58 protein-coding genes and 3 tRNA genes (2 of these 61 only partly in view) are annotated in these 54614 nt (G+C 75.5%); 26 read left to right on the forward strand and 35 right to left on the reverse strand.

Annotated features, from left to right (window positions below; all coding sequences use genetic code 11):
* Nucleotides 1-390, reverse strand: partial view of an FAD-binding oxidoreductase gene (locus tag E7744_RS03580; RefSeq protein ID WP_210417152.1) — the start only. 846 nt of this gene lie to the left of the window's left edge; 390 of the gene's 1236 nt are visible here — the first part of the coding sequence; its start codon is at nt 388-390; the stop codon falls past the left edge of the window.
* A 116-nt stretch (nt 391-506) separates the two neighbouring features.
* The gene (locus tag E7744_RS03585) at nt 507-1913 is read right to left on the reverse strand and encodes an isochorismate synthase MenF (protein ID WP_137772944.1); all 1407 of its coding nucleotides are present in this window, start codon (nt 1911-1913) and stop codon (nt 507-509) included.
* 121 nt (nt 1914-2034) lie between these two features.
* Between E7744_RS03585 and E7744_RS03590 the strand changes: the two genes are divergently transcribed.
* Nucleotides 2035-3381, forward strand: coding sequence for a geranylgeranyl reductase family protein (locus tag E7744_RS03590; RefSeq protein ID WP_246858533.1), 1347 nt, complete (start codon nt 2035-2037; stop codon nt 3379-3381).
* Complete coding sequence (locus tag E7744_RS03595) at nt 3378-4448, forward strand: polyprenyl synthetase family protein (protein WP_137772946.1); 1071 nt, start codon at nt 3378-3380, stop codon at nt 4446-4448. Before E7744_RS03590 ends, E7744_RS03595 begins: the two co-directional genes overlap by 4 nt.
* A gap of 7 nt (nt 4449-4455) precedes the next feature.
* Here the strand turns inward: E7744_RS03595 and E7744_RS03600 are convergent, their stop codons facing one another.
* Together E7744_RS03600 and E7744_RS03605 are read right to left on the reverse strand one after the other, a co-directional pair.
* Complete coding sequence (locus tag E7744_RS03600; RefSeq protein ID WP_137772947.1) at nt 4456-4941, reverse strand: HIT family protein; 486 nt, start codon at nt 4939-4941, stop codon at nt 4456-4458.
* Entirely contained in the window at nt 4938-5408 is a 471-nt protein-coding gene (locus E7744_RS03605; protein ID WP_137772948.1) for a hypothetical protein, read from the reverse strand. Before E7744_RS03605 ends, E7744_RS03600 begins: the two co-directional genes overlap by 4 nt.
* A gap of 141 nt (nt 5409-5549) precedes the next feature.
* Here E7744_RS03605 and gabT point away from each other — a divergent pair, with 141 nt between their 5' ends.
* On the forward strand, nt 5550-6896 hold the full coding sequence (gabT, locus tag E7744_RS03610; RefSeq protein ID WP_246858614.1) for a 4-aminobutyrate--2-oxoglutarate transaminase: 1347 nt from the start codon (nt 5550-5552) through the stop codon (nt 6894-6896).
* On the opposite strand, the gene rarD is transcribed toward gabT, so the two are convergent.
* From rarD to E7744_RS03635, 5 genes are read right to left on the reverse strand one after another with little or no spacing between them, the layout of a single operon-like run.
* A complete protein-coding gene (rarD, locus tag E7744_RS03615) occupies nt 6853-7800 on the reverse strand; it encodes an EamA family transporter RarD (RefSeq protein ID WP_137772949.1) in 948 nt (315 codons plus the stop codon). The genes gabT and rarD overlap by 44 nt on opposite strands.
* On the reverse strand, nt 7797-11804 hold the full coding sequence (eccCa, locus tag E7744_RS03620) for a type VII secretion protein EccCa (RefSeq protein ID WP_138424634.1): 4008 nt from the start codon (nt 11802-11804) through the stop codon (nt 7797-7799). The genes rarD and eccCa overlap by 4 nt, the downstream gene beginning before the upstream one ends.
* A complete protein-coding gene (locus E7744_RS03625) occupies nt 11801-12832 on the reverse strand; it encodes a hypothetical protein (RefSeq protein WP_138424635.1) in 1032 nt (343 codons plus the stop codon). Before E7744_RS03625 ends, eccCa begins: the two co-directional genes overlap by 4 nt.
* On the reverse strand, nt 12829-14184 hold the full coding sequence (gene eccD / locus E7744_RS03630; RefSeq protein ID WP_137772951.1) for a type VII secretion integral membrane protein EccD: 1356 nt from the start codon (nt 14182-14184) through the stop codon (nt 12829-12831). Before eccD ends, E7744_RS03625 begins: the two co-directional genes overlap by 4 nt.
* A gap of 1 nt (nt 14185) precedes the next feature.
* Nucleotides 14186-14437, reverse strand: a complete 252-nt coding sequence (locus E7744_RS03635; RefSeq protein ID WP_137772952.1) for a hypothetical protein — start codon at nt 14435-14437, stop codon at nt 14186-14188.
* Nucleotides 14438-14625: 188 nt separating this feature from the next.
* Between E7744_RS03635 and E7744_RS03640 the strand changes: the two genes are divergently transcribed.
* From E7744_RS03640 to E7744_RS03650, 3 genes are all read left to right on the forward strand, one after another.
* Nucleotides 14626-14943, forward strand: coding sequence for a hypothetical protein (locus tag E7744_RS03640; RefSeq protein ID WP_137772953.1), 318 nt, complete (start codon nt 14626-14628; stop codon nt 14941-14943).
* A 45-nt stretch (nt 14944-14988) separates the two neighbouring features.
* A complete protein-coding gene (locus tag E7744_RS03645; RefSeq protein ID WP_137772954.1) occupies nt 14989-15291 on the forward strand; it encodes a hypothetical protein in 303 nt (100 codons plus the stop codon).
* 121 nt (nt 15292-15412) lie between these two features.
* On the forward strand, nt 15413-16807 hold the full coding sequence (locus E7744_RS03650; RefSeq protein WP_137772955.1) for an FAD-dependent oxidoreductase: 1395 nt from the start codon (nt 15413-15415) through the stop codon (nt 16805-16807).
* A 59-nt stretch (nt 16808-16866) separates the two neighbouring features.
* On the opposite strand, the gene E7744_RS03655 is transcribed toward E7744_RS03650, so the two are convergent.
* Nucleotides 16867-17352, reverse strand: coding sequence for a hypothetical protein (locus E7744_RS03655; RefSeq protein ID WP_137772956.1), 486 nt, complete (start codon nt 17350-17352; stop codon nt 16867-16869).
* A 9-nt stretch (nt 17353-17361) separates the two neighbouring features.
* Nucleotides 17362-17850, reverse strand: a complete 489-nt coding sequence (locus E7744_RS15750) for a YajQ family cyclic di-GMP-binding protein (RefSeq protein WP_168199744.1) — start codon at nt 17848-17850, stop codon at nt 17362-17364.
* Nucleotides 17851-17980: 130 nt separating this feature from the next.
* Here E7744_RS15750 and E7744_RS03665 point away from each other — a divergent pair.
* Together E7744_RS03665 and E7744_RS03670 are read left to right on the forward strand one after the other, a co-directional pair.
* Nucleotides 17981-18065, forward strand: a tRNA-Tyr gene (locus tag E7744_RS03665).
* Between the two features lie 81 nt (nt 18066-18146).
* Nucleotides 18147-19313 (forward strand): RtcB family protein, encoded by a 1167-nt coding sequence (locus E7744_RS03670; RefSeq protein ID WP_137772958.1) that lies wholly within the window; start codon nt 18147-18149, stop codon nt 19311-19313.
* Between the two features lie 92 nt (nt 19314-19405).
* Here E7744_RS03670 and E7744_RS03675 read toward each other — a convergent pair whose 3' ends face one another.
* Nucleotides 19406-19846, reverse strand: a complete 441-nt coding sequence (locus tag E7744_RS03675; protein ID WP_137772959.1) for a hypothetical protein — start codon at nt 19844-19846, stop codon at nt 19406-19408.
* A 194-nt stretch (nt 19847-20040) separates the two neighbouring features.
* Between E7744_RS03675 and trxA the strand changes: the two genes are divergently transcribed.
* Nucleotides 20041-20409, forward strand: coding sequence for a thioredoxin (gene trxA / locus E7744_RS03680; RefSeq protein WP_137772960.1), 369 nt, complete (start codon nt 20041-20043; stop codon nt 20407-20409).
* Between the two features lie 48 nt (nt 20410-20457).
* Here the strand turns inward: trxA and E7744_RS03685 are convergent, their stop codons facing one another.
* On the reverse strand, nt 20458-21459 hold the full coding sequence (locus tag E7744_RS03685; protein WP_137772961.1) for a DNA-3-methyladenine glycosylase: 1002 nt from the start codon (nt 21457-21459) through the stop codon (nt 20458-20460).
* Between the two features lie 164 nt (nt 21460-21623).
* Here E7744_RS03685 and E7744_RS03690 point away from each other — a divergent pair, with 164 nt between their 5' ends.
* Both E7744_RS03690 and E7744_RS03695 read left to right on the forward strand, forming a co-directional pair.
* Nucleotides 21624-23126: a pyridoxal-phosphate dependent enzyme gene (locus E7744_RS03690; RefSeq protein WP_137774821.1), complete on the forward strand. Its 1503-nt coding sequence runs from the start codon at nt 21624-21626 to the stop codon at nt 23124-23126.
* Nucleotides 23127-23142: 16 nt separating this feature from the next.
* A complete protein-coding gene (locus tag E7744_RS03695) occupies nt 23143-24387 on the forward strand; it encodes a cystathionine gamma-synthase (protein WP_137772962.1) in 1245 nt (414 codons plus the stop codon).
* A gap of 67 nt (nt 24388-24454) precedes the next feature.
* Here E7744_RS03695 and E7744_RS03700 read toward each other — a convergent pair whose 3' ends face one another.
* A complete protein-coding gene (locus tag E7744_RS03700; RefSeq protein WP_137772963.1) occupies nt 24455-25132 on the reverse strand; it encodes a hypothetical protein in 678 nt (225 codons plus the stop codon).
* A 348-nt stretch (nt 25133-25480) separates the two neighbouring features.
* Between E7744_RS03700 and E7744_RS03705 the strand changes: the two genes are divergently transcribed.
* From E7744_RS03705 to E7744_RS03715, 3 genes are all read left to right on the forward strand, one after another.
* Nucleotides 25481-27310: a DEAD/DEAH box helicase gene (locus E7744_RS03705; RefSeq protein WP_371415377.1), complete on the forward strand. Its 1830-nt coding sequence runs from the start codon at nt 25481-25483 to the stop codon at nt 27308-27310.
* Between the two features lie 70 nt (nt 27311-27380).
* Nucleotides 27381-27452: transfer RNA gene (locus E7744_RS03710), tRNA-Thr, on the forward strand.
* Nucleotides 27453-27508: 56 nt separating this feature from the next.
* Nucleotides 27509-27582 (forward strand) — tRNA-Met (locus E7744_RS03715).
* A 71-nt stretch (nt 27583-27653) separates the two neighbouring features.
* On the opposite strand, the gene E7744_RS03720 is transcribed toward E7744_RS03715, so the two are convergent.
* From E7744_RS03720 to nirB, 4 genes are all read right to left on the reverse strand, one after another.
* Nucleotides 27654-28499, reverse strand: a complete 846-nt coding sequence (locus E7744_RS03720) for a formate/nitrite transporter family protein (protein ID WP_137772964.1) — start codon at nt 28497-28499, stop codon at nt 27654-27656.
* Nucleotides 28500-28661: 162 nt separating this feature from the next.
* Complete coding sequence (locus E7744_RS03725; RefSeq protein ID WP_137772965.1) at nt 28662-29786, reverse strand: uroporphyrinogen-III synthase; 1125 nt, start codon at nt 29784-29786, stop codon at nt 28662-28664.
* Nucleotides 29783-30556 carry a uroporphyrinogen-III C-methyltransferase gene (gene cobA / locus E7744_RS03730; protein ID WP_137772966.1) on the reverse strand — a complete coding sequence of 258 codons (774 nt, stop codon included), beginning with the start codon at nt 30554-30556 and terminating at the stop codon, nt 29783-29785. The genes E7744_RS03725 and cobA overlap by 4 nt, the downstream gene beginning before the upstream one ends.
* Nucleotides 30553-33075, reverse strand: a complete 2523-nt coding sequence (nirB, locus tag E7744_RS03735; RefSeq protein WP_137772967.1) for a nitrite reductase large subunit NirB — start codon at nt 33073-33075, stop codon at nt 30553-30555. The genes cobA and nirB overlap by 4 nt, the downstream gene beginning before the upstream one ends.
* 203 nt (nt 33076-33278) lie before the next feature.
* Between nirB and nirD the strand changes: the two genes are divergently transcribed.
* The 6 genes from nirD to E7744_RS03765 all read left to right on the forward strand — a co-directional run bounded on the left by nirD (nt 33279) and on the right by E7744_RS03765 (nt 37014).
* A complete protein-coding gene (nirD, locus tag E7744_RS03740; protein WP_137772968.1) occupies nt 33279-33677 on the forward strand; it encodes a nitrite reductase small subunit NirD in 399 nt (132 codons plus the stop codon).
* Between the two features lie 106 nt (nt 33678-33783).
* Nucleotides 33784-34014, forward strand: a complete 231-nt coding sequence (locus E7744_RS03745; protein WP_210417153.1) for a hypothetical protein — start codon at nt 33784-33786, stop codon at nt 34012-34014.
* Between the two features lie 42 nt (nt 34015-34056).
* Nucleotides 34057-34506 (forward strand): MaoC family dehydratase N-terminal domain-containing protein, encoded by a 450-nt coding sequence (locus E7744_RS03750; RefSeq protein WP_137772969.1) that lies wholly within the window; start codon nt 34057-34059, stop codon nt 34504-34506.
* The gene (locus E7744_RS03755) at nt 34506-34922 is read left to right on the forward strand and encodes a MaoC family dehydratase (protein WP_138424636.1); all 417 of its coding nucleotides are present in this window, start codon (nt 34506-34508) and stop codon (nt 34920-34922) included. The genes E7744_RS03750 and E7744_RS03755 overlap by 1 nt, the downstream gene beginning before the upstream one ends.
* Nucleotides 34919-35977: a UDP-N-acetylmuramate dehydrogenase gene (locus E7744_RS03760; RefSeq protein WP_137772970.1), complete on the forward strand. Its 1059-nt coding sequence runs from the start codon at nt 34919-34921 to the stop codon at nt 35975-35977. Before E7744_RS03755 ends, E7744_RS03760 begins: the two co-directional genes overlap by 4 nt.
* The gene (locus E7744_RS03765) at nt 35974-37014 is read left to right on the forward strand and encodes an aldo/keto reductase (RefSeq protein WP_137774823.1); all 1041 of its coding nucleotides are present in this window, start codon (nt 35974-35976) and stop codon (nt 37012-37014) included. Before E7744_RS03760 ends, E7744_RS03765 begins: the two co-directional genes overlap by 4 nt.
* Nucleotides 37015-37126: 112 nt before the next feature.
* On the opposite strand, the gene asd is transcribed toward E7744_RS03765, so the two are convergent.
* From asd to E7744_RS03805, 8 genes are all read right to left on the reverse strand, one after another.
* Entirely contained in the window at nt 37127-38308 is a 1182-nt protein-coding gene (gene asd / locus E7744_RS03770) for an aspartate-semialdehyde dehydrogenase (protein ID WP_137772971.1), read from the reverse strand.
* A 10-nt stretch (nt 38309-38318) separates the two neighbouring features.
* The gene (locus E7744_RS03775) at nt 38319-38534 is read right to left on the reverse strand and encodes an NF038396 family protein (RefSeq protein ID WP_246858534.1); all 216 of its coding nucleotides are present in this window, start codon (nt 38532-38534) and stop codon (nt 38319-38321) included.
* Nucleotides 38531-39106, reverse strand: a complete 576-nt coding sequence (locus E7744_RS03780) for a dihydrofolate reductase (protein WP_246858535.1) — start codon at nt 39104-39106, stop codon at nt 38531-38533. Before E7744_RS03780 ends, E7744_RS03775 begins: the two co-directional genes overlap by 4 nt.
* Nucleotides 39096-39899, reverse strand: coding sequence for a thymidylate synthase (locus E7744_RS03785; RefSeq protein ID WP_137772973.1), 804 nt, complete (start codon nt 39897-39899; stop codon nt 39096-39098). Before E7744_RS03785 ends, E7744_RS03780 begins: the two co-directional genes overlap by 11 nt.
* Nucleotides 39900-39963: 64 nt before the next feature.
* The gene (locus tag E7744_RS03790) at nt 39964-40326 is read right to left on the reverse strand and encodes a GNAT family N-acetyltransferase (RefSeq protein ID WP_137772974.1); all 363 of its coding nucleotides are present in this window, start codon (nt 40324-40326) and stop codon (nt 39964-39966) included.
* Nucleotides 40327-40340: 14 nt separating this feature from the next.
* Nucleotides 40341-41324 (reverse strand): NUDIX hydrolase, encoded by a 984-nt coding sequence (locus tag E7744_RS03795; RefSeq protein ID WP_137772975.1) that lies wholly within the window; start codon nt 41322-41324, stop codon nt 40341-40343.
* A 48-nt stretch (nt 41325-41372) separates the two neighbouring features.
* The gene (gene mshD / locus E7744_RS03800) at nt 41373-42371 is read right to left on the reverse strand and encodes a mycothiol synthase (protein ID WP_137772976.1); all 999 of its coding nucleotides are present in this window, start codon (nt 42369-42371) and stop codon (nt 41373-41375) included.
* A gap of 9 nt (nt 42372-42380) precedes the next feature.
* Nucleotides 42381-43085, reverse strand: a complete 705-nt coding sequence (locus E7744_RS03805) for a response regulator transcription factor (protein WP_138424637.1) — start codon at nt 43083-43085, stop codon at nt 42381-42383.
* Nucleotides 43086-43170: 85 nt separating this feature from the next.
* Here E7744_RS03805 and E7744_RS03810 point away from each other — a divergent pair, with 85 nt between their 5' ends.
* From E7744_RS03810 to E7744_RS03825, 4 genes are all read left to right on the forward strand, one after another.
* Entirely contained in the window at nt 43171-43938 is a 768-nt protein-coding gene (locus E7744_RS03810; RefSeq protein ID WP_137772978.1) for a hypothetical protein, read from the forward strand.
* Nucleotides 43939-43956: 18 nt separating this feature from the next.
* Complete coding sequence (locus E7744_RS03815) at nt 43957-44307, forward strand: hypothetical protein (RefSeq protein ID WP_137772979.1); 351 nt, start codon at nt 43957-43959, stop codon at nt 44305-44307.
* 132 nt (nt 44308-44439) lie between these two features.
* On the forward strand, nt 44440-45084 hold the full coding sequence (locus E7744_RS03820) for an FABP family protein (RefSeq protein WP_137772980.1): 645 nt from the start codon (nt 44440-44442) through the stop codon (nt 45082-45084).
* Nucleotides 45081-46238 carry a folate-binding protein YgfZ gene (locus tag E7744_RS03825; protein WP_137772981.1) on the forward strand — a complete coding sequence of 386 codons (1158 nt, stop codon included), beginning with the start codon at nt 45081-45083 and terminating at the stop codon, nt 46236-46238. The genes E7744_RS03820 and E7744_RS03825 overlap by 4 nt, the downstream gene beginning before the upstream one ends.
* A 55-nt stretch (nt 46239-46293) precedes the next feature.
* On the opposite strand, the gene E7744_RS03830 is transcribed toward E7744_RS03825, so the two are convergent.
* The 5 genes from E7744_RS03830 to E7744_RS16465 are packed head-to-tail and all read right to left on the reverse strand — an operon-like array spanning nt 46294 to nt 50157.
* Nucleotides 46294-47046, reverse strand: a complete 753-nt coding sequence (locus E7744_RS03830) for a GNAT family N-acetyltransferase (RefSeq protein ID WP_137772982.1) — start codon at nt 47044-47046, stop codon at nt 46294-46296.
* Nucleotides 47047-47056: 10 nt separating this feature from the next.
* Nucleotides 47057-48085: a 6-phosphofructokinase gene (locus E7744_RS03835; protein ID WP_137772983.1), complete on the reverse strand. Its 1029-nt coding sequence runs from the start codon at nt 48083-48085 to the stop codon at nt 47057-47059.
* Between the two features lie 43 nt (nt 48086-48128).
* Nucleotides 48129-48380 carry a PspC domain-containing protein gene (locus E7744_RS03840; protein WP_137772984.1) on the reverse strand — a complete coding sequence of 84 codons (252 nt, stop codon included), beginning with the start codon at nt 48378-48380 and terminating at the stop codon, nt 48129-48131.
* A gap of 2 nt (nt 48381-48382) precedes the next feature.
* The gene (locus E7744_RS03845; protein WP_137772985.1) at nt 48383-48739 is read right to left on the reverse strand and encodes a hypothetical protein; all 357 of its coding nucleotides are present in this window, start codon (nt 48737-48739) and stop codon (nt 48383-48385) included.
* 5 nt (nt 48740-48744) lie between these two features.
* Entirely contained in the window at nt 48745-50157 is a 1413-nt protein-coding gene (locus E7744_RS16465) for a PspC domain-containing protein (protein ID WP_138424638.1), read from the reverse strand.
* A 125-nt stretch (nt 50158-50282) separates the two neighbouring features.
* On the opposite strand from E7744_RS16465, the gene E7744_RS03855 reads away from it, so the two are divergent.
* Together E7744_RS03855 and E7744_RS03860 are read left to right on the forward strand one after the other, a co-directional pair.
* On the forward strand, nt 50283-51608 hold the full coding sequence (locus E7744_RS03855) for an ATP-binding protein (RefSeq protein ID WP_137772988.1): 1326 nt from the start codon (nt 50283-50285) through the stop codon (nt 51606-51608).
* Entirely contained in the window at nt 51605-52261 is a 657-nt protein-coding gene (locus E7744_RS03860) for a response regulator transcription factor (RefSeq protein WP_137772989.1), read from the forward strand. Before E7744_RS03855 ends, E7744_RS03860 begins: the two co-directional genes overlap by 4 nt.
* On the opposite strand, the gene E7744_RS03865 is transcribed toward E7744_RS03860, so the two are convergent.
* The 4 genes in view from E7744_RS03865 to E7744_RS03880 are tightly spaced (each overlapping or abutting the next) and all read right to left on the reverse strand, a layout consistent with a single transcriptional unit that may run on beyond the window.
* Entirely contained in the window at nt 52258-52938 is a 681-nt protein-coding gene (locus tag E7744_RS03865) for an ATP-binding cassette domain-containing protein (RefSeq protein WP_246858536.1), read from the reverse strand. The two genes, E7744_RS03860 and E7744_RS03865, sit on opposite strands and share 4 nt — an antisense overlap.
* Nucleotides 52935-53828: an ABC transporter permease gene (locus E7744_RS03870; RefSeq protein ID WP_138424639.1), complete on the reverse strand. Its 894-nt coding sequence runs from the start codon at nt 53826-53828 to the stop codon at nt 52935-52937. Before E7744_RS03870 ends, E7744_RS03865 begins: the two co-directional genes overlap by 4 nt.
* The gene (gene modA / locus E7744_RS03875; RefSeq protein ID WP_137772990.1) at nt 53825-54586 is read right to left on the reverse strand and encodes a molybdate ABC transporter substrate-binding protein; all 762 of its coding nucleotides are present in this window, start codon (nt 54584-54586) and stop codon (nt 53825-53827) included. The genes E7744_RS03870 and modA overlap by 4 nt, the downstream gene beginning before the upstream one ends.
* A protein-coding gene (locus E7744_RS03880; RefSeq protein ID WP_137772991.1) for a molybdopterin-binding protein crosses the window boundary here: on the reverse strand, nt 54583-54614 show its end. Its footprint extends 355 nt past the window's final position; 32 of the gene's 387 nt are visible here — the last part of the coding sequence; its start codon lies off the right edge, out of view — the gene reads right to left on this strand; its stop codon occupies nt 54583-54585. Before E7744_RS03880 ends, modA begins: the two co-directional genes overlap by 4 nt.

Below are 54614 nucleotides of genomic sequence, written 5' to 3' on the forward strand. Positions count from 1 at the left end.
CACGCCGGAGCCGGTCAGCTCGTCGAAGGCCTCCAGCGCGATCCGGTCGATCGGCGTCAGGGCCGCCATGGTCCGCTCCCAGGCCCGGGGCGTGGCGTGGGCCATGAACCGGGCGAAGAAGGACCACGTGGCCGGCGCCCAGCGGGCGGGCACGTGCAGGGCCGCGTCCGGGTCCAGCAGGGCGGTGGGGCCATAGGTCCACAGCCCGGGCTCGGCCAGCGGGATGGTCTTGCCGGGGGCGAGCCAGCCGGCGTTGCCCCACGAGGACCCGGCGGCCACGCCCTCCCGGTCCAGGACGGTCACGTCCACCCCCCGCTCCTGCAGGTGCCAGGCGGTGCTCAGTCCCACGATGCCCGCGCCGATGACGAGGGCGCTCTCCATGCGTTCCATACGGGCCAGCGTGACAGGTCTCACGTCCGTCCGGGGGGCGGGCCGCAGGACCTGCGGCAGGCTCCCACCTGGGCCGAAGCTCCTGCGGGCGGGCCGCAGGAGCTTCGCCCGCCGGCTCAGTCGCACAGGCCGAGGGCCTGGAGCATGGGCCGCATCTTGGCGGTCGTCTCGGCCAGCTCGGCCGCCGGGTCCGAGGCGGCGACGATCCCGCAGCCGGCGTACAGCCGGGCGGTGTGCGCGTCCTCGACGACGGCCCCGCGCAGGGCGATCCCGAACTCCCCGTTGCCGTTGCCGTCCAGCCAGCCCACCGGGCCGGCGAACAGCCCGCGGTCCATGCCGTGGTCCTCGGCCTCGAGCCGGTGGATGAGCGCTGCGGCGGTCTCGCGCGGGGTGCCGCACACGGCGGCGGTGGGGTGCAGCACCTCGGTCAGGGCCAGGGCGCCGGGGCCGGTGCGGCGGGCGCCGTCCGCGCCGACGAGCCGGGCCGTGACGTCCGTGGCGAGGTGCCACACGTTGGGCAGCTCGAGCACGAACGGCTCGTCCGGGGCCTCGAGCGCGGTGGTGAAGGGCTGCAGCCGCTCGGTCAGGGACTCGACGGCCAGGCGGTGCTCGAGGCGCTGCTTGGGGTCCTCGGACAGGTGCCGTCGGGCGTGGTCGGCGCCGTCGGCCCCGGCGGGGGCCCCGTCCCGGTCGAGGGTGCCGGCCAGCACGCGGGCCCGCGCCGTGTCCCCGTCCACCTTCACCAGCATCTCCGGGGTCGAGCCGACCAGCCCGCCCACCGCGTACGTCCAGCAGTCCCGGTACCGCCGGGAGAGCGTGCGCAGCACGCCGGGCACGTCCAGCGGGCCGGGGGTGCGGACCACGGCGTCCCGGGCCAGGACGAGCTTGCTCAGCGTCCCGGCCTCGATGTGGCCCACCCCGCGCACCACGGCCTCGCGGTACCCCTCCGGCGTGATCGCGCCGTCGGCGAGCACGGGGGTCCCGGGGGCGCCGGGACCGGCGGCGGCGCGGCGTCGCCGCGCCGCCGCGAGCAGCGTGGAGAGCCGGTCCTCGGCCTCCGCGACGGTCGGCCGCCAGCCGGCGGCCGCGCGCGCGGCGTACGCGGGGGCGTCTAGGTCCACCTGCCAGGACAGCCAGGACCGGCCCCGCGAGGAGCCGACGACCACCTCGGGGACCACGAGCACCGAGTCCACGGGGCTGTCGTCCGCGAAGGCGAAGGCGGCGAAGGCCAGGGGCGAGCGCCGGGGCGGGCCGTCGTCCGGGACGCTCGAGCGGGGGGTGTCCGCCGCCTCGGCCGCGGTGGCGGCCTTCCACCAGCGCCGGGCTGCGGCGAAGCGGTCCGGGCCGGTGGTGGTGAACCGGGCCGCCGTGCCCAGGCCCACGAGGCCGTCGCCGAACCGGATCCAGGCGCACTCGTCGCCGGTGGCCAGCAGGTCCGCCAAGGGCCCGCCGCCGGGCACGGGGCGGGCGAAGGTGATGGACGCCAGCCGCGGTGCGGGCGCCCCGGGGCCGGGGTTGCTCATGACCCGTCCAGCCTACCGGCCGGGGACCGGGCGCCCGTCCGGGCGGCTCGTCGCCGGGCGGTGTGCCGGCCTCGCCCGGCCGGGCCCGGCCGGGCCCGGGGGAGTCTGGGAGAATGAGGGGGTGGAAGCAACGAGAACGCGCACCCGCGTGCTGATCGCCGGCGGCGGGCCCGCGGGGGCCACGGCCGCGTGGCACCTGGCCACCGCCGGGGTCGAGGTCACCGTGCTGGAGAAGACCGCCTACCCGCGCGAGAAGGTGTGCGGGGACGGACTGACCCCGCAGGCGGTGCGCGAGATGGACCTGATGGGCCTGGCCCACCGGCCCGAGGACGGCTGGCAGCACGTGCGCGGGCTGCGGCTGGTGGCCGAGGGACGCGCCGTGGAGGTCCCCTGGCCGACGACGGACACCTGGCCGGACTACGCGCTCGTGCGCACCCGGCAGGACTTCGACGAGCTGCTGGCCGCGCACGCCCGCGCCGCCGGGGCCCTCATCCTCGAGCGGCACGCCGTGACCTCGGTGCTGCGGGACGAGGCCGGCACCGTGACCGGGCTGCGCGCCGACCTGCTGGACGAGCGCGGGCGCCGGACCGGCCGGTCCCGGGAGTTCGCCGCGGACGTGGTGATCGCCGCGGACGGCAACTCCACCCGCACCGCGCTCTCGGCGGGCCTGTCCCGGCGCGAGGACCGGCCGATGGGCGTGGCCGTGCGGGCCTACTACGGCCTGCCCGAGGACTCGCCCCGGCGCCACGACGACTGGATGGAGTCCTGGCTGCAGCTGCCGGACGCCCAGGGCCGGCCGCTGCCCGGCTACGGCTGGCTGTTCCCGCTCGGGGACGGCACCGTCAACGTGGGCCTGGGCATCCTGGACACGTCCCCGCAGTTCGGCCGGCTGGACTACCGCTCGATCCTGAGGGACTGGTCCGGGGCGCTCACGGACAGCTGGGGCCTGTCCGAGGACACCCGCACCTCCCGCATCCTCGGCGCCGCGCTGCCGATGGGCTTCAACCGCACCCCGCAGCACGTGCCCGGGATGCTGCTCGTGGGGGACGCCGCCGGCATGGTGTCCCCGTTCAACGGCGAGGGCATCTCCTTCGCCATGGAGGCGGCCCGGCTGGCCGCGGACGTCACCGCGACGGCCCTGGCGCGCCCGACGGCGGCCGGCCGCGAGGCCGAGCTGGCCCGGTACCCGCGGCTCACCCAGCAGGCCTGGGGCGGGCACTTCGCGCTCGGCACCCACTTCGCGCGGCTGATCGGCCACCCCGCGGTGCTGCGCGCCGCACTCGCCACGGGGATGCGCACCGGCCCGCTGCTGCGCCGGGTGGTGCAGGTCATGGGCAACCTCGTGGACCGGGACGGGGGCACGGCGGTGGACCGCGCGGTGCGCCTGCTGGAGTCCGCCGTGCCCGCCGCCACCACGATGGACCCGATGCCGGTGCCCGGCGCGCCATTGGTTAGTCTGGACCGGTGACCTCACCTGAATCCGACGTGTCCCGGGGCCTGACCGAGCTGCCGGCCGGCTTCGAGCGGCTCGCCGAGCACGGCGCGCTGCTGGACGCCGTCACGGCCGCCCTGGAGCAGGTGGAGCAGGAGCTCGCCGAGACCGTGGCCAACACGGACCGGCTGGCCGACGACACGAGCCGCCACCTGCTCGAGGCCGGCGGCAAGCGGATCCGCCCGCTGCTGACCGTCCTGTCCTCCCTGCTCGGCCAGCCCGGCGTGGGCACGGGGCAGGTCGGCGAGGTGCCGGCCGCGGTGCGCTCGGCCGCCGTCGTGATGGAACTGACGCACCTGGCCACCCTGTACCACGACGACGTCATGGACGAGGCGCCCGTGCGCCGCGGCGCCCCCGCCGCGCACGAGGTGTGGGGCAACTCCGTGGCGATCCTCGCCGGGGACCTGATCTTCGCCCGCGCCTCGTTGCTGATGTCCTCGCTCGGCCCGGAGGCCGTGGCCATCCAGGCCCGCACCTTCGAGCGCCTCGTGATGGGCCAGCTGTGGGAGACCGTGGGTCCGCAGGAGGGGGAGGACGCCCTCGAGCACTACCTGCGGGTCGTCTCCGGCAAGACCGGCTCGCTCATCGCCGCCGCCGGCCGGCTCGGCGCCCTGTTCGGCGGGGCGGACGAGACCACCGTGGAGGTCCTGGCGGACTACGGCGAGAAGGTCGGCCTGGCCTTCCAGCTCGCCGACGACGTCATCGACCTCACGAGCGCCTCCGCCACCTCCGGCAAGGTGCCGGGCACCGACCTCAAGGAGCGCGTGCCCACCCTGCCGGTGCTGCTGCTGCGCCAGGCCGCCGCCGCCGGGGACGAGGCCGCCCGCCGGGCCGTGGAGCTCGTGGACGGCCCCCTGGACACCGAGGCGCAGCTGGCGGCCGCCGTCGCCGCCGTGGCCGCGCACCCCGCGATCGACGAGGCGTGGGCCATCACCCGGGGCTGGTCGGACGACGCGGTGGCCGCCCTGGCCCCGCTGCCGCCCTCGCCCGTGAAGGACGCCCTCGTGGCGTTCGCCGGGTACGTGGTCTCGCGCGACGCCTGAGGCGCGCTCAGTCGATCCGGGTGGGGCCGGCGTCGAGCACGGCGGCCAGCTCGCGGGCCTTCACGGCCCGCACCGCCGGCTCCACCGCGTGGCGCATCTGCCGGTAGAGCATGTCGTCGTTCCACCGCGGGAACACGTGCAGGTGGTAGTGCCACACGTGCTGGTTCCCGGCCGGCTCGTTGTGCTGGCGGGTGGAGATCCCCTCGGGCGCCCACGCCCGCTTCATGGCCAGCGCCACCTGGCGGGCCATCAGCCCGATGCGCTGCAGCACGCGGTCCGGCAGCTCGTAGAGCGTCTCGTAGTGCCGGGCCGGGGAGATCATGGCGTGGCCCTCGTAGGGGCCGAAGCCGTCCACGGCGATGAACACCACGAGGTCCTCGTCCCGGTAGACGAGGTCCGTCAGCTCACAGCGGTTGCCCGGGTCGGAGACGTCACCGGCCACCAGCCCGCAGAACGGGCACACGTACCCGGCGGGGGCGTGGCTGCGGATCACTCGTCCCCGCCCTCCTCCTCGAAGGTCCACTCGAGCAGGTCCTGCGTGAACTCGCTGAACGTGCCGCCCTCGCACGTCCACTCCCCGTGCTCCTCGTCCGCGCCCGTGCTGCGGCGCCACACGAGCGGGTCCGGCAGGGCGGCGTCGGCCACGGGCAGCCCCCACACGGCCTGCTCCTCGGCGTCCTCGAGGAACATCAGGTAGCCGTCGCGCACGTCCAGCTCGTCCGCGTCCCAGAAGAAATGCTCCGTCTCCAGCAGGTCCGGGCAGTTGCCCAGCGCGCGGTGGAACTCGTACAGGGCCAACGGCACCGGCGCGGTGCCGCCGTTCGCCTGCGCGGCCGGGGACGCCGCCAGCAGGGCGTCGAGCTCGCCGGGCTCGAGGCCGTCCTCGGGCACCCACGGGGTGTCCAGGTGGGTGGGGACCAGGTTCTGGAACAGGGACAGGAACACGGGCTCGGCAGGCATGGTCCCAGTCTAGGGTCCGCCACTACGCTCCCGGCCATGGACCAGCGCACGGACCCGCCGGACCCGCCGGACCCGCCGGAGCGGGCGGAGCAGCCGGAGCAGCCCTCGGCCCCCGTCTTCCGCCTCGAGCAGCGCCGGGCGATGCGCACGGCGGTCCCGGGCCCGCGGTCCGCGGCGCTGGCCGCGCGCCGCTCGGCCGCCGTGGCGGACGGGGTGTCCTCGGTGCACCCCTTCTTCGCCGCGGACGCCGACGGCGGGATCCTGCTGGACGTGGACGGCAACGCGTTCGTGGACCTCGGCAGCGGGATCGCGGTGACGGCGGTGGGCGCCTCCCACCCGGACGTGGTGGCCGCCGTGGCCGGGCAGGCGGGGCGCTTCACCCACACGTGCGCCATGGTCAGTCCCTACGAGGGCTACGTGCGGGTGTGCGAGGAGCTCGCGGTGCGCACCCCCGGGCGGTTCGCCAAGCGGGCGGCGCTGTTCACCTCCGGGGCGGAGGCCGTGGAGAACGCCGTGAAGGTGGCCCGGGTGGCCACCGGCCGGTCCGCCGTCGTGGCCCTGGAGCACGCCTTCCACGGCCGGACCAACCTCACGCTGGCCCTGACCGGCCGGGCCGCCCCGTACAAGGCCTCCGGCGGGCGGTCCTTCGGCCCGTTCGCCTCCGAGGTGTACCGCGTGCCCGGCAGCTACCCCTACCGCGAGCAGGCGCCGGGGCTGACGGGGGAGCAGGCCGCCGAGCGGGCCATCCGGCTGGTGGAGGAGCAGGTCGGCGCGCAGGCGGTGGCCGCGGTGGTGGTGGAGCCGGTCCTCGGCGAGGGCGGGGTGATCGTGCCCGCGCCCGGGTTCCTGCCGGCGCTCGCCCGCTGGGCGCGCGCGGCCGGCATCGTGCTGGTCGCGGACGAGGTCCAGACCGGGCTGTGCCGCACGGGGGACTGGTTCGCCGCCGAGCACGAGGGGATCGAGCCGGACCTCGTGGCCGTGGGCAAGGGGCTGGCCGGCGGCCTGCCGCTGTCCGCCGTGGTGGGCCGGGCGGAGCTGATGGACGCGATCGACCCGGGTGGGCTTGGCGGGACCTTCGGGGGCAATCCCGTGGCGTGCGCGGCGGCGCTGGCCACCCTGGCCGCGATGGACCGCCACGGCCTGTGCGCCCGGGCCCGGCGGATCGAGGAGCTCGCGCTGCCGCGGCTGCGGGCGCTGGCCGCACGCACCGGGGCGGTCGGGGAGGTGCGCGGGCGCGGGGCCATGCTGGGGATGGAGTTCGTGGTGCCCGACGGCGGCCGCGCCCCGGACGCGCGGATCGTCCGGCAGGTGCTGGCCGGGTGCCGGGACGAGGGCGTGGCGCTGCTGTCCTGCGGCACGCACGGCAACGTGCTGCGCCTGGTGCCGCCGCTCGTGATCGGCGAGGAGCTGCTGTCCGACGCGCTGGACGTGCTGGAGGCGGTGGTCAGCGCGGCTGCCGGCGGGCCACCCGCAGCGAGTCCACGCTGAGCACGGCCAGCGCGCACCAGATGAGGACGAACCCGGCCCAGCGCCCGGGGGTCATGTGCTCGCCGAACACGAGCAGCCCCACGAGGAACTGGATCACCGGGGTCAGGTACTGCAGCATGCCCACCACGGTGAGCGGCAGGCGGCCGGCCGCGGCGCCGAACAGGATCAGCGGAGCGGCGGTCACGGGACCGGACAGCGCGAGCACCCAGAAGTGCCCGGGCCCCCCGGTCACGAGGGTCAGCTGCGCCGTGGCCGCGAGCCACCACGTGCCGGCCACCAGGGCCGGCAGCAGGACGATCGTCTCCGCGGTGAGCGAGGCCACCGGGTTGACGGGCCCCAGCCGGTTCTTGGCGATCCCGTAGCTGCCGAAGCTCAGGGCCAGCCCCAGCCCGATCCACGGCACGGCGCCGTGGCCCACGGCCAGGACCAGGACCGCGACCACCGAGATCCCCACGGCCGCCCACTGGGCCGGCCGCAGCCGCTCCCCGAGCAGGAAGACCCCGGCCAGCACGGCCACGAGCGGGTTGATGAAGTACCCCAGCGCCGCCTCGATCGTCTGCCCGGAGACCACGGCGTAGGTGTAGATCGCCCAGTTCGCGCCGATCAGCACCGCGGCCAGGGCCGTGGCACCCAGCCGGCGGGGACGGCCCACCAGGGCGCCGACGTCGCGCCAGCGGCGCGTCGCCGCCAGCAGCACGGCGCAGGTGACCAGGGTGAAGCCGATGCGCACCACCACGACCTCCACGGCGGAGGCCGGGGCCGTGGCCGCCACGTACAGCGGCAGCCCGCCCCACAGCAGGTAGGCACCGGCCCCGGCGGCGAGCCCGCCGGGCGTGACGGGGCGGGCCGGCGGGGCGGGGCGGTTCGCGGGGCGGGCCCCGCGGTGGTCGAGGGCGCGGCTCACGGGGCCTCGAGGAACGTCTGGACCGTCATGACCGGCCGGCCGGTGACCACCAGCTGGCCGCGTCCCGGCGGCAGCCGGCGGGCCTTGACCCCGTGCACCAGGGCGCCCTCGGCCCGGTCCCCGGACAGGACCAGCGCGGCGGTGCCGTTGTCCCGGAGCGTGGCGAAGAACGACTCGTACATGCCGCGGGAGGCCCCGCGCACCCGCCGGGTCAGCACCACGTTCATCCGCAGCTCCGCGGCCATCGGCAGGTAGGGCACGAGCGGGGCCAGCGGGGACTGGCCGCCGCCCACGGTGAGGACGTCGTAGTCGTCGACCAGCAGGACCATGCGCGCGCGCCGCTGCGGCACGGACTGGTCCTGGGCCGGGTCCTGGCGCTTGGCGATCTCCTGCAGCACGGCGTTGGTCAGCTGGGCGCCCACGGCGGCGTTGGCGGCATAGCCGCCCAGGTAGTCCTCCGGCACGGCGTCGCCGAGCACGCGGCGCGGGTCCCACACCACGAAGAACAGCTCCTCGTCCGTGTGGGTCCGGGTGAACCGGCGGACCACGCCGCGCAGCACGTTCGTCTTGCCGGTCTCCTCGTCGCCCAGGACGATGAGGTTCCGGTCCCGGTGCTCGAGGTCCAGGACCTCGGTGCCCAGGTCCAGCTCGCGCAGCCCCAGCGGCAACAGCCCCTGCCGGGCGGGGGTGGGGACGGTCGCGGCCTCCACGACGGCCGGCAGCACCCGGACCCGCATCGCGGCCCCCGTGGTGGACCGCCCCACCCGCTCGACCAGGTCCGCCAGGCCCTCGGTGGCGCTCGCGGGGTCCTCCCGGCCGTCGATCCGCGGCAGCGCCACGTGGGCCTGCAGCCCGGCCGCGGTGAGGGCGCGCCCGGGGGCACCCGGGCTGACGTTCTCGGCCAGCCGGCGGTCGATCGTGGACTCGCCGGGGTCCGTCAGCCGCAGCTCGACGCGGTGCGTGAAGAAGGACTGGTGGGTGGAGCGGACCTCCGCGTTGCGGCTGACCGTGGTGACCACGTGGATGCCGTAGCCGCCGCCGCGGGTCATGATCGCGGTGACCCGCGGGACGAGCTCCTCGAACTCCTCGGCGAACTGGCCGTGGCCGTCGATGACCAGGAAGATGTCCGCGCTGGGCAGCTCCGGCAGCCGGCCCTCGGCGTGCAGCCGCCGCAGGGTGGGCAGCGAGTCGATCGTGTGCTGCTCGAAGAGGCGCTCGCGGTGGGCGAGCATCCCGGCGACCTCGTCCACCGTGCGGGTGATGACCTCCCGGTTGGTGCGGATCGCCACGCCGCCCACGTGGGGCAGCCCGGCCAGCGGCAGCAGCCCGGCCCCCAGCAGGTCGATGCAGTAGATGCCGGCCTGCCGGGGGGAGTGCGTCAGCGCCAGGGAGGCGACGACGGTGCGCAGCAGGGTGGACTTGCCCGACTGGGGACCGCCGTGGATGAGCAGGTTGCCCGAGCCGGCGGTGAAGTCGACCTCCCACAGCCCCTGCCACTGGCGCGCCGGGTCGTCGAGGATCCCGATCGGCACGGTGAGGTCCCCGCCGGCGGGCAGCCGCAGCCCCTCCGCGGTGGCGCGGGGCTCGCCCACGGCGCCGTCCAGGGTCGTGGCCGCCGGCAGCGGCGGCAGCCAGATCGGGGTGACCGAGCGCGGCAGGGTGCGCAGGGTGTCCATCAGCGTGGACATCACGGTGGGACCGGTGGTGCGGCGGGCCGGGCCGGCGGGAGCCGGCGCCGGCACGGCGGCGTTCCCGGCGGCGTCCCCGGGGGCGGGGGCGTAGTCGGGGGCCTCGAGCACGGGCGGCACCGCGTCCCCGGGCCGGGGCGCGGACTCGGCGGCCGCCGCCTCGTCCTCGAGCGGCCCGGAGACGTAGCCGGCCTGGAACCGGGTGTAGACGGTGGTGTCCACCTTCAGGTACCCGTAGCCGGGCAGCGGCGGCAGGTGGAACGCGTCCGGCGTGTCCAGCACCGTGCGGGACTCGGACTCTGACAGCGTGCGCAGCCCGATCCGGTAGGACAGGTAGGTCTCCAGCCCGCGCAGCCGGCCGGCCTCGATGCGCTGGGAGCTCAGCAGCAGGTGCACGCCGATGGAGCGGCCGATCCGGCCGATGGACAGGAACAGGTCGATGAAGTCCGGCCGCGCCGTGAGCAGCTCGCCGAACTCGTCGATGATGACCACCAGGTGCGGCAGTGGCGGCAGTTCCCGCCCCCGCGCCCGCTCCTCCTCGCGGTGGAGCTGGTAGTCGGTGATGTTGGCGATGTTCCCGGCGGCCCGCAGCACCTCCTGCCGGCGCAGGATCTCCCCGTTGAGGGAGGCGTACACGCGCTCGATGAGCGTCAGGTCGTCGGAGAGGTTGGTGATGATGCCGGTCACCTGGGGGGCGCCGGCGAAGGGGGCGAAGGTGGCCCCGCCCTTGAAGTCCACCAGGACCATGGCCAGCGTGTCCGGGGAGTGGGTGGCCAGCAGCCCGAACACGAGCGAGCGCAGCATCTCGGACTTGCCGGAGCCGGTGGCGCCCACGCACAGCCCGTGCGGGCCCATGCCCCGCTGGGCGGCCTCCTTGAGGTCCAGCAGCACGGGCCGGCCCTGGTCGTCCGGGCCCAGCGGCACGCGCAGGAACCCCGCCCCGCGGGGCGCGCGCCACAGGCGCTCGACGTCGGCCCGGTCCAGCCGCGGGGACAGGTCCAGCATCTGCAGGAAGGACCGCGAGCCCGCGGACTCGTCCACGGAGTGCTCGAGGGAGTCCGGGGACAGCCGCAGGGGCGCGAGGGTCCGGGCGATCCCGGCCGCGGTGTGCTCGTCCAGCGGGTCCAGCCCGCCCTCGGTGCGCACCGGCTCGGCCGGGTCCCGGCGGAGGTCCTCCAGCACGAACCCGTCCCGGCCGTCCTCGCGCCCGGGCGCCGCGGAGATCCGCAGCGAGACCTCGGCCGGCTCCTGGAGCCGGTCCCCGCCCAGGTGCAGCACGGTGATGGCGCGCGCCGCCGGGCCGAGGTGCCCGTCCCCGAGGGACAGGTCCGGGGCGTCGGCGCCGTGGCCGTCCACCACCACGAGGAGCCGGGACAGCGCGGCCGGACCGGCGTCCGGGCCGGCGGCGAACCGCGTGCCCTGGCCCGCCACGGTGGAGCGGTGCCGCAGGTCCGCCTCCAGCAGCCCGGCCAGGGCCGCCACGTCCGGGGCGATGAGCGGGGTGCCGGACTCCGCCAGGTGGGGGAGCGGGGCCGCCCAGTCCCAGTCGCGGCGGCGGTCGGGCGGCGTGACGAGGGCGATCCGCAGGTCCTCGGGGGACTGCAGGGCCGCGGCCCCCGTGAGGAGGGAGCGGGCGACCTGCAGCCCGAACGCGCGCGGTCCCACCACGGAGACGGTCCCGGCGGAGTCCAGCGGGACCGTGACGGGCATGTCGGGTGCGGTCGCGAACCGCTGCCGGAGCACCTCGGCCTCGCGCACCATGAACCCGTCCTGCACAGCGGCGGGGCCCTCCAGCAGGTCCACGGTGATGTCCCGGGTGGGCCGCCGCCCCGAGCCCAGGCGCGTCTCGAGGAAGTCCTCGTGGTGCCGGCGGCGCTCCCACAGCCGGGCCGGGTCGCGCACCACGTCGAACAGGGCCGCCGGGGGCGGGCAGGCGGCGCGCGCGGCCCGCCGGGCCTCGAGCTCCTCCGCGCGCAGGCGCGCCCGGGTCCGCTCGAGGTAGCGGGCGTAGGTGTCCCGCAGCAGCGTGCGCTGCCGCGTGGCCCGGCCGCGGTGGGAGAGGACCATCGCCACGCCCACCACCACGGAGACCATCATGGCGATCGCCCCCACCGCCGCGAAGGGGCTCTGCCGGAACGTCATCATCACCAGCATGGACCCGCCCGCGGCCAGCATCGGCAGCAGCGCCAGCAGGTTCCCCCCGCCGGCCTCGGCGGCCGCGGGGTCCACGGGCTGGGGGCCCTGGATCGTGAACGGCCGGAACCGGCGGGCCGGGGCCGAGGTGCGGGCCGGCCGGTGCACCACGCGCTGGGTCACGGCCGGGACCCCGCCAGCGCGCGGGCGGACAGTTCCGCCGCCGCCAGCCGGTTCTCCGGCCGGGCCAGCGGCAGGGACACGTCCACCCCGGCGGCCAGGTGCCGGTCGTGGCGCACCGCCACGGCCGCCACCCCCACCCGGGCCAGCGCGGCGGCCTGGGCCCGCGGGTCCAGCACGCCCCGCGCGTCGGTGCCCACGACGGCGGCGGTCACCGGCACGGCGGACAGCACCGGGTCCTGCCGCCAGTGGCGCAGGTAGCCGGCGGCCTCGTCCACGCCGGCCGGGGAGGCCGGGAGGACGAACACGGCGGCGTGGCTGTGGGCCAGCACCGCGGCGGTGTCCGGGTGGCCGGTGCCCGTGGGGCAGTCCAGGACGGTGACCGGCACGTGGCGGGACAGCGCGGCGAGCAGCGTGGTGGCCGCCTCCACGCCGAGCGGGCGGGCGGCCACGCGCGGGCCGGTGTGGTGCAGTCCCGCGCCGGAGACGGCCATCCGCGCGGACAGGTCCGCCAGGGCCGGGACGGGCAGCGCCGCCAGCTCGGCGGCCAGCCGGTCCGCCCCCGGGGCAGCGGCGTCGCCCAGGCGCAGCCCGAGCGAGCCGGCCGCGGGATCCAGGTCCACGGCCGCCACCGGCTCGGGGCGCAGGGCGGCCACGGTCCGGGCGAGCAGCGCGCTCACCGTCGTCTTGCCCGCCCCGCCGCGCAGGGACACCACCGCGATCCGCCGGCCCGTGGTGACGGGGGCCTGGACGGCCGCGGCGTGGGCCGCCAGCCGCTCGGGCGTCGGGTCGTGGCGCAGGAGGGAGCCGAGCCCGCGGGCGGCGCGCTCCGGCAGGGACAGCGCGTGCCGCCGGGCGTGGCGGCGGGCGGTGCGGGGTGCGACGGGCTCGAAGCCCGCCAGAGGGTCGTCCTGGTCCCGCGCCGTGCGCTCGCGCGCCTGGCGGCGCGTGGACCAGTCCTGGCCGGCACCGGGCCGCGGCCGCTCGGGGGCGGGGCCGGCGTCGGCCCAGGGATCGGGCGTGGTGGTCATCGGAAGGTCTCCAGGAGCGAGGCGTAGATCCCGGCGTAGCCGATCAGCACCGGGATGGCGGCGAACAGGGCGAGGGCCTCCAGGGCGTCCCCGGCGCGGCGCAGCCGGGCCCGGGTGTGCTCGGGCAGCTCCGCGGACAGGCCGGCGCCGACGGCCAGGGCCAGCACGAGCAGCCCGGCGAGGACCGCGGTCCCCGCGCCCGGGACGGTGGCGACGGCCAGCCGGGCCAGGGCGAGCACGCCGGTCGCCGCGGCCAGGTACAGGGGGATCCGCTCGGCGGCCAGGGGGAAGGACCGGGCCCGCAGCGCCGTGGCCACCACGAGGCACGCCAGCAGCGGCAGGGAGAAGGCGGGCGCCCGGGTGTCCGAGCCGATGGACCACGCGGCCACGGCCAGGGACACCGCGCAGGCGATCGTGCCGCCCACCAGGCCGCCGTGCGCGGCGTCCAGCGCCCGCCGGGCGTCCGCGCGCAGCACGGACCCGCCGGCGGCCTGGCGGTCGTCGAGACGGGCCAGGCCCGAGGCGCCGAGGGCGATGGCGGGCAGCAGCCCCAGCACGAGCAGGGTCACCACCCCCGCGATCCCCGCCGCGCCCACGCCCACGGCGGCGTCCCGGTCGCCGACGGCCCACGCCGCCACGGCCGGGGCAGCCGCCCACGTGGCCGCCAGGGCGCCCGTGACCGCGGCGGCGATGAACAGGGCCAGGGGGCGGGTCACCACGAACCCGGCCACGCCCAGCACGAGCGCCGCCAGGGCGCCCAGGCCGACCGCCGTCCACGGGGCGTCCAGGCCCAGGCGCACGAGGGCGGTGCCGGCGAACAGGGCCCCGGCGCCCACGAGCGTGCCGGCCACGGCCCGGCGCCGGCCGGGGGCGGACAGTGCCGCCCCGGCCACGAGCAGCACGGCGGCCAGCAGCGCGCAGGCCCCCGCCAGGGCGGCGGGGGCGAGCCGGTCCAGCAGCCCGACGACGGCCAGCCAGGACCCGGCCGCGGCCAGCGTCCCGCACACGAGGAGGCGGTGGGCGGCCGACCAGCGGCCGCGCACGGCGTCCGTGGAGTCCGAGACGGTGTCGTGGAGGTCGTAGACGATGGGAGCCGGCGGGGCCTCGGTGCGGGAGACCAGGCGCAGGCGCTCGCCGTCGAGCACCCCGGCCTCGGCGACCGTCCGCTCCGGCGGCACCTCGGCGCCGTCGGCCCGCACGAGCGCCTTGGTCCCGAGGGCCTCCCGCGGGTGGTCGTCCAGCAGGTCCAGGACCTGGGGCATCAGCGCGCCGACCGGGGTGTCCGAGGGCAGCAGCAGGTCCGCGTTGCGGCGCTCCCCGGCCAGCAGGACGCGCGTGTACGGCCCGGCCACCTCAGGACCTCCCGGACAGGGACACGCCCTGCGGCTGCTCGCGCTCGGCGCGCCAGTCGGTGACGACCATGGCCACGAAGGAGATCGCCACGCACAGGGCGGCGGCCAGGGCGGCGGCCACCACGCCGAGGACGAGGGTCCGCGTCCGGTCCCGGAAGCGCCGCTCGGTCGGGTTGGCGCCGAAGAGCAGGGCGGAGGCCAGCCGGTGCCGGCGCACCTCCACCGACTCGATGAGCTGTGCGTCGAAATCCATGGCCATCTGCCCGCAGGTCCCCTTCCCGGTCCGGTCACCACCTCGGTCCATCATTCCAGCCCCCGAGCGTGCGAACGGCCAAGCGGATGGGGAGTTCTCCCCATCCGGCCCGGTTGACGGGCTGCTCGGCGGGCTCGGAGGATGGATCCATCACAGGTCGTGACGACACACGGGGAGGGAAACAGTTCATGAAGCTCGAGATGACGGACATCGACGTCTTCCACAAGTCCATGCAGGACTCGGGGGACTCCGGGGAGCAGCTGCTGGCCGAGGTGGTGAACCTCGAGAACGCGGTGGAGAACCTCAAGCACACCTTTAAGGGGTCCGGGGCGGTGGCGTACAACGACTTCATGGTGGAGGTCGACGCCTGCGAGAAGAAGCTCTACGAGGCCCTGGGCCTGATCAACGTCGGACAGGGGGAGATGTACCGCTCGTACGTGGAGCAGGAGGACGTGATGACCGCGGACGCCCAGGCCCAGCCGGTCGACTTCCCGATGTCCCGCTGAGCCGGCCCGGCTCCGTCCACCCACCGCACGAGAGGATCCCAGACCATGAGCACCATCTCCTACGACTCCGGCGCCGCCGCCGCCTACGAGGCAGAGGTCGCCGCCATCACCGCGCGCATCGAGGGCATCATCGGTGACCGCGAGGCCCAGAAGAACTACGTGGCCTCCAACTACCGGTCCACGGACAACGACACCGACTACGACACGGTCGAGCGCAAGTGGCTCGAGGCCGCCGATGCCGTCCGGGCGCTCGTGGTGCAGGCACGCGAGCTGATGGAGCGCAACGACGAGACCGCCGCGGCCGCGCACGCCCGCGCCGGCGCCGCGATCGCGGGCATGAACGCCTGACGGGCCGCACGCCCCCCGGGGCGGTGACCGGCACCGGTGAGGTGCAGGTCACCGCCCCGGCCGCGTGCCGGGCGATAGACTGGAGCGCTGACCGCCGTCGCCTCCCCTGGAAGGATCCTCCGTGACCTCTGTCCCCGACCGCCCCCTTCGCCTCGCGATCATCGGCGCTGGACCGGCCGGCGTGTACACCGCGGACCTGCTGACCAAGGCCGAGCGGGACTTCGAGCTGAGCATCGACCTGTTCGACCGGTATCCGGCCCCGTACGGGTTGATCCGGTACGGGGTGGCCCCGGACCACCCGCGGATCAAGGGCATCGTCAAGGCCCTGCACAAGGTGTTGGACCGCGGGGACATCCGGTTCCTGGGCGGGGTGGACTTCGGCACCGACCTGACCCTGGAGGACCTGCGCCGCCACTACGACGCGGTCGTGGTCTCCACCGGGGCCATCCGGGACGCCGACCTGGACGTGCCGGGCGTGGACCTGGAAGGCTCGTTCGGGGCGGCGGAGTTCGTGTCCTGGTACGACGGGCACCCCGACGTGCCCCGCCACTGGCCGCTGACCGCCCGGGAGGTGGCGGTGATCGGCAACGGGAACGTGGCCCTGGACGTGGCCCGGATGCTGTCCAAGCACGCCGAGGACCTGCTGGTCACCGAGATCCCCGAGAACGTCTACGCCGGGCTGGCCTCGTCCCCGGTGACGGACGTGCACGTGTTCGGCCGCCGGGGCCCGGCCCAGGTGAAGTTCACCCCGCTGGAGCTGCGCGAGCTGGCGCACTCGAGGGACGTGGACATCGTGTTGTACCCGGAGGACTTCGAGTTCGACGCGGCCTCGGAGGAGGCGGCCACCACGAACAACCAGGTCAAGACCATGGTCGGGACGCTGACGAACTGGCTGATGGAGCAGGAGGACCGCCCGGGCACGGCCTCGCGGCGGCTGCACCTGCACTTCCTGCAGCAGCCCGTGGAGATCCTCGGGGCCGACGGGGCGGTGGCCGGGCTGCGGATGGAGCGGATGGAACTGGACGGCACCGGCAACGTGACCGGGACCGGGGAGTACACCGACTACCCGGTGCAGGCGGTGTACCGGGCGATCGGCTACCACGGGTCCCCGGTGCCGGGGCTGGCCTACGACGCCGGCCGGGGGGTGGTGCCGAACGAGGCCGGCCGGGTGCTGGACGAGGCCGGGGCGGTGGTGCCGGGGGTGTATGCCTCGGGGTGGATCAAGCGCGGCCCGGTGGGGCTGATCGGGCACACCAAGGGGGACGCCCTGGAGACCATCGGGTGCCTGCTCGAGGACCAGCCGGGGCTGTGGACCGCGCAGGACCCGGACGAGCAGGCCGTCCTGGACCTGCTCACCGCACGGGGGGTGGAGTACACCACCTGGGAGGGGTGGCTGGCCCTGGACGCCCACGAGCTCGCCCTGGGCGCCGCCGCCACCGCCACCGGCCCCGTCGAGCGCGAACGCGTCAAGGTCGTCCCCCGCGAGGACATGGTGCGCATCAGCCGCGCCGGCTGAACCGGTCCGCCGGCGCGGTCCCCGGGGGTCCGCGCCGGCGGCCGGTGGCCGGCTGGACGCTAGGCGGTCGCCGGGACCAGTCCGCCCGCGCGCTGCCAGGCCCGCACCAGGTGGTCCTGCACCGGGTCCTCGAACAGCTCCCGGGCCGCCTTGTCCGCGGTCCGCAGCGCGGTGCCGGCGTCCTGGCGGGCCTCCTCGGCCACGGCCCGCTGCCGACGGAACCAGTTCCGGTCCTCGAACCGCGGCTCCTCGGCGATGGACTCCAGCTGCCGGGTGACCAGCCGCTGCTCCTGCGCCGCGGCGCGCAGCCGATCCGGCTCCCGTGCCTGCTCCACGAACCCGCCGTGCAGCACCAGGCCCGTGCGGGCGTCGATGCCGTGGCGCAGGGCCAGCGCGAGCACCGTCTCGGCCGGCACGGTGCCCGGGTCCTCACGCCAGTCCAGGTCGGCCAGCTGCCGCCGGCCGGCCTTGGCGTCCGCGAGGGCGTACCCGAGCTCCGTGTCGGTCCAGTGGACGGTGCCGTCCGGGGTGATCAGGTAGAGCATGGCGCCTCCTCAGCGGAAGTTGATGAACTGCAGGTCGGCGTCCTCGAAGCCCTTGAGCAGGGCGATGGTGTCCTGGAGGTCGTCGCGCGACTTCGAGGACACGCGCAGCTCGTCGCCCTGGATGGTGGCCTTGACCGACTTCGGCGCCTCGTCGCGGATGAGCTTGGTGATCTTCTTGGCCGTGGGCTGGTCGATGCCCTCCTTGATCCCGGCCTCGAGCCGGTACTCCTTGCCCGAGGCGTACGGCTCGCCGGCGTCCAGGGACTTCAGCGAGATGTTGCGCTTGACGAGCTTGGACTGGAACACGTCCAGCACCGCCTTCACGCGCTCCTCGGAGGCGGCCTTCATCAGGATCCTCTCGCCGCTGAAGTCGATCTCGGCGCCCACGCCCTTGAAGTCGTAGCGCTGCGCGATCTCCTTCTGGGCCTGGTGCAGCGCGTTGCTGACCTCCTGCTTGTCGACCTTGCTGACCACGTCGAACGTCGAATCACTGGCCATGGCTCCTCCTCGGGGTAGGGGACGGGGGCGGTGTCGAGGCCAGCCTACCGGTCCGGCGATTTCGGGTTCCGGCCGATCCTCCGGTACAGTGGTCTCCGCTGCTACGCGGAGTGATCCGGGTAGACCGCACGGCAGATTACCCGAGCGGCCAAAGGGGGCTGACTGTAAATCAGCTGGCATTGCCTACGGGGGTTCGAATCCCTCATCTGCCACCAGTGAACGGAGCGAGGGCCCCGGGACCACCACGGTCCCGGGGCCCTCGGCGTTCGCGGGGCGCACGCGGGACCATGGTGGGCATGGAGCACCTCACCGACCGGCTCGTCAGCTGGGCCTCCCTGCTGGACGAGCAGACGCGCGAGCAGGCCCTCGCCACCGCCCGACTGCCGTTCATCCACCCGCACGTCGCCCTGATGCCGGACGCCCACCTCGGGAAGGGGGCCACCGTGGGCTCGGTGATCCCCACCCTCGGGACGGTCATCCCGGCCGCCGTGGGCGTGGACATCGGCTGCGGGATGATCGCCGTGCGCACCCAGTTCACGGTCGCCGACCTGCCGGAGGACCGCGCGAGGGTCCGCCGGGCGATCGAGCGGGCCGTGCCGCTGGGTGCCGGCCATGACAACAGGACGGTCACCCCGACGGCGGCCCCGCGGCTGGACGAGCTCGTCGAGCGGGCGGTGGCCGCGGGCCTCGACCCGGCCGGGTACGCCCCCCACTGGGACCTCCAGCTGGGGTCGCTGGGCTCGGGCAACCACTTCATCGAGATCTCCCGGGACGAGCAGGACCGGGTCTGGGCCTTCCTGCACTCCGGCTCCCGCGGCGTGGGCAACCGGATCGCGCAGCACCACATCGGCGTGGCCGCCGGCCTGGCGCGGCGTGCCGGGGTCTCCCTGCCGCACCCCGACCTGGCCTATCTCGAGGAGGGAACCGAGGCGTTCGACCGGTACCTGCGCGAGCTGGAGTGGGCCCAGCACTTCGCCCTGCTCAACCGCGAGGAGATGATGGACCGCGTGCTGCGGGCCGTCTCGGAGTGGGTGGGCACGGAGGTCCGGGAACGGGAACGGATCAACTGCCACCACAACTTCACCGCCGCGGAGGAGCACTTCGGCCGCCGCGTCTGGGTCTCGCGCAAGGGGGCCATCCGGGCCACGGCGGGCGAGCCCGGGCTCATCCCGGGATCCATGGGCACCGCCTCCTACGTGGTGGCCGGCCGGGGCAACGCGATGTCCCTGGACTCCGCACCGCACGGGGCGGGCCGGGCCTACTCCCGCTCGGCCGCCCGCCGCCGGTTCACCCGCCGGCAGCTGCGCGAGGCGATGGCCGGCATCGAGTACCGGGACACCGAGGCCTTCCTCGACGAGATCCCGGCCGCCTACAAGCCCATCGACCGGGTGATGGCGGACGCCGCCGACCTCGTCTCCGTCCGCCACACGCTGCGCCAGCTCGTCAACGTCAAGGGCGACTGAGGGCGCGGGGCCGACGGCCGGGCCGGCGCGCCGCACCGGCCGTCCGTCCGTCCCGCCGCACCGGTCCGCCCCTGCCCCCCCGCCCGCGGCGCTCATGCCGCCGCCGGCAGCGGCATGAGGTCCCAGAGGATGCAGAACGCCCCGTCCGGGGCGCCCATCACCGTCCGGTAGTAGGCCCAGGACCAGGCGGGCGCCCCGTTGGAGTCCGGCGGCGCCACGGGGCAGTCGCCCGGGTGCAGCCACGCGCCGTCCACGCAGATGAAGTCCAGGTACTCGGCCACGGACCCGTCGCGCGGCGGCTGCAGCGACTCCCGGAGGTCCTCGGCCGTGGCCACCCCGTACAGCTCGGTGGCCTCAGGGTCCAGCACGAGCCCGCAGTCCCGCTCGAAGGCCTCCACCCAGTCCATGGACTCGCGCAGCGCCTCCTCGGGGTCGGGGCGGTCCACCACCACCATCACGGTGGTGCGCCGTCCGGGGGCCATGCGCCCCGGGCCGGCCGGTCCGCGCTTCGCGTCGCTCGGTGTCGTGGTCATCGGGTCCTCCTCGGGTTCCGCGACCCGCTCGCCGGGTCCGGTGCCACCGAGGCTAGGAAGCGCCGGCGCCGGTGCGGCCGGGCCCGCCGCGGCCCGGGGCGCGGCAGGCCCGGGCCGGGACACTGTGGAGTGGCCGCCCCGAGGGGCTGTGGACGCCGGGCGGCGGCCGTGCACCGCGCCGCTAGGGTGGGGGCATGGCAACCACCGACATCACCGAGGCCGACTTCGAGAAGACCCTCACCGACCACGAGATCGTCCTCGTGGACTTCTGGGCCGACTGGTGCGGCCCCTGCAAGCGCTTCGCCCCCGTCTACGAGGAGGTCTCCGGCCGCCACGAGGACGTCGTGTTCGCCAAGGTGGACACCGAGGCCGAGCGGGGACTGGCCGCGGCCGCCAACATCACCTCCATCCCCACGCTGATGGCCTTCCGGGACAAGGTCCTCGTCTACGCCCAGCCCGGGGCGGTCAACGCCACGCAGCTCGAGGAGCTCGTCACCGCGGTCAAGGGCCTGGACATGGACGATGTCCGCGAGCAGGTGGCCAAGGCCCGGAACGAGGGCTGAACCGCCCCGCCGGTGGCCGCCCCGGCCTCCGCCACCCCGCCGGCCGGCTCAGCGGCCGCGGTGGTCCGCCGGGGCCAGCCGAGGGCCGAAGCGGCTGAACCGGTAGCCGGCCAGGCCGATCAGCCGCACCACCCGTTGCCGGTGGCCCGCGTACGGGGCCAGCAGGCGCAGCATGCCGGCGTCGTCCGTGCGGCGGCCCGTGAGCGCCTCGCCCACGTGGTGGGCCAGGTGGAAGTCACCCACGGCCACCGTGTCCGGTGCCCCGTGGGTGCGCTGGACCGTCTCCGCCGCCGTCCACGGGCCCAGGCCCGGCACCGAGCACAACCGGGCGACCACGGAGCCCGGGTCGTCCTCGGCGCCCAGGGGCTGCGCGCCCAGCCGGTCCAGGGCGCGGGCCCGCTCGGCCACCCGCAGCATGGCCCGCGACTGCGCCGGCTGCACCCAGCCGGCGTGCCACTCCCAGCTCGGCACCCGGCGTACCGCCTCCGCGGTCGGGGCCAGGCGCATCCCCTCGGGGGCGGGGGCGGGCGGGAGGTCGCCGTACCGGCGCACGAGCCATCGCCAGCCGGACCGGGCCTGGTCGTGCGTGACCTTCTGCTCGAGCACCACCATGAGCAGCTGGTCGACCACGCGGCCCGTCGCCGGCAGGCGCAGCCCCGGATGGGCCCGGCGGGCCCGCACCACGGCGGCGGGCAGTCCCGGAACGCCCGCGGCGAGCAGGGCATCGAGGCCGGACCAGTCGTCGTCGAGCCCCAGCAGGGCCGGCGCCGCGGCCACCGCGGCCCGCGCCCCCGGCCCCCAGGCCAGCACGGGGACGCGCCCCGGTTCGTGGGGGGAGGCGGCGGGCCGCACGAGCAGCGTCACGGGGTCCCCGGTGCCCGGCTGGCGGAAGACGAGCCACACCCCCTCCGGCCGGGACTGCACGGTCGGGTCCGCGTGCCCGCGCTGGAGCACCCCCAGGGTCAGGCGCACGTCCACGGGCGCCCCGGGCTCCAGGACCGCCGCGGCATCCGGGGCCGGCAGCGGGCCGATCGGGGGCAGGGAGGGCATGTCACCATTCTCCCGCACCGGCTGGTGCACCGCGCCGCCGCACCGCCCCTCGCCGCCGCGCCTCGCCGCCGGCGCGCCGCCGCCAGTCCCCGCCGGTCACGCGGATTCACGCTATTGTCCCCGCGCGCGGACCCGGCGGTAGCGTGGGGCGCATGACAGAGGAGATGCACTACGCCGAGAACGTCCTCGGGCTGATCGGCAACACCCCGCTGGTGAGGCTCAACAAGGTCACGGAGGGCATCAGGGCCACCGTCCTGGTCAAGCCCGAGTACCTCAATCCCGGCGGGTCGGTGAAGGACCGCATCGCCCTGAAGATGATCGAGAACGCCGAGGCCGAGGGCCGGCTGGCCCCGGGCGGCACCGTGGTGGAGCCCACCTCCGGCAACACCGGCGTGGGCCTGGCCCTCGTGGCCCAGCTCAAGGGCTACCACTCCGTGTTCGTCACCCCGGACAAGGTCGGCCAGGAGAAGCGGGACGTGCTGCGCGCCTACGGCGCCGAGGTGGTCGTGACGAAGACCTCCGTGGCCCCGGAGTCGGAGGAGTCCTACTACGGCGTGGCCAACCGCCTCGAGCGGGACATCCCGGGCGCCTACCAGCCCAACCAGTTCTTCAACCCCTCGGCCCCGCAGTCGCACTACGAGACGACCGGCCCCGAGATCTGGCGGGACACCGCCGGGCGCATCACCCACTTCGTCGTCGGCGCCGGCACCGGCGGCACCGTCACGGGCACCGGCCGGTACCTCAAGGAGGTCTCGGCCGACCGCGCGTCGGGCCCCGTGCGGGTCGTGGTCGCGGACCCGGACGGCTCCATCTACTCCGGCGGCACCGGCCGGCCGTACTTCGTCGAGGGCGTGGGTGAGGACATGATGCCCGGCAACTACGACCCCTCCGTCCCGGACGAGGTCATCGCCGTGGACGACGCCGCCTCCTTCGAGATGACGCGCCGGCTGGCCGCCGAGGAGGGGCTGCTCGTGGGCGGGTCCTCCGGGATGGCCGTCGTCGCCGGGCTGCGCGCGGCACGGGACCTCGGCGAGGACGACGTCATGGTCATCCTGCTGCCGGACTCCGGCCGCGGGTACCTCGGCAAGATCTTCAACGCGTCCTGGATGGACGAGATGGGCTTCGAGACCACGGCGGCCGAGTCCGTGCTGCCCGCCGGCGGCGTGCCCGGGGGAGTGCCCGACGGCGGCGCCCCGGCCACCGCGGGGGCGGCACCGGGCGCGCCGGCCGGCTCGGCCGCGGCCGGCTGGGAGGGCACCGTGGGCGACCTGCTCGCGGCGAAGTCCTCGCTGCTGCCCGCCTCCCTGCCGGCCGTGGTGACCGCGCCCAAGGACGCCACGATCGCCGAGGCGATCTCCACCATGAACCGCTACGGCGTGGACGCGCTGCCCGTGGTCGGCGCCCCGCGCGACGACCTGCGGGTGGGGGAGGTGCTCGGCTCGGTGACCGTGGCCGGGCTCAGCGACCTGCTCGCCTCCGGCGCGGCCCGCCCCGCGGACACCGTCCTGGAGCACGCCGGCCCGGCCCTGCCGCGCCTCAACGTGCACTCCACCCTGGCCCGGGCCCGCGAGGCCCTGCGCTCCGCCCCCGCCGTGATGGCCACCCGCAACGGCGTGGTGGCCGGCATCATCACCCTGCACGACCTCCTGGCCCGCGTGGCCCGGTGACCCGAAAGGACCCGTCATGACCGAACGCGCCGCTGAGCCCGCCGAGACCGTCCAGACCGACCGTCCCGCCGGGGAGGGCGACTACGACCACACCCTCCACCCCACCGCCGGGTTCAACACCCGCGCCATCCACGCCGGCCAGGCCTTCGAGCCGGTCACCGGCGCCGTGGTGCCGCCCGTGCACCTGTCCACCACGTACGCCCCGGAGCGGGTCGGCAGCCTCCGCCACGGCTACGACTACGGCCGCGGCACCAACCCCACGCGCGACTCCCTGCAGGAGCAGCTCGCCGCGCTCGAGGGCGGCGTGGAGGGCACCGCGCGCGCCTTCACCTTCGGCTCCGGCCTCGCGGCGGAGAACGCCCTGATCCACGCGGTGGCCGCCCCCGGCGCGCACATCGTGATGGGCAACGACGTCTACGGCGGCACCTACCGCCTCATCAACCGGGTCCTCGGCCCGTGGGGCGTGGGCCACACGGTGGTCGACATGGGGGACGTGTCCGCCGTGGAGCAGGCCCTGGCCGCCTCCGGGGCCGGGATCCTGTGGCTGGAGACCCCCTCGAACCCGATGATGAAGATCTCGGACATCGCCGCCCTGGCGGACGCCGCGCACGCCGCCGGCGCCCTGCTGGTGGTGGACAACACCTTCGCCACGCCCTACCTGCAGCTGCCCCTGGAACTGGGCGCCGACGTCGTGGTGCACTCCACGACCAAGTACATCGGCGGACACTCGGACGTGATCGGCGGGGCCGTGGTGGTCGAGGACCCGGAGCTGGCCGAGAAGGTGCAGTTCCAGCAGTTCGCCGCGGGTGCCGTCAACGGCCCGCTGGACGCCTACCTCACCACGCGGGGCCTGAAGACCCTCGGCGTGCGCATGGACCGGCACACCGCCAACGCCGGCACGATCGCCACGTGGCTGCAGGACCGTCCGGGCGTGGAGCGCGTGCTCTACCCGGGCCTGGCGGACCACCCGGGCCACGAGCTGGCCACGCGGCAGATGCGCGGCTACGGCGGCATGGTCTCGGTGCAGTTCACCGGCGGCGCGGCGGCCGCCAAGCAGGTGGCCGAGACCACCCGGCTGTTCCAGCTGGCCGAGTCGCTCGGCGGCGTCGAGTCGCTCATGAACTACCCGGCCGAGATGACGCACGCCTCCGTGGCCGGCACCGAGCTCGCCGTGCCGGACAACCTCGTGCGCCTGTCCGTGGGCATCGAGGACGTGGCCGACCTGATCGACGACCTCGACCGGGCGATCAGCGCGCTCTGAGCGTCCCGGCCCGGGCCCCGTCCCGGCCCCGTGCGCCGGGTCCCGGGCGGCATCTGCCGCCCGGGATTCAGCGCAGCCGCCGGCGCACCGGCGGCAGCCACAGCAGCGCCGCGCCGGTGAGCAGCACCACGGCGATCGCGACCAGCAGCGGGTGCCCGCGCAGGATGAGCGGCACCCCGACGAGCACGGCGATGCCCGTCAGGAGCCCGGCCGCCCCGCGCCGGGAGCGCAGCAGCTGCACGGTGCCCGCGCCGGTGGCGAGCGCGAGGACCCCCGTCAGCCCGGCGAGCACGTACTGCCCGGTGCGGCCCGCGAGCGGGTCGCGCAGCAGGTAGCCGTCCGGGCCGAGCACGGGGCCCTCGGCGACCGGCTGGGACGTCCCCGCGAGGACGAAGGAGGCGGTGAGCAGCGCGAACAGCACCGTGACCAGCGCCCACCACCAGCGCGCGGTGCGCAGCAGCGCGGAGGGGCCGACGGCGGCCGCGCGGGACCCCCGGTCGGCGCCGGCACCGGCCTCGGCGCCGCCCTGGGGACCGGTGCCGGGACCGGCGGCCCGGGCGTCGCGGTCGCGGCGCGCCGTGGACGACGCCGTGGACCGCGACCCGGACGGCGCCGTGGACGGCGGGGTGGCTGCCGCGGCGTCCCGCGCGTCCTGCCGGCTCGCGTCGAGGAAGGCGCGCGTGGCCCGGCCGGCGGCGCGGGCGTAGCGGTGCTGGGGGGCCTCGTGGGGGTTCTGTTCGGGCACGGGTCGAGCCTAGCCGTCGGGGCGGTCCGGCCCATGCGCTAGACTGGTGAGCACCATTCCGGTCAGAACCCCTGTGCATGCCCGAGAGGGCATCGAGTTGTGTGGCCCCACCCGACAGAGTGTCGGGGCAGCGGGCGGCCGGTCCTTCACACCCCCAGCCGTTCCTCCGTCGAGGACGTGGCCCGCCCGTGCGGTGCCCACGATCGCGGAACCGGCCGGGCGGGGACCGCCAGGTGATATGGGACGGGCGTGACGTTGGACCACGCCTCGGGGAGCGCCGGAGAGAATGCAGTCCGCTGCGCCGCGGCATCCAACCGGCCGCCGACCCGATCCCCAGAAGGAATCACCGTGTCCGAGAACACCACCGTGCCCACCCCTGCCTTCGCCGACCTCGGCATCGACGCCCGCGTGCTCGCCGCCGTCGAGGACCTCGGCTACGAGACCCCCTCGCCGATCCAGGCCGAGACCATCCCGCTGCTGCTCGCCGGGCGCGACGTCGTCGGCCTGGCCCAGACCGGCACCGGCAAGACCGCGGCCTTCGCCGTGCCCGCCCTGTCCCGGCTCGCCGAGCTCGCGGACGTCAACGGCCCCGCGGACAGCCCCCAGGTCCTCGTGCTGGCCCCCACGCGCGAGCTGGCCCTGCAGGTCGCCGAGGCCTTCACCAGCTACGCCAAGCACCTCAAGGGCGTCACCGTGCTGCCCGTGTACGGCGGCGCGCCCTACGGCCCGCAGCTGTCCGGCCTGCGCCGCGGCGCCCAGGTCGTGGTCGGCACCCCCGGCCGCGTGATCGACCACCTCGAGAAGGGCTCCCTGGACCTGTCCGACCTGCAGTACATGGTCCTGGACGAGGCCGACGAGATGCTGCGCATGGGCTTCGCCGAGGAGGTCGACCGCATCCTGGCCGCCACGCCCTCCGGCAAGCAGACGGCGCTGTTCTCGGCCACCATGCCGCGCGCCATCCAGCGGATCTCCGGCAAGTACCTCAACGACCCGGTCGAGGTGACCGTGGCCGCCAAGAACACCACCGCCGGCAACATCCGCCAGCGCTTCCTGCAGGTGACCCACCAGTGGAAGCTCGAGGCCATGACCCGCATCCTCGAGACCGAGGAGCACGACGGCGTCATCGCCTTCGTGCGCACCCGCAACGCCACCGAGGAGCTCACCACCAAGCTCAACGCCCGCGGCTTCCGCGCCGCGGCGATCTCCGGCGACGTCGCGCAGAACCAGCGCGAGAAGACCGTGGAGAACCTGCGCGCCGGCCGCGTGGACATCCTCGTGGCCACGGACGTGGCCGCCCGCGGCCTGGACGTGGAGCGCATCAGCCACGTCATCAACTACGACATCCCGCACGACACGGAATCCTACGTGCACCGCATCGGCCGCACCGGCCGCGCGGGCCGCTCCGGGGACGCCGTGCTGTTCATGACCCCGCGGGAGAAGTACCTGCTGCGCTCCATCGAGAAGGCCACGCGCCAGACCGTCGAGCAGATGCACATGCCCTCCGTGGCGGACGTGAACTCCTCCCGCCTGGGCAAGTTCAGCACCCAGATCACCGAGACCCTCTCCGAGGGCGACCTGGACGTGTTCCGCGAGCTCGTGGACTCCTACGTGGCCGAGCACGAGGTGGCCCCCGAGGACGTCGCCGCGGCGCTGGCCAAGATGGCCCAGGGCGGGCGCCCACTGCTCACCGAGGAGCCGGACCTGCCGCCGGTGCGCATGGCCCGTGGCGACCGCGACGACCGCGGCGAGCGGGACGGGCGCGGCTCGCGCGGCCCCCAGCGCGGCCCGGCCGAGGGCAACGCCACCTACCGGATCGCGCTGGGCCGCCAGGACCGCGTCCAGCCGGGCAACATCGTCGGCGCGCTGGCCAACGAGGCCGGGCTGCGCTCGAACCAGATCGGGCACATCGACATCCGCTCCAACCACTCCCTCGTGGAGCTGCCGGCGGACCTGACCGGCCAGCAGTGGGACGCCCTGGGCAACACCACCATCAACGGCCGTCCGATCGAGCTGCAGCTGGACACCGGCCGGCCCACGCGCGCCGAGCGCGAGGGCAAGCCGTTCCGCTCCGGCGGCGGCTCCAAGGGCGGTTTCAAGGGCGGCCACAAGGGCGGCGGCTTCAAGGGCGGTTTCAAGGGCAGGAAGTCCTTCGACCGCCCCTCCCGCGACCGGTACTGACCGGCTCCTGACGTGGGGCTTTGCCTCGATTTCGCATCCGCGGGAATCGCTGGTAGAGTTTCACGTCGTTGCCCCGATAGCTCAGTGGTAGAGCGCCATCTTGGTAAGATGGAGGTCCCGGGATCGATTCCCGGTCGGGGCTCTGGGATGAGGGCCCGTGCGCAGTCAGTATCCGCGGCACGGGCGCTCTCATTTCATGGCGGCGTAGCTCAGCTGGTTAGAGCGCACGACTCATAATCGTGAGGTCGGGGGATCGAGTCCCCCCGCCGCTACGGACAAGGACCCGGATCCCCTTCGAGGGGTCCGGGTCCTTTCTCGTCTCGCCGTACTTCGCGCCTGTGGGTCAGCGGCCCAGGGGGGCGGTGGACATCGCCGGTGCCTTCGGCTGGCGGACGGCGCCGGTGCGGTGGTGGGTGCCGTAGAGGGTGAGGCCCACGAAGGCCAGCCCGCCGACGAGGTTGCCCAGGACGGTGGGGATCTCGTTCCAGACGAGGTAGTCCATGAGGGAGAACTCCGCGCCGAGCAACAGCCCGGCGGGGAAGAGGAACATGTTGACGATCGAGTGCTCGAAGCCCATGGAGAAGAACAGCATGACGGGCATCCACATGATCAGGGCCTTCCCGGTGGTGGACCGGGACATGAAGGCGGCGACCACGCCGGTGGACACCATCCAGTTGCACAGCACGCCACGGATGAAGAGGGTGAGCATCCCCCCGGCGCCGTGCTCGGCGTAGCCGACGGTGCGCCCCTCGCCGATGGAGCCGATCTGCTGGGCGACCTCGTTCGGCGGCGAGCTGAAGCCGTAGGTCATGACCACCGTCATCATGACGGCGACGAGGACGGCGCCGGCGAGGTTCCCGGTGAACACCAGCCCCCAGTTCCGCAGCAGCCCGGGGAGTGTCACTCCCGGCCTCCGGTCGATCCAGGCCAGCGGCACCAGCGTGAACACCCCGGTGAGCAGGTCGAAGCCGAGCAGGTAGAGCAGGATGAAGCCGACCGGGAACAGCAGTGCACCGAGGAGCGCGATGCCCGTCTGCACCGTGACGGTGATGGCGAAGGCGGCGGCGAGCGCCAGGATCGCGCCGGCCATGAACGAGCGGATCAGGGTGTCCCGGGTGCTCATGAAGACCTTGGCCTCGCCGGCGTCGATCATCGTCTTGACGAAGTCTGGGGGGCTCACATAGGACATCGGTCATCACTCCAGCTGTCAGGGGTACCAAGGGGCGCCGGTGGTCCCGGCGTGCTCGGAAATCTACGGAGTCGGCGTTTCCCGGGCGTTTCCGGGACCGTGACGGGGCCGTAAAACCCCTTTCTCACCCCCGTGCGGGCCCGGTGAGGCGGAGGGGAACCGCTAGACGGCAAGCCGGTAGCCCCGCTTGACCACGGTGGTCACGAGCCCGGGCACCGGCAGCTGTCGTCTCAGCCGCCAGACCAGCATCTCAAGGGCGTGCTCGGACTCGCACTGCCGCAGGACCGCCACGAGCTGGGCGCGGGTCAGCACGGCGCCCCGCGCGGCCGCCAGTTCACGCAGCAGCGCGAGGGGACCGGGCGGGAGCCGGACCGGTTCGGCCGCGTGCCCGGGCACGTGCACCTGGTCGCCGCGGATCTCCAGGGGGCCCAGGCGGGTGTCCACGCGCAGGACCCCCTGCTGCTCCAGGTGCTCGCACACCAGCCGGATCATGGCACCCAGGCGCCAGCGGGAGGGGACCAGCGGGCGCAGCCCGGCCTCGTGCAGCGGCCCGGCGGTCACGGTCCCGACGACGGCCGTCGCCACGTCCGCCCGGAGCGCCTCGAGGAGGCACCCCAGGCGCCCGTACTGCTGGGCGACGGCGAGGAAGGCCTCGACGGCGGGGGCGGCCGTGAAGGTGAGCACGTCGAGCCGGCGGTCGGCGGCGGCGTCGATCATCCGCAGCAGGTCCGAGTCCTCCGCCGGGCGCGCCCACGTGTAGGGCATCACGGTCAGCACCCGGGCCCCGGCCTCCTCGAGGCGGGAGACCTGCTGGTGGTCGAGCATGCCGTGCAGTTGGAAGGCCACCGTGCGTCCCGCAATGTCCCGCTCCAGCAGCAGGTCCACGAGGGAGGCGGTCCGTTCGTCGTCCGGGGCGCCGACGTCGTCCAGGCCGGCGGCGCGGACGGCACCGCGGGCCTTGGGCCCTCGGACGAGGATCGCGGCGGCCGCGAGGGCGCGGTGGAGCTCGGTGCCGAGCCCGTAGGCGTCGGCGGCCTCGGTCCAGCGTCGCATCCCGTAGGCCGTGGTGACCACCGCGTAGTCCGGCCGGGCCTCGATGACCCGGCGCGTGTCCCGGTGCAGGGTGACGGACTCCGTCAGGGGGGCGATCCGCAGGGCCGGGGCGTGCATCACCTCGGCGCCGCGCCGCCGGAAGGCGCAGATGAGCTCGTCGCTGCGCCGGTCGGAGGTGACACCGATGCGGAACCCGGCCAGGGTCTGCGGCAGCGCCGCGGCGGGGTCGCTCATGCGGCCCCTGCCACCCCGGCCAGCTCCCGCAGCCGCTCCTCGGCCCCGGGCGCCAGCCGCACGACCTCGCCGATCACCAGGACGGCGGGGGAGCGCATGCCCTGTACGGCGGAGGCGGTGAGGATCTCCGCGAGCGGGGCGATGCAGACCCGCTGCCGCTCGGTGCACCCGCGCTCCACGATCCCCACGGGCGTCCGGGGGTCCATCCCGTGCCGCACCAGCCCGGCGGCCGTGTGGCCGAGGGCGGCCATGCCCATGAGCACGACGACGGTCCCGCCCAGCTGCGCCAGCCCGGCCAGTTCCCCCTCGCCGAGCGGGTCGTGGCCGGACACCACCGTGAACGCCCTGCTCAGTCCGCGCGCGGTCACCGGGATCCCCGCCGCGCCCGGGGCGGCCACGGCGGAGGTGATGCCCGGGACCACGGTCACCGGGACCCCGGCCTCCTGGCAGGCCGCCACCTCCTCGCTGCCGCGGCCGAGGACGAACGGGTCCCCGCCCTTGAGCCGGGCCACGCGCAGTCCGGCCAGTGCCGAGGCCACGATCAGCCGGTTGATCTGCGCCTGCGGGACCCGGTGGTGCCCGGGGTGCTTGCCGACGTCGACCAGGCGGGCCCGCGGCGCCCACGCGGCCAGGTCGTCCGTGGGGGCGAGCCGGTCGTAGTACACCACGTCGGCGTGGGCCAGCACGCGCAGCGCGCGCACCGTCAGCAGGTCCGCCGCCCCGGGACCGGCGCCGATGAGGGTGACCGTCCCGGGCCCCGGGCCGCTCACCGTGCACCCCGCACGGGGATGCGCGGTCCGGAGAGGGCCACGGGTCCCGTCCCGTCCGGTTCCCCGGGCTCCGCCGGGGCGTTGACGAAGCCGCGGAACCGCCGCAGCCGCTCGGGGTCCTCGAGGGTGGCGGCCCACTCGTCCCGGTAGGCCTCCAGGTGGTCGGCGACCACCCGTTCCAGGTGCGCGGCGATGCCGAGGGAGTCCCGCACCACCACGTCGCGCACGTGGTCGAGCCCGCCGGGCAGCTCCTCCATCCAGCGGGCCGTGCGCTGGAGGCGCTCGGCGGTGCGGATGTAGTAGACGACGTAGCGGTCGATGTACCGCAGCAGCGTCGTGTCGTCGAGGTCCTTGGCCAGCAGCCTCGCGTGGGCCGGGGTGGCCCCGCCGTTGCCGCCCACGTAGAGGTTCCACCCCTCGGACGTGGCGATCACGCCGACGTCCTTGCCGCGCGCCTCGGCGCACTCCCGGGCGCAGCCGGAGACGCCGAACTTCATCTTGTGCGGGCTCCGCAGGCCGCGGTAGCGCTCCTCCAGCCGGACGGCCATGGCCACCGAGTCCTGCACCCCGTAGCGGCACCACGTCGAGCCCACGCAGGACTTCACGTTGCGCAGGGCCTTGCCGTAGGCCTGGCCGGACTCGAAGCCGGCGTCCACGAGGCGCCGCCAGATCCGGGGCAGCTGGTCCAGGGTGGCCCCGAACAGGTCGATCCGCTGGGCGCCGGTGATCTTGGTGTAGAGCCCGTACTCCCGGGCCACCTCGGCGATCACCGCGAGCTTCTCCGGCGTGATCTCGCCGGCGGGGATGCGGGGGACCACCGAATAGGTGCCGTCCTTCTGGAGGTTCGCCAGCGCCCGGTCGTTGGTGTCCTGCAGCCCCGCCCGGTCGCCGTCGAGGATGTACTCGCCGTGCAGGGTGGCCAGCACGGAGGCCGCCACCGGCTTGCAGATGTCACAGCCGAGGTTCGCGGCCGGGTCCGCAGGGGTGCCGAAGCGGGCCACGATCTCGCCGAAGCTCCTCAGCCGGGTGGCCTGCACGGCCTCGAACAGTCCGGACCGGGACAGGGCGAAGTGCTCGCACAACGCGGTGGAGACCTCCATCCCCAGCACGGCCAGTTGGCCCTCCATGACCTTCTGCGCCGCGGGCAGGCAGGAACCGCACTGGGTCCCCACCCCGGTGCAGGCCTTGAGGCCCGCCAGGTCCGGGCACCCGCCGCACACGGCCCGGCGCAGGTCCCCGGCGCTGACGTCGCGGCAGGAGCAGACCTGGGCCTCGTCCGGCAGCGCCAGGTCCGCCGGCGCCCCGTGGCCGGCGGCGGAGAGGAAGGCCCCCGCCTCGCCCGGCAGCTCGCGTCCGAGCATGGGGCGCAGCGCCGCGTAGGGGGTGGCGTCCCCCACGAAGATCCCGCCGAGCAGCGTGCGGGCGTCCTCGGAGACCACGAGCTTCTGGTAGGTCCCGCCGACCGGGTCCGCGTAGACGACCTCCAGCGCGCCCTCGGCCGCGGCGAAGCCGTCCCCGAAGGTGGCCACGTCCAGCCCGGAGAGCTTGAGCTTGGCGGCCGTGTCGAAGCCGGGGAAGGTCCCGGTGCCGCCACAGAGCCGGTCGGCGACCACCTCGGCCATCGCGGTGGCCGGGGCCACCAGGCCCACGCACTGCCCGCCGAAGCTGGCCGCCTCCCCGATCGCCCAGACGTGCGGGGCCGAGGTCGCACAGGTCTCGTCGATCGCGAACCCGCCCCGGGGGCCGAGCTCCAGCACCCCGGCGCCGAGCTCGTCGCGCGGGGTGATGCCGGTGGCCGCCACCACGAGGTCCACGGCGATGTCGTCCCCGGAGCCGAAGCGCAGCAGCGGTCCCTCCAGGGCAAGGGGACGCTCGCCGAGCCTCAGCACGTACCCCTGCCCCCGCAGCAGCCGGTTGAGGGTGCGCCCGCCGGACTCGTCCAGCTGGGCGTTCATGACCCAGGGGCGGGAGTGGACCACGGTCACGTCCGCGCCCAGCGCCCTGAGCCCGCCGGCGGCCTCCAGGCCCAGCAGGCCGCCGCCGATCACGGCGGCCCGGGGCGCGCGTCCCAGCCGGCCGCCCAGCTCGGCCACCTGCCCGCGCAGGCGGTCGACGTCGTCGATGGTCCGGTAGACCACCATGTCCCCGGCCCCGGGGATCGGCGGCCGGGCGGCGTCGCTGCCGGTGGCCAGGACCAGTTCGTCCCAGCCGACGGTGTCGCCGTCCGCGGTGGCCAGGGTGCGGGCCGCGGGGTCGATGCCGGTGACCCGGCAGCCCGTCCGCAGGCCCACGCGAGGATCGTCCCAGGGGCCGGGGCCCAGGGGGAGGTCGTCGCCCGCGTCCAGGAAGCGACGGGAGAGCGCCACGCGGTCGTAGGGCGCCCACCGCTCCTCCGTGAAGACGGACACCCGCAGGTCCTCCTCGCGGGCCAGCAGGGCCTCCACCAGCCGGTGGGCGGCGGGCCCGCCGCCCACCACGGCCACGGTCCGGTTCGTTCGTCCGATCGGTCGCACAGTCATGGGTCCATCCCCTCGCGTCGTCTCGCGCCGTCGCGCGTCGATGGGCCACCACGCTATGGGCGGGCCGTTTCCCGGCCGTGTCCCCGGTGTAACGGCTCGATGTCGCGCCCCTCACCGGTCCGCGGGCACCCCCGGAGGACACCGTTGCACGGACGAAACATCCCGGACGACGAGGGGAAACACCGGCTTCCTACGGTGGGTCCATGACCCTCACCGCGATCCACCCAGCGTCCAGCACTGCCGCCCGGCCCGTCCTCGCCACCGCGAGTCCGTCAGTCCGGTCCTGGCACCCGGTCTGTCCCCTGGACCGGCTCGAGCCCCTGTGGGCCGAGGCCGCCCTCGTGGCCGGTCAGCAGGTCGCCCTGGTGCGGCTGCCCTCCGACGAGGTGCTCGCCGTGTCCCACTGGGATCCCTACGCGCACGCCCCCGTCATGGCCCGCGGGATCGTCGGCTCCCGCGGCGGGCGGCCCACCCTGGCCTCACCCCTGCACAAGCAGGTCTACGACCTCGGCACGGGGCAGTGCCTCACCGACCCCGGCCTGCGGCTCGCCACGTTCGGCGTGCGGGTCCGGGACCGGATCGTCGAGGTCCGCGCCGCGTGAGGGACATGCCGGCGCTCATCGCCGTCTCCCACGGCACGGCGGACCCCGCGGGCCGGGCACGGATCGCCGAGCCCGTGGTGGGGCGCTACCGCGTTACCGTGGAGGGGTGTTCACTCCCTGGGACCACGGCTCGACCGCCTACCGCACCACGCTGCTGACCGGCACCGGCCTCATCCTGCTCGGCATCATCCTCTCCGTGCTCGGCGCCCTGGCCTCCGCCCTGCCGCTGCAGTGGACGGCGCTCGTGCTGATCGGCGCCGGCCTCGTCACGCACCTCGCGGCCCAGGTGCTCCGGATCCGGGACGCCCGCCGCCGGCACCGGCCCGCGGACCGGTAGTCTGGGGACGGCCCAGCAACCCGAGACCAGGAGGACCGCCGCGTGAGCGTCAACCCGGACCTGCAGGGGCGGAGCTACCCGCCCACCGCGCCCTACGCCGTCGGGCGGGAGAAGATCCGGGAGTTCGCCGCCGCCGTGCAGGCCGCGCACCCCGCGCACGCGGACGTGGAGGCGGCCCGGGCCCTGGGCCACGCCGACCTGGTCGCCCCGCCCACCTTCGCCGTCGTCCTCGCCCAGCGCGCCGAGCAGGCGGTGGTGCAGGACCCGGACTCGGGCATCGACTTCTCCCGCGTGGTCCACGCGGACGAGCGCTTCACCCACCACCGGCCCATCGTGGCCGGCGACGAGCTGGTCGCCACCGCCACCGTGGAGGCCGTGAAGTCCCTCGGCGGGCACTCGATGGTCACCACGCGCGCCGACATCGCCACCGTGGCCGGGGAACCGGTCAGCACCGTGCGGTCCACCCTCCTGGTCCGCGGAGAGGACGCCTGATGCCCGCCACCCCCGCCAAGGGCGAGTCCATCGGGACCGCCACCGTCCACCTCGAGCGCGCCGACCTGGTCCGCTACGCCGGCGCCTCGGGGGACTTCAACCCCATCCACTGGTCCGAGTCCATGGCGCGCGCCGTGGGGCTGCCCGGGGTGATCGCCCACGGCATGCTGACGATGGGCACCGCCGTGCAGCTCGTCACCGACTGGTGCGGGGACCCCGGCGCCGTGGTGGACTACCAGACCCGCTTCACCCAGATGGTGCCGGTCCCCGAGGACGGCGGCGCCGACCTCGAGGTCTCCGGGAAGGTCGGGGCCGTGAACGACGACGGCACGGTCCGGATCGACCTGGCGGTCACCACCGGCGGGACGAAGGTGCTCACGAAGGCGCAGGCGCTGGTCCGGCTGGGCGAGCGGTGAGGCTCGCCGAGCACACCACGAGCCGCGTGGGCGGCCCGGCCGGGCACTGGGTCACCGCGGCCTCCGAGGAGGCCGCCGTCGAGGCCGTCCGGCGGGCCGACGACGCCGGCACGCCCCTGCTCGTGCTCGGCGGCGGGTCCAACGCCCTGGTGGCCGACGCCGGCTTCCCCGGCACCGTGGTCCACCTCGCCTTCGCCGGCATCGAGCAGCGGTCCGGCGGGATCCTGCGCCTGGCCGCCGGCCAGGACTGGGACGAGGCCGTGGCGTGGACCGTGGAGCACGGGTTGTCCGGCCTCGAGGCGCTCTCCGGCATCCCCGGCTCCGCCGGGGCCACCCCCGTGCAGAACGTGGGCGCGTACGGGGCGGACGTCTCCCAGTGCCTCGTCGCGGTCCGGGCCTGGGACCGGCGGGCCGGGGCCGTCGTGGAGCTCTCCGCCGCCGAGCTGGGGTTCGGCTACCGGGACTCGGTCATCAAGCGCACCCTGGCCCCTGCCGAGGGCGCCGCCACGCCGCGCTGGGTGGTGCTCTCCGTGGACTTCCGGCTGCGGGAGGCCGGCGAGGTGGCCCCCGTGCGCTACGCCCAGCTGGCGCGGGCCCTGGGCGTGGCGGAGGGCGAGCACGCCCCGCTGCGGGCCGTGCGCGAGCAGGTGCTCGCGCTGCGCGCGGGCAAGGGCATGGTGCTCGACGCCGCGGACCCGGACACGTGGTCCACGGGCTCGTTCTTCACGAACCCGATCGTCCCGGAGGCGGTCCGGTCGCGGCTGCCCGAGGGTGCCCCGGCCTTCGGCGCGGGGGAGGGGCACGTCAAGCTCTCGGCCGCGTGGCTGATCGAGCACGCCGGCTTCGGCCGGGGCTTCGGGCTCGGGGCGGGCGAGGCGCACCTGGCCGGGGGCCGGGCGTCGCTGTCCACCAAGCACACGCTCGCGGTGACGAACCGGGGGTCGGCCACGGCCGAGGACCTGCTGGCGATCGCGCGCACGGTGCGCGACGGCGTCGAGGAGGCCTGGGGCGTGCGGCTGCACCCCGAGCCGGTCCTCGTGGGGTGCACGCTGTGATCCCGGAGACGCACCGCCCCTACACCGCCGCCGCGGACCGCTACGCGGGCACCGAGTACCGCCGGGTGGGCGCCAGCGGCCTGCTGCTGCCGCCCATCAGCCTCGGGCTGTGGTGGAACTTCGGGGACAACCGGCCCTTCGACGTCCAGCGCGAGGTCCTGCGGCACGCCGTGGACCACGGCATCACGCACTTCGACCTGGCCAACAACTACGGACCGCCGTACGGCGCCGCGGAGGAGAACCTCGGGCGCCTGCTGCGCACCGACTTCCGGCCCTACCGCAACGAGCTCGTCATCTCCTCCAAGGCCGGCTGGGACATGTGGCCGGGCCCGTACGGGAACCTGGGGTCGCGGAAGTACCTCATCGCCTCCGCCGAGGAGTCCCTGCAGCGGCTGGGGCTGGACTACGTGGACATCTTCTACTCCCACCGCGCGGACCCGGACACGCCCGTGGAGGAGACCGTCGGCGCGCTCGACACGCTCGTGCGCCAGGGCAAGGCCCTGTACGTGGGGATCTCCTCCTACTCGGCCGAGCGCACCCGGGCCGCGGCCGCCGTCGCCCGGGAGCTGGGGACGCCGCTGGTCATCCACCAGCCGGCGTACTCGCTGCTGAACCGCTGGGTGGAGGACGGGCTGCTGGACACCCTGGCGCGGGAGGGGATGGGCTCGATCGCCTTCACCCCGCTGGCCCAGGGCCTGCTCACGGACAAGTACCTCGCCGATCCGGCCGCCGTGCCCGGCGGCGGGCGCGGCTCGCTGGCCGGCCACGTCACCGAGGAGAACCTGGCGCGGGCCCGGGCCCTGGCCGGGGTGGCCGCCGAGCGCGGCCAGAGCCTGGCCCAGCTGGCCATCGCGTGGCTGCTGCGCGAGGGCGGGGTCACCTCCGTGCTGCTGGGCGCCTCCTCCACGGCCCAGCTGGACGAGAACCTCGGCGCACTGGCGAACACGGCCTTCACCGACGAGGAGCTGGCCCGGATCGACGCGATCGCCGGCCGGGAGTCCTCCATCGACCTGTGGGACGTGTCCTCCTCGATCTAGCCCCCGGTCCGGGCCCGGCCCGGTTCCCGGTCCGGCCCGGGACGACGACGGCGGCGGGCACCCGTGGGGGCCCGCCGCCGTCGTGCGGAGGAGGTCGGTGGGGGGCCGTGCCCTAGAGGTTGCCGGTGGCGATCATCAGCATGCGGCGCACGGGCTCGGCGGCACCCCACAGCAGCTGGTCGCCCACGGTGAACGCGGAGAGGTACTCGGGGCCCATCTCGAGCTTGCGCAGCCGGCCCACCGGGATGTCCATGGAGCCGGAGGCGGCCACGGGGGTCAGGCGCTCCACGGAGGCCTCCTTGGTGTTCGGCACCAGGCGCACCCACTCGTTGTCCCCGGCGACGATCTGCTCGATCTCGTCCAGCGGCACGTCCCGCGTGAGCTTGAGGGTGAGGGCCTGGGAGTGCGAGCGCAGCGTGCCGATGCGCACGCACAGGGAGTCGAAGGGGATCCGCTGCTCGGTGCGCAGGATCTTGTTCGTCTCCGCCCCGGCCTTCCACTCCTCCTTGGACATGCCGTTGCCGAGGTCCTTGTCGATCCAGGGGATGAGGGAGCCGGCCAGCGGCACGCCGAACTGGGAGGCGTCCAGGGTGCCGTCGCGCTGGGCGGCCAGCACCGCGCGGTCGATCTCGAGGATCGCGGAGGCGGGGTCGGCCAGCTCGTCCGCGACCACGGAGTGCAGGGCGCCGAACTGGGTGAGCAGCTCGCGCATGTGGCGCGCGCCGCCGCCGGAGGCCGCCTGGTAGGTCATGGCGGTGCCCCACTCCACGAGGCCGGCCTTGAACAGCCCGCCCAGGCCCATGAGCATGCAGGACACGGTGCAGTTGCCGCCCACGAACTCCTTCACGCCGGCGGACAGCCCGGCGTCGATGACGTTCCGGTTCACGGGGTCGAGCACGATGATGGAGGAGTCCTCCATGCGCAGCGTGGAGGCGGCGTCGATCCAGAGACCGTCCCAGCCGGCCGCGCGCAGCCGGGGGTACACGGCGGAGGTGTAGTCCCCGCCCTGGGTGGTCAGGATGATCGGCAGCGTGGCCAGCAGGTCGATGTCGTAGGCGTCCTGCAGGGTGCCGGCCTCGCCGGCCATGCCCTCGAACACCGGCGCGGGGCGCCCGGCGGAGGACGTGGAGAAGAACACGGGATTGATGCGGCCGAAGTCGCCCTCCTCGCCCATGCGCTGCATGAGCACGGAGCCGACCATGCCGCGCCAGCCGACCAGGCCCACGGTGGGCGTGGCGGAGGCGTCCGCGGCGAGGGGGGCGGGCGTGGTCGCGGTCGAATCGAGGGAAACCATGCCCGCCAGTCTACTGGCCCGTCCGGTCCTGCAGCAGTGATCTGCGCTTCCTCGTGGCCCACAGGCCGCCCAGGACGAACACCTGGGCCACCACGACGAGGAAGACCACGCCCATGGCCACGTCCCCCGTGAGGATCATCACGAGGCCCATGACGGCGCTCACGAGCCCCAGCACGGGGCAGGCGACGAAGGCGATGAACGCCAGGGTGGTCTTGTCCAGGGTCACGGTCGTTCCCATCGTTCGTAGCGGTAGCGCAGCCCGGTGCGGGAGAGGTGGGTGCCGGTGCCGGGATCCACGGCGGTCCGGGTCCACCGGCCGTCCAGGGCGGGGGCCACGGTGTCGCCCTCCACGTCCGTCTCGATCACCGTCAGCTCCGCCAGGGTGGCCACGTCCAGGGCCTGCTCGAAGAGCGTGGCCCCGCCGATGACCCAGACCAGGTCGAGCCCGTCGGCCTCGTGCGCGGCCTCGAGGGCCTCCTGGAACCCGGGGACGACGACGGCCCCGGTCCCGCGCAGCGCCTCGGCGGTGGAGGCGCGCCGGGAGACGACGATGTTGGTCCGGCCGGGCAGCGGGCGGTACTTCTCCGGGAAGGACTCCCACGTGCGCCGGCCCATGATCACGGGGTGGCCGTGGGTGAGTTCGCGGAAGTGGGCCAGGTCCTCGGGCACGTGCCAGGGCAGGGCGCCGTCGGCGCCGATGACCCGGTCGGGGGTCTGGGCCCAGACCATGCCGATGCGGGACGGGGTGGGGCCGGAGTGCTGGTCGGGGTGCTGTGCGGGGCGTTCGTCAGACGGCAATGGGGGCCTTGATCGTCGGGTGGTGCTGGTAGTCGACCAGCTCGAAGTCCTCGTACTCGTAGCCGAAGAGGTCCTGCGGCCGGCGCCGCAGGCGCAGCCGCGGGTACGGGTAGGGCGCGCGGGAGAGCTGCTCGCGCACCTGGTCCACGTGGTTGGCGTAGACGTGGCAGTCCCCGCCGGTCCAGACGAACTCGCCCGGCTCCAGGTCCACCTGCTGGGCCATCATGACCGTGAGCAGGGCGTAGGAGGCGATGTTGAAGGGCACGCCGAGGAACAGGTCGGCCGAGCGCTGGTAGAGCTGGCAGGACAGCCGGCCGTCCGCCACGTAGAACTGGAACAGCGCGTGGCACGGGGGCAGCGCCATCTTCTCCACCTCGGCCGGGTTCCAGGCGGTCACGACGTGCCGGCGGGAGTCCGGCTGCGTCCGCAGCGACTCCACCACCCGGGCCACCTGGTCGATGTGCCCGCCGTCCGGGGCCGGCCAGGAGCGCCACTGCACGCCGTAGACGGGGCCGAGCTCGCCGTCGGCGTCCGCCCACTCGTCCCAGATGCCCACGCCGCGCTCCTGGAGCCAGCGCACGTTCGAGTCGCCGCGCAGGAACCACAGCAGCTCCAGGGCCACGGACCGGAAGTGCACCCGCTTGGTGGTGATGAGCGGGAAGGACCCGGACAGGTCGTAGCGCAGCTGGCGGCCGAACACGCTCAGCGTGCCCGTCCCGGTGCGGTCCTCCTTGACGGCACCGTGCGCCAGCACGTCGGCCAGCAGGTCCTCGTAGGGGGTGGGGATGTTCACCCGTCCAGTCTACGGGTCCGGTCCCGGGGTCCCGTCTTCGGCGCCCCCTGCCGGTCCTACCGCCCTACGGCTCCTCGCGCAGCGGGCCCTCGTAGACGAGGGGGGCGTACTCCGGGTAGCGCGTGAGGTAGTCCTGCACGTAGGTGCACTCCGGGACGATGAGGAAGCCCTCCGCCCGCAGCCGCTCCAGGACCATCGTCACGAGGGCCCGGGCGTAGCCGCGGCGGCCGTACGCCTCGTCGATGATGGTGTGCTGGAGCACCACCACGGACTGCTCGCCGTCCGCGGTCTCCGCCTCGGCGTAGCCGAGGAAGCCGATGAACCGGTCGCGCTGCCACAGCTCGATCCGGCCGCGGTCCGGGTCCCGCACGACGCGCAGGTCGTCGTGGACGATCTTGGGGAGGTCTCGCGAGGTGCCCGTGGTCATGGGACGACCCTACGTCAGTCGTCCCAGACGTCGTAGACCTCGATCGAGACGATCCGCCCGCCGTCGTCCACCGCCTGCTGGGCCACCACCACCGCCCCCGCCTTCAGGTAGGGGTCCTTGCGCGGCAGGGCCGCGAGCACCGCGTCCCGGTCCCCCTCGCGGACCCGGTCGGCGAGCGCGGTGAGCACCTCCGGCAGCACGGGCCGGTGCGTGCACAGCACGGTGGAGCGGACCTTGGCCAGCAGGGCCGCGGCCTCCTTGCGGGAGCGCTTGGGCCTGTTCCGCACCGCCTTCTCGGTGAAGGCGCCGTTCTCCCGCAGGCCGCGCCCGGTGTCCTTGACGAACGGGGTGACGGTCTCCACGCAGCGCCGCCACGGCGAGGTGACCACCCTGCGCGGGTCCCACGCGCCCAGCAGCCGGCGCACGGCGAGGGCCTGGCGCTGCCCCGTGGCCGCGAGCGGGCGCTCGCCCTCGGCGCGGGACCACGAGGAGCGGGGCCGGGCCTTGGCGTGGCGCAGCACGATGAACGGGACGGTGCGCAGCAGGCGGTCCCGGTGGGCGGCGATGAGCGCCTCGAGGGGCACCGTGTCCGAGGCGTTGGTCAGGGTGGTGAGCGCCTCGCCGGCCGGCAGCCACGCGCAGCGGTCCACCTCCGTGCCGTCCGCGGCGGGGGACTGGCGCGAGGCCTCGGCGGCCCAGTACCAGACCTCCTTCGAGCGGGTCCCGACCGTGTAGCGGGTGGAGGGCAGCGGCAGCCCCAGCTCCACGTCCAGGCCGATCTCCTCGCGCACCTCGCGCACGGCGCACTCGGGGAGGGTCTCGCCGTCGTCGAGCTTGCCCTTGGGCCACGACCAGTCGTCGTAGTCCGGGCGGTGGATGAGCAGGACCTCGAGGCCCTTGCCGTTCAGCCGCCAGGGGACCACCCCGGCGGCCAGCACCTCGGCGGTGGGCCCGGAGTCGTGGAAGGCGGAGGTGGAGCGTGCGGCGGTGCTCGGCATTCACCCCATCCTACCGGCAGGTGAACGGCAGGTGGCCGGGGAGTGGCCTCATCGCGAGGGGGCGTACATCACGTCGGTGTCCCAGCGGGTGAAGCCGAGCTTCCGGTACAGCTCGACGGCGGCGGTGTTGTCCGCGTCCACGTACAGCATCACGGCGTCCACGCCGCGGCGCTGCAGGTGCCGGATGCCGGCCACGGTCAGCACGCGGCCGAGGCCGCGGCCCTGCGCGGAGGGCACGATGCCGATGACGTAGACCTCGCCCAGCGGCGCGTGGCCGTCCACCCCGGGGTGGACCTTCGTCCAGTGGAACCCCAGCAGCTCCCCGGCCCCGTCCACCGCGAGCAGGAAGCCCGCGGGGTCGAACCACGGCTCGGCCTTGCGCGCGTCCAGGTCGGCCTGGTCCAGGGAGCCCTGCTCGGGGTGGTGCGCGAAGGCCGCGGCGTTGGCGGCGAGCCACGCGGCGTCGTCCCGGCCGGGGACGAACGCCCGGATCGTCACGCCCGCCGGCACGTCCTCGCGCCACACGGGGTCCTCGGGGGAGTGGTGGGTGAGCCGCAGGCGCAGCAGCTCGCGGACGGGGGCGTAGCCGAACTGCTCGGCGAGCCGGGCGGCGGCGGCGTGGCTGCCGTGGGCCCACGCCTGCAGCGGCGCGGGGGCGGGCTGGGCGGACAGCTCGCGGGCCATCGCGGTCGCCACGCCCTGGCAGCGGCAGTTCGGGTGCACCACGAGCTCCAGCACCCCGGGGGCCCCGGGGCCGGCCCCGGGCTCCGGCAGGACCGCGACGGCGGCCCCGGCCAGTTCCCCCTCCCGGCCGGGGGCGTGGTCCAGCCATGCGGTGACGGTGCGGACCCGCTCGGGATCCTCGGCGGCGCGCAGCTCCACCCACGTCTGGTCGGAGAACGGGGGGTTGCCGTCGGCCGCCTCCGCGGCCTCGGCCAGGGCCCGCAGGTCGCGCAGCAGGCCGGGCTCCAGCCGGCCCGTGGTGACGGTCAGCTCCGGGGCCTCGGGGGTGTCGGGGGCGGGGGCGGAAGGGTGCGGGCTCTCCATGGCACCACCCTAGCCCGCGGGGACCTCCCCGGACTCGGTCTCGCGGGGCACGAACCGGTAACCGACGTTGCGCACGGTCCCGATCAGCTGCTCCTGGTCCGGGCCCAGCTTGGCGCGCAGGCGGCGCACGTGCACGTCCACGGTCCGGGTGCCGCCGAAGTAGTCGTAGCCCCACACCTCGTGCAGCAGCTGCTCGCGCGTGAAGACCCGTCCGGGGTGCTGCACGAGGTGCTTGAGCAGCTCGAACTCCTTGAAGGTCAGGTTCAGCGGCACGCCGTGCACCTTCGCGGTGTAGCTCGCGGCGTCCACGCTCACCCCCGAGGCGCGGATGGGGGCCTCGCCCTCGGGCTCGGCCGGCCCTCCCGCCGCGGCGGCGGCATGGGCCACGGCCAGGCGCAGGCGGGCCGAGACCTCGGCGGGGCCGGCCGCCTCCAGCAGGAAGTCCGTGGCCCCCCACTCGGGCGACAGGGCGACGAGGCCGCCCTCGGTCAGGACCGGCAGCACGGGCAGGGCGGGGCTGGCCGCGCGGATCACCTGGCACAGCCCGCGCGCGGCGGAGAGCTCCCGCCGGGCGTCCACCAGCACGATCTCGGCCTCGGGATGGCGCAGCAGCGACTCGGCCCGCGGCGGGGCGGTGGAGACCCGGTGGTCCAGGAAGGCCAGCGCCTCCAGGACCGGCGCCGGGGTGCCCGTCAACAGCAGCAACCGGGCCATCGGGCCTCCTCGACGTCTCGTAAGGGGTCGGGAGCCAGTATAGGGAGGCGCGGCGCCGACCGGAGGCGATGGCAAGATGGGGGACGTGAAGCATCCCCTGCTGGCCGCCACGGCCGTGCTCGCCGCCCTGGCCGCGGCCGCCGGGGCCCTCGGCGCCGTGGCCGCCGCGGCGGCCGGGGCCGCGCTGGTGACCGCCGTGGCCCTCGGCTGGCCGCAGATGCTCGGCGCCCCTGCGCGCCGGTCGCTCACCACCGTGCTGCTGGCCACCGGGCTCCTCGCCACGGCGGGCGTGGCCACGTGGCCGGACCCGGAGACCGGCGGCGCCGCCCGCGCCTTCGGCGGCTCCCTGCTCGAGCCCGTGGCCATCTGCCTGGCGCTGGGCACCGTGGCCGCCTTCATGGTCCAGCTCGTCCGCGGCTCCGGGCGGCCGCACCGGCTGGAGTCCACCGCGGGGACCGTCACCGGCGTCGCCACGGTCGGCGCCGCCGCCGGCTGGACCGTGCTGGCCCGCCTGGACGCCGGACCGCTCATCCTCTCCGTGGCCCTGTCCCTCGCGCTCGCGGCCCTGGCCGGCCTGGTCCGGCTGCCGCGGCCGGCCGCCGCACCGGTCGCGCTGGGACTGGCCGGGCTCGCGCCCCTGGGCCTGGCCGCGGTGCTGCCCGGGCTGGCGCCGTCCCACGCCGTGGTCTCGGGGCTGCTCGCGGGGCTGCTCGTGGTGCTCACCGGCCGCACCGCCCCGGACCGGGGCCGGGGCCGGCCCGTCGGCAACCGAGCCGCCGTCGCGCTCGGGGTGGCCCCGGTGGCCGTGGCCGGGGTCCTCGCGTACTTTGTGTTCAGGATCGTGCCGGCCTGACCGGCGGGAGGAGGAGTCATGACCGAGACGCCCATGGCCCGGGAGCTGTACACCGTGGACCTCGAGGAGGGCGGTGACGACCCGGTCGAGCGCGCCTTCCGCTTCGTGGGCGGCGTGCTCACCCAGGTGCTCGGCGGCTACGGCGCCGGCGTGGTGGGGGCCTCCGTGGTGGTGCGCCGGCGCGCCGACCACGAGGAGGTGCTGCGCATCGACGTCCCGGACGCCGTCTCGGGGGACCAGGTGCTGCAGGCCATGCAGCAGGACCTCGACACCTACCCGGCCGACGAGTTCGTGGCCGACTGGCTGGAGCGGGTCCGTCATGGTCGTCACGTTGCCGGCCACGACGCCGAGGGCACCCGGCTGGAGTAGGATGCCCGTATGTCGATTCTTGCACTTGAGGTCTTCTTCACCGTCCTGCTCGTCCTCGCGGGCCTGGCCATGGCGGCCTTCGCCGTCCTCGTCGTCTCCGGCCTGTACAAGGGCCAGCGCTGACCTGCCGCCGTGCCCACTGAGCTGCCCTTCGACCTGACCCCGGAGCTCGCTCCGCTGTCCTGGCTCATCGGCGCCTGGGAGGGCCAGGGCCGCCTCGGGGCCGGCGAGGAGGGCAGCGAGGTCTTCTACCAGCGCGTCGACTTCACCGACCACGAGCTGCCGTTCCTGGAGTACCGCGCCGAGTCCTGGCTGTGCGAGGAGGACGGCACGCTCCTGCGCCCGCTCACGGTGGAGACCGGCTTCTGGGCGCTGGACCGCGAGCGGCGCGACGGCGACCCCGGGCCGGGCATGTCCCCGGCGGACGTGGTCCCGGCCCTGCGCTCCGCGGCGGACGTGGAGCAGTACCGGCGGCAGGACGACAGCTTCCCCATCACGGCCCAGATCACCCATCCCGGCTCGCTGACCGAGCTGTACTACGGGGTCATCAAGGGCCCCCAGGTGCAGCTGCGCACCGACTCGGTGCTGCGCGGCTCCGCCGCCGGGCCCTACGAGGGCGGCACGCGCATCCTCGGCCTCGTCAACGGCCAGCTGTTCTGGCGCTGGGACGCGACGGCCGGTGGCGAGGAGCAGCCGCACGCCTCGGCGATCCTCGACCGCATGCCCGATCCGAGCCAGGGGCGGCTGGCCCCGGGCGTCCCGCGAAGGAACCCATGACCTCCCCCCTGCTGTCCGGTCCGCACGCCGTCCACGGGGCGGTCGCCGGCAGCGGCCCGGACGCCGCCGTGGCCGCCCACTACGGGCAGCCGGTGGCCGAGCAGCGCGCCCTGGCCGCCGGCACCGCCGTGGTGGACCTGTCCCACCGGGGCGTCGTCACCGTGACCGGGCCCGACCGCCTGACGTGGCTGCACGTGCTGACGAGCCAGCGGCTGGACCGGCTCGCCCCCGGCACCTCGACCGAGACCCTGTTCCTGGACGTGCAGGGCCGCATCGAGTTCGACTGCCACCTCGTGGACGACGGCGCCACCACGTGGCTGACCGTGGAGCCGGGGGAGGGCGCCGCGCTGGCGGACTGGCTGGAGCGGATGCGGTTCGCCTCCCGCGTGGAGGTCGCCGACCGCACCGGAGAGGTCGCCGTCCTCGGCGCCACCGCCGACGTCCCGGGCTGGGACGGGCGCGGCGACGTGGTCCGCTGGCGCGACCCCTGGCCGGCGATCGGCGAGGGCGGGTTCCCCTACACCGAGGACCCGGACCCGGCGCACCACCCCGCCGCGGACTGGTCCTGGTCCGAGTACCTCGTCCCGGCCGCGGAGCTGCCCGGCCTGCCCGGCGCCCTGCCCGCCGGCTGGGGCCTGGCCGGCGTCCTCGCGGCCGAGGCGCTGCGCATCGCGGCCCTGCGGCCCCGCCACGGCGTGGACACCGACGACCGCACGATCCCGCACGAGGTGGACCTCGTGCGCACCGCCGTGCACCTGGCCAAGGGCTGCTACAAGGGCCAGGAGACGATCGCCCGCGTGCACAACCTCGGACACCCGCCGCGGCGGCTGGCCTTCCTGCAGCTCGACGGCTCCGGCCACGTGCTGCCGGCCCCGGGCTCCGACGTCGTCGTGCGCCCGGAGACCGAGGCGGAGGCCGGCACGGCCCGGCCCGTGGGCACCCTGACCTCGGCGGCCCTGCACCACGAGATGGGGCCGATCGCCCTGGCCGTGCTCAAGCGCGCCACCGACCCGCAGGCGCCACTGCTGGTGCGCGAGGGCACCGCCGAGGACGGCTGGACCCTCACCGCCGCCGCCCAGGAGACGGTGGTCTCGCCCCGGGCCGGCAAGGCCGTGGGCCGGCCCACCGGCCTGCTGCGCGGGGGTCCGCGCTAGGCGGACGCGGCCAGCGGCCCGGTGACGACCCGCACCGGCACCCGCCGGCCCGCCGTCACTGGTTGAACAGGACCGTCGTCTGCGAACCGGCGAGCTCGAAGCCGAGGGCGTCGGCCAGGTGCTGCGAGGCCCGGTGGCCCATGCCCGCCCGCCACTGGGGCACGAGCCCCTCCGTGAAGGCCTCCTCCATGGCGATGGCCCCGGCATAGGCGCCCAGTCCGTGCCGGCGCACGTCGGGCCGGACCAGGACGCCGAGGTGGCCGATCAGGCCCTGCCACTCCTCGTAGCCGGCGCCGGCCACGGGCTCCCCGGTCCTGGTGCCGGAGCCGTCGTCGGGCACGAGCGTGAAGGTGGCGTCCAGGCCGGAGAGCCCCACCTCGGCCACGTCGTCCGCGGGGCACGCGGCCTCCAGGGCCCGCGCGTCCTCCGCCTCGAAGGAGACCGCCACCGAGCCGGACCGCTCGATCTCGGGGACGTCGTCCGCGTAGTAGAGCACCGCCTCGCCGAGCGAGCGGGCGGACTGGCCGGCGCCGAGGCGGATGAGCGTGGACTCCAGGGACAGCACCTCGTCGTCCACGTCCCGCGCGGCCTCGATCAGCCAGCGCGGTCCGTAGAGCACCGAGGCCCCGTACAGGCGCACGAACGTGGCGATGTGCTCGTCCTCGCCGCCGGTGCCGCCGTCGTCGGTGGGCACCTCGATCCGGCGGCCCCCGGCCGCCGTGGCCTCCGTGATCGCCCCGTCCGGCAGGCCGAGGATGCGGGCCCACGCCAGCTCGATGATCTGGCGGGTGTGGCTGTTGACGGGCATGCGCAGAAGGCTAGCGCCCGAAGAGCACCTTCGCCTCGTCGTAGCGGTGCTGGGGGACCTCCTTGAGCCCGTCGAGGGCGTGGGCGAGGTCCACCCGGACGATCTCCGTGCCGTCCAGGGCCACCATCTGGCCGAACCGGCCCTCGGCCACGAGGTCGATCGCCCCCATGCCGAAGCGCGTGGCCAGGACCCGGTCGTAGCCGGTGGGCGCGCCGCCGCGCTGGATGTGCCCGAGCACGGTGTTGCGGGTCTCGATGCCGGTGATCTCCTCGATCTGCTGCGTCACCCACTCGCCGATCCCGCCCAGCCGCGGCCGGCCGTGCTCGTCCGTGGACTCGGCCAGCGGGTCGTCGTGGCCCTCGGGGATGAACCCCTCGGCCACGACGACGAGCGGGGACCGGCCGCGCTCGTGCACCTGGCGCACCCACTCGCCGACCTGCTCCATGGAGGTGCGCTGCTCCGGGATGAGGATGGCGTGCGCGCCGGCCGACATCCCCGAGTGCAGGGCGATCCAGCCCACGTGGCGGCCCATCACCTCGGCGACCATGCACCGGTGGTGGGACTCGCCCGTGGTGCGCAGCCGGTCCATGGCGTCGGTGGCGATCGAGACGGCGGTGTCGAAGCCGAAGGTGTAGTCGGTGGCCCGCAGGTCGTTGTCGATCGTCTTGGGCACCCCCACGAGCGGGACGCCGTCGTCGCACAGCCGCTTGGCCCCGGCCAGGGTGCCCTCGCCGCCGATCGCCACCACGGCGTCGATCCCGAGCCGGCGCATCTGGGCCAGGATGTTCTCCGGGCCGCCCTGCGGGTGGTGGTAGGGATGGGTGCGGGACGTGCCGAGGATCGTGCCGCCGGTGCGGGCCAGGCCGCGGACGCGCCGGCGGGGCAGGTCCTCCACGTCGCCCTCGATGAGGCCGCGCCAGCCGTCCCGGATCCCCACCAGCTCGTAGTCGTACGTCTTGATGCCGTGCAGGACCGCGGAGCGGATGACGGCGTTGAGTCCGGGGCAGTCCCCGCCGCTGGTCAGGAGGCCGACGCGCATGGAGGGTGGTCCTTTCTGGGCTGGTGCAGGTCCTGACGGAAGGCTATCGGCTGCCGGGACCCGGGAAGGCACGCTCCAGCGGGATCGAGCCGTCCTGCCAGGGCAGCAGCACCCACGCCACGAGGTAGGCGCCGACGCCGATGAACGGCAGCAGGAACGCCACGAGGACGGCGAGCCGCACGAGCGCGAGGTCCCAGCCGTACTTCGCGGACAGTCCGCCGCACACGCCGCCGACGAGGCGGCGCGGTCCGCGACGGTAGGGCAGGGCGCGCAGGGAGCGGTAGAGGGTGTCCATGGTCAGTGTCCCTTCCGGGTGGCGCCGGCGATGCCGCCGGCGACGAGGGCGAGGCCGCCGAGCGCGGCCAGGGTGATCGCGACGAGCGCGGGGTCGATGTCCCAGTCCAGCACGGTCGTGGCCAGGGACCACAGCGCCACCAGCAGGGCGATGACGCCCCAGGCGAGGGTGCCGGTGCGGATGCCGGCCGGCGCGGCGGTGCCGGTGGAGGGGCCGATGGAGGTGCCGTCCCCGCCCGGGCTGCCGGCGGCCGTGCTGCCGGTGCCGGTCGGGGCGTCGTGCAGGGTGCCGCGGGTGATCTCCTCCTCGAGGGCGGCGGCCTCGGCGTCGTGGGGACGGTGCGGGTCGTGCGTGCTCATGGCGTTCACTCCTGGTTTCCGGTGGAGCCGGTGGTGCTGTCGGTGCGGGCGGGGGCGCCGTCCACGCGGACGGTGAGGGTGGAGAAGGCGAGGTCGGCCTCGACGTCGAGGCGCTCGGTCCCGGGGGCGTCGACGACCTGGACGCGGCCGTCCGCGGTGGACGCGCCGGCGGGCAGGTCCGGGTAGTCCACGGTGCTGAAGGCATTGTCCACGGTGAGGTAGACGTCCACGTCGTCCGGGACGCGCAGCTCGGCCGTGGAGAAGGACAGGTCCACGCCCACCGGGTCCGCGGCCGTGCGGGCCGGCTCGTCCGTCAGGTCGATCGTGCCGGTCCCGAAGCTCAGGTGGTAGCCGGTCCGGGCGTCGCCGCGCAGGGTCCCGTCCCAGTCGCCGTCCCAGTCGCCGACCCGCAGGGACGCGGCGCCCGTGGCGGCCAGGACGGGCAGCACCAGGATGGCGGTGACGACGGTCAGCCCGCCGCCGCCGCGCCCGAGGACGGCACCGACCACGAGGCCGACCGCCATGACGCCCAGCGCCGTGGCGAGGCTCGCGGCCCAGATGACGCTCCAGCCGGCGGTGAACACGCCGAGGTAGCGCAGGGCGGCGACGGCGGCGCCGGCCAGCACCGCGATCCCGACCACCAGCAGCTGGGTGGGGCCGGTCAGCGACGGCGGCGTGCGGTCCACGGGCGGGGCCGCGGCAGCGGGCGCGGTGGGGTACGGCCCGGCGTGGGGACCGGCGTGTGGGGAGGGATGGGGGGAGGGGTACGGGGCGTGGGGGGCGCTCATGGGGTCACGACCTTCGGGGACGGGAGGGACGGCGGGGGCAGGGGGGAGGGGGGAGCCGGGGGGCACCGGCGCGGCGGGGGGACCGGCCGGGGTGGGCGTGGCGTACCAGCCCGTGTCGGAGGGGGCGAGGTAGACCGGCTGGTCGCCGACCGGGCCGCCGTCGGTCCCCGGGCCGGTGGCGGGCTGCTGCCCGGGGGGCAGCGCGCGGGGGCCCGGGCGGGAGGCGACGAGCCACACGAACAGCCCGACCACCGCCAGGCCGAGGACGCTGCCCCAGCCCCACCACCCGGCCTCGCGGCCGTACGGCGGGGTGAGCAGGGAGCCGAGGCCGAGGACCGCGAGGACCAGGGCACCGGTCATCCCGGAGGTCCACCGGCCCCGGGCCGCCTCGCGGGCGTGGATGCGGCCGTCCGGCTCGGGCAGCACCATCCACGCCAGCCCGTAGGCCAGCACGGCGACGCCGTCCGTCAGCAGGGCCAGGACCACGAACAGGGCCCGGCCCAGCGTGCGGTCCAGGCCGAGGCGGTCGGACGTCCCCGCGACCACGCCGCCCAGCCAGCGCTGGGGCGGGCGCACGGTGCGCAGGGAGTGGATCCAGGCGTAGAAGCCGGAGGCGGGGTTCTCGTTCATGCCTCCATCGTGGTCCGCGCCGGGGGTGCGCCGGTATCCGGGAGAGCCCGGATCCGACCCGGAGGGACCCCGGACCCGGCCCGGGGCGGGCCCCGCACCGCCCCGGACTCGGGCAGGATGGACTCATGCGCCCCGTGCTCACCCGACCGCTCCCGGGCCGCGTCATCGCCGGCGTCTGCGCTGGGCTGGCGCGGTACCTCGGCCTGCCCGTGGCCTGGGTGCGGGCCGGCGTGGTGGCCCTGGCCCTGCTCAGCGGGGTGGGCGTGGTGTTCTACGGGTGGCTGTGGATCTTCGTCCCGGACGAGCACGAGGACGTGGTCCGGGCCGGTGGGCCGGTGCGGGGGGCCGCCCACCCCGTCCCGGTCTCCGCGGCTCCTGCGCCGGACGCCGCCGCGGCGCGCGGCCGCGCGCTGGACCGGGGCTGGCAGGTGGCCTTCGGCATCGTGCTGCTGGGCGTGGCCGCCGTGCTCGGGCTGCAGGCGGCGGGCGTGCGCCTGGACTGGGGGGTGGTGGGCCCGGCGGCCGTGGTGCTGCTCGGCATCGCGCTGGCCTGGCTGCAGCTCGACGCGCTGCGCGGGGCCGGCCGCGCCGGCCGCGGGGGGCGGATCACGTCCCTCGTGCTCGGGCTGCTGCTCGTGCTGGCCGGGGTGCTGGCCTTCGCCGCCGGCTTCGTCGGCACGGACGAGCTCTGGTTCGGGCTCGTGGTGGCGCTCGTGATCCTGGCCGGGGTGACGCTCGTGGCCGCCCCCTGGGTGCTCACGGCCTGGCGGGACGCCGCGGCGAAGTCCTCCGCGCTCGCCGTCCAGACCGAGCGCGCGGAGATCGCCGCCCACCTGCACGACTCCGTGCTGCAGACGCTCGCGCTGATCCAGCGCAACGCCGCCGACGCCTCCGCCGTCGCCCGGCTCGCGCGGGCCCAGGAACGGGACCTGCGCCAGTACCTCTACCAGGACCCGTCGCGGCCCACGGGCACCCTCGCGGACCGCCTGCAGGACCTGGCCGCGGCGATCGAGGACGACCACGGCGGCCCCATCGAGGTGGTCACCGCCGGGTCCGCGACCGGCCCGTGGCTGGACCCGGTGCTGCAGGCGGCGCGCGAGGCGATGCTCAACGGGGTCCGCCACGCCGGGCCGGTGCAGGTGTACGCCGAGGCGCGGCCGGACGCCGTCGAGGTGTTCGTGAAGGACCGCGGCCCGGGCTTCGACCCGGCCGCGGTCCCGCCGGACCGCCTCGGGGTCCGCGAGTCGGTGGTCGGCCGCATGGAGCGGGCCGGCGGCACCGCGCGGATCCTGACCGGCGACGGCGGCACCGAGGTCCGGCTGCACCTGCCGGTCCCGGCCGGGGAGGGGCCGGCCGGGCCGGCGGGGCAGGCGCCGGCCCGGCCGATGGAGCAGCCGGGGGACCGGACGGTGGACCGGACGGTGGACGACGAGAAGGGGATGCGGGGATGAGCGGGACACGCGTGAGGGTGGTCATCGTGGACGACCACGCGATCTTCCGGACCGGCCTGCGGGCGGACCTGGACCCGGCGGCCGTCGAGGTGGTCGGCGAGGCCGGGGACGTGGACGCGGCGGTGCGGACCATCCACGAGCAGCGGCCGGACGTCGTGCTGCTGGACGTGCACCTGCCCGGCGGGCGCGGGGGCGGCGGCGCGGAGGTGGCCGCCTCCTGCCAGGACCTCGCCCCGGGGGTGCGCTTCCTCGCCATCTCCGTCTCGGACGCGGCCGAGGACGTCGTCGCGGTCATCCGCGCCGGGGCCCGCGGCTACGTCACCAAGACGATCTCCGGGGCGGAGGTCTCCGACGCCGTGCGCCGGGTGGCCGGCGGGGACGCCGTGTTCTCGCCCCGCCTGGCCGGGTTCGTGCTGGACGCCTTCGGCACCGCGGCGGTGGCGGTGCGGGACGAGGAGCTCGACCTGCTCTCGGCCCGCGAGCTCGAGGTGATGCGGCTGATCGCCCGCGGATACACCTACAAGGAGGCGGCGCGGGACCTGTTCATCTCGGTGCGCACGGTGGAGACCCACGTGTCCAACGTGCTGCGCAAGCTCCAGCTGTCCAACCGCCACGAGCTCACGCGCTGGGCGGGGGAGCGGGGGCTGCTCTAGGCCTCGTCGCCCCGGGCCCCTCCGCGGTCCGGTCCCGGGGCCCGGTCCCCGATCCGGTGCTCGGCGTGGGCGAGCGCCGCCACGTCCGCGGCGTGGTGGGTGACGAGCACCGTGGTGCGTCCGGCGAGCACCTCGGCGAGCAGGGCGCGCACCCGCGGGACCGACTGGGCGTCGAGGGCGGACAGCGGCTCGTCCAGCAGCACGAGTGCGGGGTCCGAGGCCAGCACGCGGGCGATCGCGGTGCGCTGGGCCTGGCCCCCGGACATCTCGTGCGGCCGGCGGCGGGCCAGGTGCCCCACGCCGACCCGCTCGAGCCACTCCCCGGCCGCCCGGCGGCGCTCCCGGCGGCCCCCGACGCCGGCCCGGACCATCCCGAAGGCCACGTTCGCCTCGGCCGTGAGGTGGGGGAAGAGCAGCGGGTCCTGGGTGAGGTGGCCGACGCGGCGGTGCCGCGCCGGGACCCACACCCCGCTTCCCGGCCCGTCGGCGAACAGCGTCCGGCCGTCGAGGACGGCGTGCCCGGCGGCGGGGCGCAGCCAGCCGGCGAGGGCGGAGAGCACGGTGGACTTGCCCGCCCCGTTGGGCCCCGTCAGCGCGAGGGTGCGGCCCGGAGGGACGGCCAGGGCCACGTCCACGCCCCGCTCGGGCACCACCACCCGGCAGTCCAGCCCGGTCACGGCCGCCCCCCGGGGCGCCGTGTCCGCGGTGTCCGGCGTGTCCGCCCTGTCCGACCGGAGGGGAACCGGGGGGAGCGGCCCGACAGGCCGCGGGCCGCGCGCCCGGGGGAGCGGCCGTAGGCGACCGTGATGACGACGAGGGCCACCGCCACGAGCACGAGCGAGAGGGCCACGGCGGCGTCCGGGTCCGTCTCCCGCTCGAGGTAGACCTGCAGCGGCAGGGTCCGCGTGGTGCCCTGCATGGAGCCGGCGAAGGTGAGCGTGGCACCGAACTCGCCGAGGGCGCGGGCGAAGGCCAGGACGGTGCCGGCCAGCAGCCCGGGGCCCATCAGCGGGAGCGTCACGGTGCAGAACGTGCGCACGGGCCCGGCGCCGAGGGACAGGGCCGTGCGCTCGTGGGCCTCGCCGCGGGTGCGCAGGGCGCCCTCGAGCGCCACCACGAGGAACGGCAGGGACACGAAGGCCTGGGCGATCACCACGGCGGCGGTGGTGAACGCGATCTCGATCCCGGCCGCGTGCAGGTGCGTGCCCAGCAGCCCGCGCCGGCCGAACGCCTCCGTCAGCGCGATGCCCCCCACGACCGGGGGGACCACGAGCGGCAGCAGCACGAGCGAGCGGGCCAGGGAGCGGCCGGGCAGGTCCAGCCGCGCCAGGACGAGGGCGAGCGGGATCCCCAGCACCAGGCACGCCGCCGTGGCCGCCAGCGAGGTGCGCAGGGACAGCCCCAGGGCGTCGAGCGCGGAGGCCGAGGTGAGCAGCGCGGGCAGCCGGCGCACGTCCACGCCGGCCACGAGGGCCGCGAACGGCAGCACGAGCAGCACCCCGCCGAGGACCCCGAGGGCGACCAGGGCCGCCGGCGGGCGGACCCGGACCTCGCGGCTGGCCCTCACGGCGCGCCGAAGCCGTGCCGGCGCAGCACCCGCTGGCCCGGCTCGCCGGCCACGTGGTCCACGAAGGCCTGCGCGGTGGCGGAGCCGGGGGCGACCGCCGCGACCGGGGCCGTGGTGGCGGCCCCCGGGACGTCCGGGAGCCGGACCTCGCGCACGGCCCCGCCCGTGCGGGCGGCGTCCGTGGCATAGACGAGGCCGGCGTCGGCCTGGCCCGAGAGGACCTTGCCGAGCACGTCGGTCACCGAGGACTCCTCGCTCACGGGGGACAGCGCCAGTCCCTCGTGCGCGGCGAGCGTGCGCGCCGCGTGCCCGCACGGCACCCGCGGGGCGCACGCCACGAGCGCGACGCCCGCGGCCGCGGCGTCCCGCAGCGAGTCGATCCCGGCCGGGTCGTCCGGCGGCGTCACCAGGGCGAGCTCGTTCGTGGCGACGTCCCGCGGCGCGCCGACGAGCAGCCCGGCCCGCCCGAGCCGGTCCATCGTGGCCTCGTCCGCCAGGGCCACCACGTCCGCGGGGGCGCCGGCCTCGACCTGTCCGGCGAGGGTGGTGGAGCCGGCCACGGTGAGGCGCACGTCCACGCCCGGGTGGGCGCGCTCGAAGTCGGCGCCGATCTCCTCGAGGGCGTCGCCGAGCGAGGCGGCGGCGAAGACGGTGAGCGTGGTGCGCGGTGCGGCCGTGGTGCCGCTGCCGGCGGTGCAGCCGGCCAGGGCGGCCGCGAGGAGGACCGCGAGGAGCGCGGCGCGCGCGGGGCCGCTCACGGCGCGTCCCGCTCGACGACGACCGTGG

It is taken from the genome of Citricoccus sp. SGAir0253, assembly GCF_005877055.1.
In the GTDB taxonomy this organism is placed as follows: Bacteria; Actinomycetota; Actinomycetes; order Actinomycetales; family Micrococcaceae; genus Citricoccus.

Bases quoted from the DNA above. Each gene is read 5' to 3' on its own strand.
- asd (WP_137772971.1), bottom strand. From the start codon at position 38,308: ATGGTTTCCCTCGATTCGACCGCGACCACGCCCGCCCCCCTCGCCGCG.
- E7744_RS03860 (WP_137772989.1), top strand. From the start codon at position 51,605: ATGAGCGGGACACGCGTGAGGGTGGTCATCGTGGACGACCACGCGATC.
- nirB (WP_137772967.1), bottom strand. From the start codon at position 33,075: ATGACTGTGCGACCGATCGGACGAACGAACCGGACCGTGGCCGTGGTG.
- E7744_RS03795 (WP_137772975.1), bottom strand. From the start codon at position 41,324: ATGCCGAGCACCGCCGCACGCTCCACCTCCGCCTTCCACGACTCCGGG.
- E7744_RS03645 (WP_137772954.1), top strand. From the start codon at position 14,989: ATGAGCACCATCTCCTACGACTCCGGCGCCGCCGCCGCCTACGAGGCA.
- E7744_RS15750 (WP_168199744.1), bottom strand. From the start codon at position 17,850: ATGGCCAGTGATTCGACGTTCGACGTGGTCAGCAAGGTCGACAAGCAG.
- E7744_RS03640 (WP_137772953.1), top strand. From the start codon at position 14,626: ATGAAGCTCGAGATGACGGACATCGACGTCTTCCACAAGTCCATGCAG.
- E7744_RS03655 (WP_137772956.1), bottom strand. From the start codon at position 17,352: ATGCTCTACCTGATCACCCCGGACGGCACCGTCCACTGGACCGACACG.
- E7744_RS03830 (WP_137772982.1), bottom strand. From the start codon at position 47,046: ATGCCCGTCAACAGCCACACCCGCCAGATCATCGAGCTGGCGTGGGCC.
- E7744_RS03720 (WP_137772964.1), bottom strand. From the start codon at position 28,499: ATGTCCTATGTGAGCCCCCCAGACTTCGTCAAGACGATGATCGACGCC.
- gabT (WP_246858614.1), top strand. From the start codon at position 5,550: ATGCGCACGGCGGTCCCGGGCCCGCGGTCCGCGGCGCTGGCCGCGCGC.
- mshD (WP_137772976.1), bottom strand. From the start codon at position 42,371: ATGGAGAGCCCGCACCCTTCCGCCCCCGCCCCCGACACCCCCGAGGCC.
- E7744_RS03845 (WP_137772985.1), bottom strand. From the start codon at position 48,739: ATGAGCACGCACGACCCGCACCGTCCCCACGACGCCGAGGCCGCCGCC.
- E7744_RS03690 (WP_137774821.1), top strand. From the start codon at position 21,624: ATGCACTACGCCGAGAACGTCCTCGGGCTGATCGGCAACACCCCGCTG.
- E7744_RS03755 (WP_138424636.1), top strand. From the start codon at position 34,506: ATGCCCGCCACCCCCGCCAAGGGCGAGTCCATCGGGACCGCCACCGTC.
- E7744_RS03670 (WP_137772958.1), top strand. From the start codon at position 18,147: ATGGAGCACCTCACCGACCGGCTCGTCAGCTGGGCCTCCCTGCTGGAC.
- E7744_RS03835 (WP_137772983.1), bottom strand. From the start codon at position 48,085: ATGCGCGTCGGCCTCCTGACCAGCGGCGGGGACTGCCCCGGACTCAAC.
- E7744_RS03585 (WP_137772944.1), bottom strand. From the start codon at position 1,913: ATGAGCAACCCCGGCCCCGGGGCGCCCGCACCGCGGCTGGCGTCCATC.
- trxA (WP_137772960.1), top strand. From the start codon at position 20,041: ATGGCAACCACCGACATCACCGAGGCCGACTTCGAGAAGACCCTCACC.
- nirD (WP_137772968.1), top strand. From the start codon at position 33,279: ATGACCCTCACCGCGATCCACCCAGCGTCCAGCACTGCCGCCCGGCCC.
- E7744_RS03815 (WP_137772979.1), top strand. From the start codon at position 43,957: ATGACCGAGACGCCCATGGCCCGGGAGCTGTACACCGTGGACCTCGAG.
- E7744_RS03840 (WP_137772984.1), bottom strand. From the start codon at position 48,380: ATGGACACCCTCTACCGCTCCCTGCGCGCCCTGCCCTACCGTCGCGGA.
- E7744_RS03725 (WP_137772965.1), bottom strand. From the start codon at position 29,786: ATGAGCGACCCCGCCGCGGCGCTGCCGCAGACCCTGGCCGGGTTCCGC.
- E7744_RS03695 (WP_137772962.1), top strand. From the start codon at position 23,143: ATGACCGAACGCGCCGCTGAGCCCGCCGAGACCGTCCAGACCGACCGT.
- E7744_RS03605 (WP_137772948.1), bottom strand. From the start codon at position 5,408: ATGCCTGCCGAGCCCGTGTTCCTGTCCCTGTTCCAGAACCTGGTCCCC.
- E7744_RS16465 (WP_138424638.1), bottom strand. From the start codon at position 50,157: ATGAACGAGAACCCCGCCTCCGGCTTCTACGCCTGGATCCACTCCCTG.
- E7744_RS03855 (WP_137772988.1), top strand. From the start codon at position 50,283: ATGCGCCCCGTGCTCACCCGACCGCTCCCGGGCCGCGTCATCGCCGGC.
- E7744_RS03825 (WP_137772981.1), top strand. From the start codon at position 45,081: ATGACCTCCCCCCTGCTGTCCGGTCCGCACGCCGTCCACGGGGCGGTC.
- E7744_RS03805 (WP_138424637.1), bottom strand. From the start codon at position 43,085: ATGGCCCGGTTGCTGCTGTTGACGGGCACCCCGGCGCCGGTCCTGGAG.
- E7744_RS03625 (WP_138424635.1), bottom strand. From the start codon at position 12,832: ATGACCACCACGCCCGATCCCTGGGCCGACGCCGGCCCCGCCCCCGAG.
- E7744_RS03790 (WP_137772974.1), bottom strand. From the start codon at position 40,326: ATGACCACGGGCACCTCGCGAGACCTCCCCAAGATCGTCCACGACGAC.
- E7744_RS03675 (WP_137772959.1), bottom strand. From the start codon at position 19,846: ATGACCACGACACCGAGCGACGCGAAGCGCGGACCGGCCGGCCCGGGG.
- E7744_RS03635 (WP_137772952.1), bottom strand. From the start codon at position 14,437: ATGGATTTCGACGCACAGCTCATCGAGTCGGTGGAGGTGCGCCGGCAC.
- E7744_RS03685 (WP_137772961.1), bottom strand. From the start codon at position 21,459: ATGCCCTCCCTGCCCCCGATCGGCCCGCTGCCGGCCCCGGATGCCGCG.